The sequence below is a fragment of the Winogradskyella psychrotolerans genome, from assembly GCF_018860565.1.
GTDB lineage: Bacteria > Bacteroidota > Bacteroidia > Flavobacteriales > Flavobacteriaceae > Winogradskyella > Winogradskyella damuponensis.
Genome location: NZ_JAHKPS010000009.1, coordinates 1 through 57,671 on the forward strand (window position 1 = coordinate 1; position 57,671 = coordinate 57,671).

Annotated in this window: 55 protein-coding genes and 1 pseudogene (1 of these 56 running past the window's edge); 27 read left to right on the forward strand and 29 right to left on the reverse strand. The window is 31.1% G+C overall.

Annotated elements, in window-relative coordinates; genetic code table 11:
* Positions 1-18 precede the first annotated feature (18 nt).
* Together KO504_RS02495 and KO504_RS02500 are read left to right on the forward strand one after the other, a co-directional pair.
* Complete coding sequence (locus tag KO504_RS02495; RefSeq protein ID WP_215924749.1) at positions 19-600, forward strand: hypothetical protein; 582 nt, start codon at positions 19-21, stop codon at positions 598-600.
* Positions 601-822: 222 nt separating this feature from the next.
* Positions 823-1,776 carry a Fic family protein gene (locus KO504_RS02500; protein WP_215925052.1) on the forward strand — a complete coding sequence of 318 codons (954 nt, stop codon included), beginning with the start codon at positions 823-825 and terminating at the stop codon, positions 1,774-1,776.
* Between the two features lie 44 nt (positions 1,777-1,820).
* Here the strand turns inward: KO504_RS02500 and KO504_RS02505 are convergent, their stop codons facing one another.
* The gene (locus KO504_RS02505) at positions 1,821-2,792 is read right to left on the reverse strand and encodes an IS110 family transposase (RefSeq protein ID WP_215924750.1); all 972 of its coding nucleotides are present in this window, start codon (positions 2,790-2,792) and stop codon (positions 1,821-1,823) included.
* Positions 2,793-3,166: 374 nt separating this feature from the next.
* On the opposite strand from KO504_RS02505, the gene KO504_RS02510 reads away from it, so the two are divergent.
* Positions 3,167-3,916, forward strand: coding sequence for a hypothetical protein (locus KO504_RS02510; protein WP_215924751.1), 750 nt, complete (start codon positions 3,167-3,169; stop codon positions 3,914-3,916).
* Between the two features lie 86 nt (positions 3,917-4,002).
* Complete coding sequence (locus KO504_RS02515) at positions 4,003-4,734, forward strand: HEPN domain-containing protein (RefSeq protein ID WP_215924752.1); 732 nt, start codon at positions 4,003-4,005, stop codon at positions 4,732-4,734.
* Between the two features lie 44 nt (positions 4,735-4,778).
* On the opposite strand, the gene KO504_RS02520 is transcribed toward KO504_RS02515, so the two are convergent.
* The gene (locus KO504_RS02520) at positions 4,779-5,744 is read right to left on the reverse strand and encodes an IS110 family transposase (protein ID WP_215924753.1); all 966 of its coding nucleotides are present in this window, start codon (positions 5,742-5,744) and stop codon (positions 4,779-4,781) included.
* 367 nt (positions 5,745-6,111) lie between these two features.
* On the opposite strand from KO504_RS02520, the gene KO504_RS02525 reads away from it, so the two are divergent.
* Positions 6,112-7,455, forward strand: a complete 1,344-nt coding sequence (locus tag KO504_RS02525) for an FG-GAP repeat domain-containing protein (protein ID WP_215924754.1) — start codon at positions 6,112-6,114, stop codon at positions 7,453-7,455.
* A 60-nt stretch (positions 7,456-7,515) separates the two neighbouring features.
* Here the strand turns inward: KO504_RS02525 and KO504_RS02530 are convergent.
* Positions 7,516-7,950 (reverse strand): annotated as a pseudogene (locus tag KO504_RS02530) (transposase); the annotation flags it as partial.
* Between the two features lie 316 nt (positions 7,951-8,266).
* Here KO504_RS02530 and KO504_RS02535 point away from each other — a divergent pair.
* A complete protein-coding gene (locus tag KO504_RS02535) occupies positions 8,267-8,953 on the forward strand; it encodes a hypothetical protein (RefSeq protein ID WP_215924755.1) in 687 nt (228 codons plus the stop codon).
* 4 nt (positions 8,954-8,957) lie between these two features.
* Entirely contained in the window at positions 8,958-9,203 is a 246-nt protein-coding gene (locus KO504_RS02540) for a hypothetical protein (RefSeq protein ID WP_215924756.1), read from the forward strand.
* Positions 9,204-9,307: 104 nt separating this feature from the next.
* Here KO504_RS02540 and KO504_RS02545 read toward each other — a convergent pair whose 3' ends face one another.
* From KO504_RS02545 to KO504_RS02560, 4 genes are all read right to left on the reverse strand, one after another.
* Positions 9,308-9,796, reverse strand: coding sequence for a hypothetical protein (locus KO504_RS02545; protein WP_215924757.1), 489 nt, complete (start codon positions 9,794-9,796; stop codon positions 9,308-9,310).
* Between the two features lie 117 nt (positions 9,797-9,913).
* Positions 9,914-10,390 carry an Hsp20/alpha crystallin family protein gene (locus tag KO504_RS02550; protein WP_215924758.1) on the reverse strand — a complete coding sequence of 159 codons (477 nt, stop codon included), beginning with the start codon at positions 10,388-10,390 and terminating at the stop codon, positions 9,914-9,916.
* A 435-nt stretch (positions 10,391-10,825) separates the two neighbouring features.
* Positions 10,826-11,533, reverse strand: coding sequence for a hypothetical protein (locus KO504_RS02555; protein ID WP_215924759.1), 708 nt, complete (start codon positions 11,531-11,533; stop codon positions 10,826-10,828).
* Positions 11,534-11,660: 127 nt separating this feature from the next.
* Positions 11,661-13,175, reverse strand: a complete 1,515-nt coding sequence (locus KO504_RS02560) for a DEAD/DEAH box helicase (RefSeq protein WP_215924760.1) — start codon at positions 13,173-13,175, stop codon at positions 11,661-11,663.
* 137 nt (positions 13,176-13,312) lie between these two features.
* Here KO504_RS02560 and KO504_RS02565 point away from each other — a divergent pair, with 137 nt between their 5' ends.
* Positions 13,313-13,879 carry an ExbD/TolR family protein gene (locus KO504_RS02565; RefSeq protein ID WP_215924761.1) on the forward strand — a complete coding sequence of 189 codons (567 nt, stop codon included), beginning with the start codon at positions 13,313-13,315 and terminating at the stop codon, positions 13,877-13,879.
* On the opposite strand, the gene KO504_RS02570 is transcribed toward KO504_RS02565, so the two are convergent.
* The 3 genes from KO504_RS02570 to KO504_RS02580 all read right to left on the reverse strand — a co-directional run bounded on the left by KO504_RS02570 (position 13,863) and on the right by KO504_RS02580 (position 17,403).
* The gene (locus KO504_RS02570; protein ID WP_215924762.1) at positions 13,863-14,288 is read right to left on the reverse strand and encodes a 3D domain-containing protein; all 426 of its coding nucleotides are present in this window, start codon (positions 14,286-14,288) and stop codon (positions 13,863-13,865) included. The genes KO504_RS02565 and KO504_RS02570 overlap by 17 nt on opposite strands.
* A gap of 430 nt (positions 14,289-14,718) precedes the next feature.
* A complete protein-coding gene (locus KO504_RS02575; RefSeq protein WP_215924763.1) occupies positions 14,719-15,339 on the reverse strand; it encodes a hypothetical protein in 621 nt (206 codons plus the stop codon).
* Positions 15,340-15,402: 63 nt separating this feature from the next.
* Complete coding sequence (locus KO504_RS02580; RefSeq protein ID WP_215924764.1) at positions 15,403-17,403, reverse strand: alpha-ketoacid dehydrogenase subunit alpha/beta; 2,001 nt, start codon at positions 17,401-17,403, stop codon at positions 15,403-15,405.
* A gap of 146 nt (positions 17,404-17,549) precedes the next feature.
* On the opposite strand from KO504_RS02580, the gene KO504_RS02585 reads away from it, so the two are divergent.
* The 5 genes from KO504_RS02585 to KO504_RS02605 all read left to right on the forward strand — a co-directional run bounded on the left by KO504_RS02585 (position 17,550) and on the right by KO504_RS02605 (position 21,566).
* Positions 17,550-18,500: an isopenicillin N synthase family dioxygenase gene (locus KO504_RS02585; protein WP_215924765.1), complete on the forward strand. Its 951-nt coding sequence runs from the start codon at positions 17,550-17,552 to the stop codon at positions 18,498-18,500.
* A 70-nt stretch (positions 18,501-18,570) separates the two neighbouring features.
* Positions 18,571-18,900 carry a translation initiation factor gene (locus tag KO504_RS02590; protein ID WP_215924766.1) on the forward strand — a complete coding sequence of 110 codons (330 nt, stop codon included), beginning with the start codon at positions 18,571-18,573 and terminating at the stop codon, positions 18,898-18,900.
* Positions 18,901-18,905: 5 nt separating this feature from the next.
* Entirely contained in the window at positions 18,906-19,835 is a 930-nt protein-coding gene (locus KO504_RS02595; RefSeq protein ID WP_215924767.1) for a DUF1835 domain-containing protein, read from the forward strand.
* Positions 19,836-19,838: 3 nt separating this feature from the next.
* Complete coding sequence (locus KO504_RS02600; protein WP_215924768.1) at positions 19,839-20,711, forward strand: nucleoside phosphorylase; 873 nt, start codon at positions 19,839-19,841, stop codon at positions 20,709-20,711.
* Positions 20,712-21,566, forward strand: a complete 855-nt coding sequence (locus KO504_RS02605; protein WP_215924769.1) for a substrate-binding domain-containing protein — start codon at positions 20,712-20,714, stop codon at positions 21,564-21,566.
* Positions 21,567-21,922: 356 nt separating this feature from the next.
* On the opposite strand, the gene KO504_RS02610 is transcribed toward KO504_RS02605, so the two are convergent.
* Complete coding sequence (locus KO504_RS02610; RefSeq protein WP_215924770.1) at positions 21,923-22,597, reverse strand: uracil-DNA glycosylase; 675 nt, start codon at positions 22,595-22,597, stop codon at positions 21,923-21,925.
* A gap of 56 nt (positions 22,598-22,653) precedes the next feature.
* On the opposite strand from KO504_RS02610, the gene KO504_RS02615 reads away from it, so the two are divergent.
* The 4 genes from KO504_RS02615 to KO504_RS02630 all read left to right on the forward strand — a co-directional run bounded on the left by KO504_RS02615 (position 22,654) and on the right by KO504_RS02630 (position 29,109).
* Positions 22,654-24,147, forward strand: coding sequence for a YfcC family protein (locus KO504_RS02615; RefSeq protein WP_215924771.1), 1,494 nt, complete (start codon positions 22,654-22,656; stop codon positions 24,145-24,147).
* A 49-nt stretch (positions 24,148-24,196) separates the two neighbouring features.
* The gene (locus tag KO504_RS02620) at positions 24,197-26,365 is read left to right on the forward strand and encodes an endonuclease MutS2 (RefSeq protein WP_215924772.1); all 2,169 of its coding nucleotides are present in this window, start codon (positions 24,197-24,199) and stop codon (positions 26,363-26,365) included.
* Positions 26,362-26,781, forward strand: coding sequence for a thiol-disulfide oxidoreductase DCC family protein (locus KO504_RS02625; protein ID WP_215924773.1), 420 nt, complete (start codon positions 26,362-26,364; stop codon positions 26,779-26,781). The genes KO504_RS02620 and KO504_RS02625 overlap by 4 nt, the downstream gene beginning before the upstream one ends.
* Positions 26,782-27,180: 399 nt before the next feature.
* Positions 27,181-29,109 carry a DUF4139 domain-containing protein gene (locus tag KO504_RS02630; RefSeq protein WP_215924774.1) on the forward strand — a complete coding sequence of 643 codons (1,929 nt, stop codon included), beginning with the start codon at positions 27,181-27,183 and terminating at the stop codon, positions 29,107-29,109.
* A 210-nt stretch (positions 29,110-29,319) separates the two neighbouring features.
* Here the strand turns inward: KO504_RS02630 and yajC are convergent, their stop codons facing one another.
* The 4 genes from yajC to KO504_RS02650 form a co-directional block, all read right to left on the reverse strand.
* A complete protein-coding gene (gene yajC / locus KO504_RS02635; RefSeq protein ID WP_215924775.1) occupies positions 29,320-29,610 on the reverse strand; it encodes a preprotein translocase subunit YajC in 291 nt (96 codons plus the stop codon).
* Between the two features lie 21 nt (positions 29,611-29,631).
* Complete coding sequence (locus tag KO504_RS02640; RefSeq protein ID WP_215924776.1) at positions 29,632-30,207, reverse strand: DUF1573 domain-containing protein; 576 nt, start codon at positions 30,205-30,207, stop codon at positions 29,632-29,634.
* Positions 30,208-30,437: 230 nt separating this feature from the next.
* On the reverse strand, positions 30,438-31,382 hold the full coding sequence (locus tag KO504_RS02645; RefSeq protein WP_252723603.1) for a transcription antitermination protein NusB: 945 nt from the start codon (positions 31,380-31,382) through the stop codon (positions 30,438-30,440).
* A 106-nt stretch (positions 31,383-31,488) separates the two neighbouring features.
* Positions 31,489-32,592, reverse strand: coding sequence for a Glu/Leu/Phe/Val family dehydrogenase (locus tag KO504_RS02650; RefSeq protein ID WP_215924777.1), 1,104 nt, complete (start codon positions 32,590-32,592; stop codon positions 31,489-31,491).
* A gap of 131 nt (positions 32,593-32,723) precedes the next feature.
* Between KO504_RS02650 and KO504_RS02655 the strand changes: the two genes are divergently transcribed.
* The 3 genes from KO504_RS02655 (at position 32,724) to KO504_RS02665 (ending at position 37,520) form a co-directional block, all read left to right on the forward strand.
* Positions 32,724-34,478, forward strand: coding sequence for an ABC transporter ATP-binding protein (locus tag KO504_RS02655; RefSeq protein WP_215924778.1), 1,755 nt, complete (start codon positions 32,724-32,726; stop codon positions 34,476-34,478).
* 66 nt (positions 34,479-34,544) lie between these two features.
* Positions 34,545-34,934 (forward strand): PUR family DNA/RNA-binding protein, encoded by a 390-nt coding sequence (locus KO504_RS02660; RefSeq protein ID WP_215924779.1) that lies wholly within the window; start codon positions 34,545-34,547, stop codon positions 34,932-34,934.
* An 84-nt stretch (positions 34,935-35,018) separates the two neighbouring features.
* A complete protein-coding gene (locus KO504_RS02665) occupies positions 35,019-37,520 on the forward strand; it encodes a M14 family zinc carboxypeptidase (RefSeq protein WP_215924780.1) in 2,502 nt (833 codons plus the stop codon).
* Positions 37,521-37,620: 100 nt separating this feature from the next.
* Here the strand turns inward: KO504_RS02665 and KO504_RS02670 are convergent, their stop codons facing one another.
* On the reverse strand, positions 37,621-37,956 hold the full coding sequence (locus KO504_RS02670) for a tRNA-binding protein (protein WP_215924781.1): 336 nt from the start codon (positions 37,954-37,956) through the stop codon (positions 37,621-37,623).
* 35 nt (positions 37,957-37,991) lie between these two features.
* Here KO504_RS02670 and KO504_RS02675 point away from each other — a divergent pair, with 35 nt between their 5' ends.
* Together KO504_RS02675 and KO504_RS02680 are read left to right on the forward strand one after the other, a co-directional pair.
* A complete protein-coding gene (locus KO504_RS02675) occupies positions 37,992-38,546 on the forward strand; it encodes a thioredoxin family protein (protein WP_215924782.1) in 555 nt (184 codons plus the stop codon).
* A gap of 57 nt (positions 38,547-38,603) precedes the next feature.
* Positions 38,604-39,131, forward strand: a complete 528-nt coding sequence (locus KO504_RS02680; RefSeq protein ID WP_215924783.1) for a GNAT family N-acetyltransferase — start codon at positions 38,604-38,606, stop codon at positions 39,129-39,131.
* Position 39,132: 1 nt separating this feature from the next.
* Here the strand turns inward: KO504_RS02680 and holA are convergent, their stop codons facing one another.
* Positions 39,133-40,137 (reverse strand): DNA polymerase III subunit delta, encoded by a 1,005-nt coding sequence (gene holA / locus KO504_RS02685; RefSeq protein WP_215924784.1) that lies wholly within the window; start codon positions 40,135-40,137, stop codon positions 39,133-39,135.
* Positions 40,138-40,278: 141 nt separating this feature from the next.
* On the opposite strand from holA, the gene KO504_RS02690 reads away from it, so the two are divergent.
* From KO504_RS02690 to KO504_RS02700, 3 genes are all read left to right on the forward strand, one after another.
* Complete coding sequence (locus tag KO504_RS02690; RefSeq protein WP_215924785.1) at positions 40,279-40,728, forward strand: type I restriction enzyme HsdR N-terminal domain-containing protein; 450 nt, start codon at positions 40,279-40,281, stop codon at positions 40,726-40,728.
* Complete coding sequence (locus tag KO504_RS02695; protein ID WP_215924786.1) at positions 40,729-41,721, forward strand: glycosyltransferase family 2 protein; 993 nt, start codon at positions 40,729-40,731, stop codon at positions 41,719-41,721. It abuts the gene before it with no gap.
* A 103-nt stretch (positions 41,722-41,824) separates the two neighbouring features.
* Positions 41,825-42,682, forward strand: a complete 858-nt coding sequence (locus KO504_RS02700; RefSeq protein WP_215924787.1) for an OmpA/MotB family protein — start codon at positions 41,825-41,827, stop codon at positions 42,680-42,682.
* Between the two features lie 73 nt (positions 42,683-42,755).
* On the opposite strand, the gene KO504_RS02705 is transcribed toward KO504_RS02700, so the two are convergent.
* The 4 genes from KO504_RS02705 to KO504_RS02720 form a co-directional block, all read right to left on the reverse strand.
* Positions 42,756-44,894: a VWA domain-containing protein gene (locus tag KO504_RS02705; RefSeq protein WP_215924788.1), complete on the reverse strand. Its 2,139-nt coding sequence runs from the start codon at positions 44,892-44,894 to the stop codon at positions 42,756-42,758.
* Between the two features lie 192 nt (positions 44,895-45,086).
* Entirely contained in the window at positions 45,087-46,172 is a 1,086-nt protein-coding gene (locus KO504_RS02710; RefSeq protein ID WP_215924789.1) for an AMP-binding protein, read from the reverse strand.
* Positions 46,173-46,175: 3 nt separating this feature from the next.
* Complete coding sequence (locus KO504_RS02715; RefSeq protein ID WP_215924790.1) at positions 46,176-47,111, reverse strand: CPBP family intramembrane glutamic endopeptidase; 936 nt, start codon at positions 47,109-47,111, stop codon at positions 46,176-46,178.
* A gap of 1 nt (position 47,112) precedes the next feature.
* The gene (locus KO504_RS02720) at positions 47,113-48,147 is read right to left on the reverse strand and encodes an o-succinylbenzoate synthase (RefSeq protein WP_215924791.1); all 1,035 of its coding nucleotides are present in this window, start codon (positions 48,145-48,147) and stop codon (positions 47,113-47,115) included.
* Positions 48,148-48,206: 59 nt separating this feature from the next.
* Between KO504_RS02720 and KO504_RS02725 the strand changes: the two genes are divergently transcribed.
* Positions 48,207-49,103 (forward strand): sterol desaturase family protein, encoded by an 897-nt coding sequence (locus tag KO504_RS02725; RefSeq protein ID WP_215924792.1) that lies wholly within the window; start codon positions 48,207-48,209, stop codon positions 49,101-49,103.
* 13 nt (positions 49,104-49,116) lie between these two features.
* Here the strand turns inward: KO504_RS02725 and KO504_RS02730 are convergent, their stop codons facing one another.
* The 5 genes from KO504_RS02730 to KO504_RS02750 all read right to left on the reverse strand — a co-directional run bounded on the left by KO504_RS02730 (position 49,117) and on the right by KO504_RS02750 (position 54,510).
* Positions 49,117-51,072, reverse strand: coding sequence for a YgiQ family radical SAM protein (locus KO504_RS02730; RefSeq protein WP_215924793.1), 1,956 nt, complete (start codon positions 51,070-51,072; stop codon positions 49,117-49,119).
* A gap of 79 nt (positions 51,073-51,151) precedes the next feature.
* On the reverse strand, positions 51,152-51,970 hold the full coding sequence (locus KO504_RS02735) for an alpha/beta hydrolase (protein ID WP_215924794.1): 819 nt from the start codon (positions 51,968-51,970) through the stop codon (positions 51,152-51,154).
* Between the two features lie 44 nt (positions 51,971-52,014).
* Positions 52,015-52,692 carry a metal-dependent hydrolase gene (locus KO504_RS02740; RefSeq protein WP_215924795.1) on the reverse strand — a complete coding sequence of 226 codons (678 nt, stop codon included), beginning with the start codon at positions 52,690-52,692 and terminating at the stop codon, positions 52,015-52,017.
* Positions 52,693-52,749: 57 nt separating this feature from the next.
* Positions 52,750-53,655, reverse strand: a complete 906-nt coding sequence (gene menA / locus KO504_RS02745; protein ID WP_215924796.1) for a 1,4-dihydroxy-2-naphthoate octaprenyltransferase — start codon at positions 53,653-53,655, stop codon at positions 52,750-52,752.
* A 15-nt stretch (positions 53,656-53,670) separates the two neighbouring features.
* Complete coding sequence (locus KO504_RS02750; RefSeq protein WP_215924797.1) at positions 53,671-54,510, reverse strand: 1,4-dihydroxy-2-naphthoyl-CoA synthase; 840 nt, start codon at positions 54,508-54,510, stop codon at positions 53,671-53,673.
* Between the two features lie 117 nt (positions 54,511-54,627).
* Between KO504_RS02750 and KO504_RS02755 the strand changes: the two genes are divergently transcribed.
* Complete coding sequence (locus KO504_RS02755; RefSeq protein ID WP_215924798.1) at positions 54,628-55,053, forward strand: hypothetical protein; 426 nt, start codon at positions 54,628-54,630, stop codon at positions 55,051-55,053.
* Here KO504_RS02755 and KO504_RS02760 read toward each other — a convergent pair.
* The 3 genes from KO504_RS02760 to menD all read right to left on the reverse strand — a co-directional run.
* Positions 55,041-55,871 carry a CvfB family protein gene (locus KO504_RS02760; protein ID WP_215924799.1) on the reverse strand — a complete coding sequence of 277 codons (831 nt, stop codon included), beginning with the start codon at positions 55,869-55,871 and terminating at the stop codon, positions 55,041-55,043. The two genes, KO504_RS02755 and KO504_RS02760, sit on opposite strands and share 13 nt — an antisense overlap.
* A gap of 86 nt (positions 55,872-55,957) precedes the next feature.
* Complete coding sequence (locus tag KO504_RS02765) at positions 55,958-56,296, reverse strand: DUF2853 family protein (RefSeq protein ID WP_215924800.1); 339 nt, start codon at positions 56,294-56,296, stop codon at positions 55,958-55,960.
* A 108-nt stretch (positions 56,297-56,404) separates the two neighbouring features.
* Positions 56,405-57,671, reverse strand: partial view of a 2-succinyl-5-enolpyruvyl-6-hydroxy-3-cyclohexene-1-carboxylic-acid synthase gene (menD, locus tag KO504_RS02770; RefSeq protein ID WP_215924801.1) — the 3' portion only. The gene runs 494 nt beyond the window's last position; the window shows 1,267 of its 1,761 coding nt (coding positions 495-1,761); its start codon lies off the right edge, out of view — the gene reads right to left on this strand; its stop codon occupies positions 56,405-56,407.

Consider the following 57,671-nt stretch of genomic DNA (forward strand, 5'->3'; position numbering starts at 1 on the left):
ATTTCAGTATAATACAAAATGAGAACTTCAATCATATTTATACTATTTTTAAACAGCTTTTTAATAACAAATAAAGAAAAGTCGAATATGGGAATGTATTACTATTTAATTCCAGAAACGGAAACTGAATGCACGACTGATTTTCCAAGTGGATTATCCTATTTTTTCGAACAAGTTGGAGGATATGGAGAATATGCAACCGTTAGCCAATTGGAAACTGAATTAAATATTGACCTTAGCCTTTTTCAGAATACTTTTACGAATGATGAATCTATGTTCAAAGAAATGGAGGAATATGGACAAATAGAAAATGCCGAAAAAGAGTTTATCAATCACAAAAAAAAGACAAGAATAGAAACTGAATCAATTCTAAAGTTGTTAATTGACTTTAAAAAAGTACTTAAATTAAATAATGACTTTGCGAAAAAAATAAAGTTTAATAGCGACGAAAGTTTGACAGAAAATGTTAGAGTTTTATGTCCACCTAAAATTGAATATTATAATAACGGAGATTTTCTGAATGATATTAACGGCTTGATTTCAACAATTGAATGTTATAAAAAAGATGGAGTAAAAAATTTAAGATTAGGTTACGAATAATAACTACTGGCAACACCGTGTATAATTAATTGCTTTGTTCTTCTCTACTTGCGAATATTCCTGCGGAATATTCACGGGTTCGTGAAAGTTTGCTAATTTAGTTGCTAAACCACGCAACTAACCATACACAAACACGTTGTGCCCAATTAAAAAATCACGTTTCATAACATAATTCAGATTAAATGATTGTACCTTTGATAGTATCAAATGATAGTATCACAAATGAAACCACCTTACGAAATAACATCTTCTATTTTAAAATTAATAACTTCTATTTCAGAGAAAATAGGAGAAGTAAATGCTAATTTATTAAACAAACCTTCACCTAAATTGAGAAAACAGAATAGAATTAAAACTATTCATTCTTCATTAAAAATAGAAGGAAACACACTTACAGAAGAACAAATAACAGCACTTCTTGAAAACAAAAGAGTTATTGGTCCTAAAAAAGATGTTCTTGAAGTTCTAAATGCTATCAAAATCTATGAAAATTTAGAAAATTTCAATCCTTCTAATGAAAAATCCTTTTTAGAAGCACATCAAAACCTAATGGAAGGTTTAATTGAAAATTCTGGAAAATATAGGACTCAAAGTGTCGGAATTGTAAAAGGCTCTAAAGTTGAGCATTTAGCACCACCATTTGGAAATGTACCATACTTAATGAAAGACCTTTTTGAATATTTGGAAAAGTCTGATGAAATTGAATTAATTAAAAGTTGTGTTTTCCATTACGAAATGGAATTTATACATCCATTCTTGGATGGAAATGGCAGAATGGGAAGATTATGGCAAACTTTAATTTTAATGGAAAAATATCCAATATTTGAGTTTTTACCTTTTGAAACTTTAATCGGTAATGACCAAGAAAAATATTACAAAGCTTTGGCTGAAAGTGATAAATCTGGAAAATCAACTAAGTTTATTGAATATATGCTAAACGTTATTGACATTTCTATAAGTCAACTATTAGATTTTAATAATCGAACTTTAAATGAAAAAGATAGATTAGAATACTATGTTTCACTAAATAAAACTGAATTTACAAGAAAAGATTATATGGATATTTTTAAAGATATTTCTTCAGCAACTGCAAGTAGAGATTTAAAGAAAGGAGCAGAATTGAATTTATTTGAAAAAATAGGAGAAAAAAATAAAACAATCTATCGTTTAAAATAACTGGGCACAACAAAGTACTGTGGCAAAAAACAAGTAAAAACTCATTATTTTTTTACTAAAGTACTTTTATAATTTCCATCATATATTAACCCTGATTTAGCTATTGCATAGGCTTGTTTTAGTAGTTTATTACATACTGCAATTAATGCTAATTTTTTGCTCTTTCCTTTGGCGACGATTCGCTCATAAAGATCCCGACAAGCTCTGTTGTATTTGCAAGCATTAAAACTGCACATAAATAATAAATTTCTCAGCTTTTGATTCCCCATTTTACTGATTCGTGGTCTCCCTTTTACACTACTTCCACTTTGTCTAATTACAGGTGTTAGACCAGCGTAACTACACAATTCACTGGCGTTAGTAAAACGATTAAAACCGCCAGTTAAAACAATTAACATAATAGCTGTTTTTGGACCGATACCTGGAATAGTTTTTAAACGTGTTAATAAATCTTGGTGCTCTGTTTTTACCAAAGCCAATAGCTTATCTTCTAAATCTGCCATCTCTTTTTGAAGCTGCTTTAAACTGCGTTTTAAAGATCTTACAACCTCTTTACTTGGATTACCCAAAACAGCTTCACCATGTAGTTTATTTTTTAGCATAGTGCTTTGTTTTGCATACACTGAAAGAGTTCTGACGATTTGAAGACATTCTATGTCATTCTTAGAATTGCCTTTCCAAAGCTTTAATTCTACTTGCTCAGCATAAGCACAAATCAGTTTTGAATCACTCTTATCCGTCTTAACTTTTGATAATTCCATCTGGATAAAGCGTTTCACTGACAACGGATTTTCTACCGATACTTTTGTACCTAATTCTAACAAATGATACGCTAATTGATAATGGTAATAACCTGTCGCTTCCATAACGCAATGACTATTACAACCTAAGAGTTTTGAGAACTTTTTAAAACCAAACTCATTGTTTTTAAACTGGTAGTAATTACCTTCAGAATCTGTGACATCGAAAACTAAACAACTAATGTCAATTCCAAAATATTTAATATCTTTATTCATAACAAAATGTTTTTTTTGAAAGGACAATCTACGCGAGTTTCAACGACTTAAAATCGAGGTCTAAAAGCCTCATAGAACTGTACGAAATCTGTGTAGAAAAGAGAGGGGATTTTCAATGTTGACGAAGTCTAAAGCTTCTGCGTATATATTAACCTTACTCCTCTCTTTTGTTCTTTCTAATTTATCCTTAAATTTAATGAATTGTAAACTTAAGATGTATATAATTTATAACTGCTTCTTGCCTACTCACGAAAAACCTCGCGGTTTTTCTATTTCGATTATTATTTGTTAACTTACTTGCTGAAACAACGCTACAAATCATATACTAAACCGTTGTGCTTCATTTTCCACCAACAGATTGCATTGAAATTCAAATGAATAATAAAGATTTAAAATTAGTCATATTTAAAGTAGGAGAAAAATTTCTACAATACATTCTTAACTATAATCAGCCACTAATTCAACGAAAAAAAGATGATGTATATAAATTTAATAATGAGCAAATTGAAACAATCAAGAAAATAGTCTCATTAATTCACCAATGTGAAATTGCATCAGCTCAAAATCCATATTCAACAATTAAGCAATATCTATTTAATTTTGGTAAAATGTTTAATAATATGAGACAGAATTGTGGTGGTAAGTTGATTAACAAATCAAATGATATTGAATTACTTGACTACTTGACTACAAAAGCGATAGAATACTATCCAAGCTTATTGATTATCGAAGAAAAAAAGTGGTTTAATCACAATATAACAGACCTCAATAGTCATTTTAAATTAAGTATAGATGAAAGTGAATACATTCACAACCTTTTATTAAAAGATAAAGATTTCAATAATATCCTATCCATAAAGGAAAAACCTATGTTTTCAAATTTAAATTACAAATTGGAAAATAACATTTCAACTGCTTGTTTTAATCCTTCCTTTGTAAGTAGTTTTATTCTTAGATCTTTTCAAAATTGTTGTTATAGAATTAAATACGATATACAAAGTTTTCTTAATGAAATTGAGAGTCAATTTTATTGTTTAAAAACAATTGCAAAAGGAAAATCAGTTGAAATATCAATGAAATCAACAATCCTGGTATTAAAAATACAATATCAATTGGTTCAGTAGGTTCAAGTCCAAAAAAAGTCATAGGATGTACATTAGAATTCAAAACGATAGTCAACACCTCTAACGAAATTGAAAAAACACTTCCATTGGATAGCACAATCGTATCAAGCAATAAAACTTCAAATGACAAATTCAATAATAGTAATTTATTTGAAACTATTTTAAATAGACTTATTTCAGCCACAATTATTAATTTGAAATCAATTTATGCTCCATTTAGGATTACATTTATTGATAGTAATGCTCCATTAAAATTACCTTTTCCGAATATTATTGAAAATAAATATTCAAATCTTTCAATTTTGAAAAGAAATGAACTTGATAAAATTAAAGAATGGTTTGAACTACTTAATATTACTAATGAAAATTACATAAAACTAACTCTAAGCAGGATAAAAATTGCTATTTATGGTAGAGAACGTCCAATTGATTCAATCTTAGATACTTTTATTGCTTGGGAAACTATGTTTAGTTCTAAAACGTCTACAACAAATTCTGTGGTTAAGTCGATTAAGTCTATTTTAGATCGTTGTAATTATGATATAAGCAATTCAAGATTAAGTAAACTTTATGACCTCAGGAGTAATATTGTCCATGGGAATCATAAAAAACATAAATTATTAAATGTTGATAATCCAATAAAAGAAATTGAAAACATTAAAAAGGAAGTTATTGAAATAGCATTAATTGTTCTTAAAGAATTAATTAGAGATAAAAATCTTTTAAATAAAACACCACCTGAAAGGGTTGAATTATTACTCCAACCAGAAACTATAACATGCGGAAAGTGTGACAATAAAAAATTTAGATTTACATAAAAAACGAAAGCACAACAAAGAACTGAGTTAAAAAACAAGTAACTTTAAGCTAATTTTGAAACATAGTTTTCATCATAAGGCAATCCGCTTTTTGCAATGGCAAAGGCCTGTTTTAGCAACTTATTCGCTACGGCTATTAATGCTAATTTAGCACGCTTTCCTTTAGCTACAATTCTATCAAATAAGGCTTTGCAGGCTCTGTTATATTTATACGCTGAAAAGGCTGCTAAAAACACAAGGTTTCTTAATTTCTTATTGCCTACTTTGCTTATTCTACTACGCCCTCGTACACTGCTTCCTGATTCTCGAATCGTTGGTGTAATTCCAACATAACTACATAGCTGTGATGCTGTTTCAAACTTTTTAAATCCATCCGTGACTACGATTAAAAACAAAGCTGTTTTTAAGCCTATTCCTGGTATAGTTTGCAATAAAGTTAGTTGTTCTTGCTGGTCTTGTTTTACTAATTCTAATAAACGTTTCTCTAGTATTAAAATCTCTTTCTTTAAATGGTTTAAGTCTCGTTTTAAGGAACGATAAACCGTTTTTGATGGAATCCCCAGTGTTTCTTCGCCATGAAGCTTATTTTTTGTAGCTGTACTCTTTTTTACGTAACTATCCAATAACCTAAAGAGCTGTAAGCATTCTGCCTGTACATCTGTTAGAGCATTGTACAATGGAACTTCATTAAAGATACCATACTCACAAATAGATTTAGCATCACTCTTATCTGTCTTTACTTTGGCTAGTTTCATTTGAATAAAACGCTTTACTGATAATGGGTTTACAACAGATACTAATACCCCTTTTTTATATAAAAACTGAGCTAATCTGTAATGATAATATCCCGTAGCTTCCATAACTACCAAAGCTTCTTTTGATAAACTTTTTAGTAGTTTTTTAAAACCCTTTTCATCATTCTTTAATTGAAAATGTCCTGTGTCTTGATTGTAAATATCAAACACTGATTTACTAATGTCAATACCGTAAATTTTTCTATCTTTAGTCATAACAACTTGAAATTTGGAAAGAACAACGCTACTCATATTTCAACAACTTAAAAACGAGATCTAGGTCTCACAGAACTGAACGAAGTTTAAGTAGTAAAAGAGAGAGGATTATCAATGTTGCCGAAGTCTAATGCTTCACCGTGTATAGTAACCTTAATGCTCTCTTTTGTTCTTGCTGATTATTAATTAAATTTAATGAATTACAAACTTAAGATGTGTATAATTCATTGCTAGTTATAGCTTACTTACGAAAGTCCTCGCGGACTTTCTATCTGTGATTTATTTGCTAACTTTAGTGCTTGAATACGCAACGAAATCATACACGAGACCGTTGTAGCACATTTAACAGACATATAAAACCAACAGAATGAATTCAAATAAAATATCAATCTATTTAGCAATAACTATCTTATTACTATTTTCCTCAAACTTATATTCCCAATTCGCAAATCCAATTCTGATTGAGTCAGATACCGGATCAATTACAAATATTATAACAGCAGACATTAATAATGACAATTTAAAAGACATTATAATTACAAGAAAATTTTCTAGCAATAATCTTATTTCTTATTATTTAAATCAAGGAAATCTCAATTTTAGCCCAGAAATTTCAATCGCAACAGGTAGTAGTCAAGTTACTAATATTGCTGTTGGAGATTTTGATAATAATAATTGGCTTGATATTGTAAGTATTGGAGATGCTACAAATTCTGTAACGCTACATATGAATAGTGCGTTGTCATTTTCGTCACAAGTACTTGATTCATTTACTTTTTTTGAAAGTGATATTGGTGTGGCTGATATAGATAATGACAGCAATCTAGATATCGTAGCTATAGGTGGTACCACTTTTAAAGTATACTATAACGATGGGATGGCTAATTTCACATCTCAAACCATAACAGGACCAATAGAAGATTTTTTTGACTTAACGATTAGTGATATTGACGCTGATGGCTTTGAAGACGTTATTACTGGAGGATCTAATATTTCGGTTTATAAAAACAATAATGGAACTTTGAGTTACGACTCTGTTAGAAGTAATCAAATTCCTAGCACATTTAATCTTTTCGTTCGGTTAGTAGATATTGATAATGATGGTGATGTAGATTTATTTAGCGAAAATGATAATTCAACTGGTATTAGATGGATGCAAAATGACGGCAATGGGACTTTTTCCAATCTACAAATTATAGACCCATCTGCAATGAATATAAGATCAGGCACATTAAAGGATTTTGACAATGACAATGATTTAGACTTTATTATAATTAAAGATTTCAATCTCTATTTATATACAAATGATGGTTTTGGCAATTTTAGTGCACCAATCCTTATTCAGGATACACAAACCATTATAAGTGTTATTGAATCAGAAGACCTGAATAATGATGGGTTAGAAGATATTATATGGTCAGCAGATTTATCAATTCAAGAAAATAATTTATTATTATCTAATGAGGAATATATAGTCGGTAATAATTTAATAAAAATTTATCCAAATCCTTCCTCTGAAAACTTATATTTAGATAGTCCAGAAAATGGAGTATTAACTATATTAAACTCAAAAGGGCAAATAGTTTATAAAAATCTACCTCTAAAAAAGGGAAAAAACTATATAAAAAAAGAATTAGTACCACAGTTGTACTTTTTCAAAATAAATTTAAAAACAAATACAACAATAACAAAAAAGGTATTAATAAAGTAAGTATTATTAATCATACAAAAACGTGCTGCAACAAAGAACTGAGTTAAAAAACAAGTAACTTTAAGCTAATTTTGAAACATAGTTTTCATCATAAGGCAATCCGCTTTTTGCAATGGCAAAGGCCTGTTTTAGCAACTTATTCGCTACGGCTATTAATGCTAATTTAGCACGCTTTCCTTTAGCTACAATTCTATCAAATAAGGCTTTGCAGGCTCTGTTATATTTATACGCTGAAAAGGCTGCTAAAAACACACGATTTCTTAATTTCTTATTGCCTACTTTGCTTATTCTACTACGCCCTCGTACACTGCTTCCTGATTCTCGAATCGTTGGTGTAATTCCAACATAACTACATAGCTGTGATGCAGTTTCAAACTTTTTAAATCCATCCGTGGCTACGATTAAAAACAAAGCTGTTTTTAAGCCTATTCCTGGTATAGTTTGCAATAAAGTTAATTGCTCTTGTTGGTCTTGTTTTACTAATTCTAATAAACGTTTTCTGAAATTAATTTTAAAATTTTAACAAAACATAAAACAATAGCAATTGATCCCAAAATGTTTTTCCCTGCTCCTAGTAAGTTTGAAACATTTGAAAATAAAGTTAAAATTTAAAGTAAAAAAACAAACACGCAACAATCCTAATTATTTATAGCTGCTACTAACCTAGCCTCTAAAACCAAGAAGTTTTTCTATTCTGATACTTAGGATTAATAAAAACAATTCGTCCTAGAAAAAAGACAATTCGGAAATTAATAATGAAGAAAGTAACAAAGGAAAATTAAATTTGAGTCAACAAAAAAAAATCAGCTTAATGCAAAAGACTTTTAAAATTTTAAAAAAGGGAATCTTATATACCTTCTCAATCCTTATACTTCTTTCAATTACAGGTTACATTTATCTCTATATACTTCCAAAAGGGCCTGAAATTACAACTAGCGATAAAATTAATATTGGAATAGGCTCTTTTGTTATATACGCTTATAAAGGTAGTGAGAGAAAATCGATTAAAGTATGGACTTATAAACCTGAAAGTTGGAATGATAAAGACAAAATAGTTTTTGTGATGCATGGCGGAGGACGAAATGCAGACGACTATTTAAACGCTTGGGTAGAATTAGCCAACAAAAATAACCTATTAATAATAGTTCCTGAATTTGAGAATAAGTTTTCAAAATACACAACAAACGACTACCAAGAAGGAAATTTATTCACCTTTTTTGGAACTAAAAATCCAAAAAGCGAATGGGCATTTACGGTTGTTGAAAACATTTTTGACCACATCAAATCGGTTAACAATATCACAAACAAACAATATGACATTTTTGGACATTCAGCTGGAGGACAATTTGTACATAGAATGGTAATGTTAATGCCCGAATCAAGCATTGGAACAGCTATCGCTGCTAATTCTGGGTTTTATAGCTTATCAAACGAGAAACTTAAATTTCCTTATGGTATTCAGAAAACAGACATTAATTTACAAAAAATCTTATCATAAAAGATTGATTATCTTATTGGGCGAATTAGATAATGACCCTAGCTTAGGGACTTTTAGAACAACACGTTTGGCTATGGAACAAGGAGCCCATAGATTAGAACGTGGAACAACTTTTTTTAATGCGAATAAAGAATTGAAACACAAAAATAATTGGATATTTAACTGGGAAATAGACACCATAAAAAGTGTAGGTCACGATTATAAAAAAATGTCTAAAAATGCGGTTGAATGGATAAAAAACAAACCCTAACAATATACCTATGTAATTGCTAGGTTCCATTCTATTTCTAGTATCCTTTCGAGATTTGACAAGATGATTATTAGGTTTATCAAAATAAAAAAGACGAAAACTATTTAATTTTCGTCTTCAGGTTTAATAAATTCTGATTGATATTTTTCTAAAAACTCCATCTGCCTTTTAAGCATTTGTTCTCTTATTTTATCGATATCCATAAAATCTTTTCCAAAACTGCTTCCAAAAAAATCATTATTAAAAAACCGATTACTAAAAAGTGAATCTTGAGAAAAAATATCTTCAAATCCTTGATCTTCAAATTGTGAGAAGTTTGTAAAAAATCTTGATTTAAAAGACTCAATCAAACTATCTCTATCCATAGGCGACAAATCGTTATACATATTGCTAGAAGACCAAGAATAAATACTATCATACCTTATTAAGTTTCCGTTTTCGTCAAACTCTTTATCTACTTTCCATGATCCTTTAGGTACTTCTGCTATAGCTTTATTGGCTTCTTTTGTTTCTCCATTTTTTGCTTTGTTTTCTTGTCCGCTACAACTAACACATAAAAAAACTGTCATTAATAATAAAATGTACTTTTTCATTATTTTAAATTTTAAAATGAGACACCTTTAAATCATCTAAAAACAATTAGATTAATAGTTTAAGATGAGGCCTACAAACCAGCCTCATCTTAAACATGTAACTAAAAACTAATATAGTTATGAAATTTTAATTGTTCTAACAGGCTTTTGCTTTGCCTCTTCTTTTTTAGGTAAATGAATACTTAAAATACCTTCAGTATAACTTGCTTTTATTTTATCTTCATCTACAGTTTCTGGCAAACTAAAGGTTCTTTTAAACGATGAGTATCCAAATTCGCGACGCGTGTAGTTTACTTCTTTCTGTTCACTTTCTTCTTTAATCTCTGTAGAAATTGACAATACTTGATTATCAATATCGATTTGAAAATCTGACTTTTTTAAACCTGGAACTGCCATATCTACTATATAGGCATCAGCAATTTCTTTTATATTTACTTTTGGTAAAGTAATTCCTGTATTAAAATTTGAAGTAAATACTGATGGTAAGTCTCGGTTAAAAATATCATCTAACCAATTTGATAAAGTTGGAAAGTTTTGATTTGAATTTCTGTTCGCTAAATTTCCGTTTTTAGGAACACTAACTAAATTGCTCATAATTACAAAATTTTAAATTAAACATTATTTCAAATTTGAAATCTTAATTGATTTCGGTGTAAATAAAACAAAAAAAATACCAAAATGTATATACCCTATTTTTTTATAGTTATTTACTTATAATTATTGATTTTTGTGTCAATTTTTCAGAATTATTGTTGGCTCTTTACTAAAAAAATGTCAAGTTGACATTTGAACACGGCACACTACACATCTAAATCTAAGCTGTTTACATGCTTTTTTTGTTAAACACATCTTTATTACTTCACTATCAACATATAAAATAGATTGTCTTTTATAATTGGTGTTTTATTAAAATAATTCTATCGTTTGAAGTAGGTGTTTTAAGCATTATTTGGCTTCTTTTATAAAGTTAGTTAGAGAGTTTTATAACTTCAGGAAAGTTGTAGTAAAGAAGACTCGCAAAATAGCGTTTTAATTATTAGAAGCTGTTTTGTCCTTTTCCTCTTCAGCATTCTTTTCTTTAATAACGACCTTTTCATTATTAAAAACAATAGTTGCCTTTACGCCTGTTAACAGGTTCCATTCTTTAGAGGAAATCGTATTACCTTTATCATCATAAACCACAAACTCGGCTGTATTTGGTCCAGATTCACCTTGGTTTAAAGCTACGATATCAATAGTGTTTCTACCTTCTATCAAATCAACTTCTACACGTCTATAATTAGCCGTAAGTACCAGATTGTGTTTTACTACGATGCCATTAATTAAAATTTGAACACGATCTCCATCAGGATATTCATGATCTCTACAAACAATGTTTACAAATTTTGTATCTACATTATGCTCACCCAAAAACTGGTCAGACATAGTTCTAATAATGCCCCCTTTTACAGCTTCCTTTCTCCAACGTTTTTCGAAAATTTCACTTGGGCTTTTTAAACCGTCATTTTCAATCATAGAGAAAGGCTTTTTAGTTTCTCTAATTACAAATTTTTCTTCTTTTTTATTAGGACTCTCGTTCGATTTTTGTTCTTCCTTTTTAAGAATTGGTGCAACCTTAACTTTAATTAATGTAGAATCTTTTTTCTTTTTTGAAATTTCTGCAGGAATAGGAATAGACTTAGTCTCCTTGTCTTTAACTTGAGTAAAAACCATTGTACTGCAAAGTATGCAGAACATAAACGCTATGAATTTAATGGGTTTCACTATCTAAAATTCGTTTTAATTTTTCTTATTATTTAATCACAATAATCATACCTATTCTTCAAAATAAACGCATAAAAATAGAAAACTTTACAAAAAAACGTTAAAACTTGCCATTAAAGCTTATTCTTAACTTTCTATTGTATTCTTCAAAGAGCCAGTCTTTATAATTTTGAGTACTGTTCATTATACAATAACAATATTGTTTTATCCTAAAAGCGATTTCATCTTGAAGATCTTTAGTTAGCTCTCTTGCATCAAAAACATCTTCACTATTATCTATACAAATTTGTGAATGCTGCGCTATAGAGCGCTCAATAACCGTAAAGGATTTTTTACCAGAGTTAATAACGTCTTTATACTCTGCTTTTACATCAAAATTTAAGGAATAGGATTTTTTAAATTTTACCTTTAATGAATCTGGCATCTTATAAACAAAATCACGCTCTAACAATTCATCATCAACAATATTTTCTAGATAAAAGTCTGGATGTTTAAAAATATGTTGCCAATCTACTGGTTGATCCCAAGCTCCAAACCTCGCGACATTATTACCTAAATCTATAACCTGAAACGATTTTCTGTCTTTATAAATTCGGCTACCACGACCAATCATTTGAAAGTATAAGGTTAAGGAACGTGTGGCTCTATTTAAAATAATAGATTCTACAGAAGGTTCATCAAAACCCGTGGTTAATATACTTACCGAAGATAAAACAGCATCTGGTGTATTTTTAAACCATTTTAAGATGTCTTTACGTTCTTGCTTACTTGCCGTATTATCTAAATGCCTAACATTATAACCTGCTTTTTTAAACGTGTAATAGACTTCTTTAGAGGTATAAATACCGTTGTTAAAAATTAGTGTTTTTTTACCTTTTGCCATTTCTTCATACGCCAACAACAATTTAGATTGCATTAAACTGTTGGTATATAATGCTTCAGAAGATTTTACAGTATAATCACCATTAATTCCTATTTTTAAAGATGTTAACCCAACATCGTAATTAGAAACTTCGGCTTTGGCAAGGAAACCATTTTTTATTAACGTAGAGATATCATCTCCAACAATAAGTTTTTTATAATTATCCTTCATTGGCAACTTAATGTTGCTACTTAAAGGTGTTGCTGTTACTCCAAGAATAAAACAGTTTTCAAAAAATTTAAATAACTTTCTAAAAGAGTTATAATGTGCTTCATCAATAATTACTAAACCTATATTTTTAAGCTCAAAATCATTGTCAGACAAACGGTTATTTAAGGTTTCTACCATTGCAACAAAACACTGAAAATCATCTTGATCTGGCAGTGTTTTAACTTTGCTGTTAATTACTTTATTTTTAACATTAAAACCAGACAACACATTAGAAGTTTGCTTACATAGCTCAATTCTGTGGGTAAGAATAACTACTTTTTTATTGTGCTGCTCTACATATCGTCTTACTATTTCTGAAAAAATAACTGTTTTTCCACCTCCAGTTGGTAATTGATATAAGAGGTTAAAATCATCCGATTCCTCTTCCATCACATCAAAAATGCGATTAAGGTCTTTGATTTGGTAATCATAGAGGCTTTTCTCAGTTGCATTTTGTTGAATAGTTTCGGTTTCTGACGACATAAAGTAATTTTAGTACTTGGTTAATTTCGCAAAAATAGCACATTGTTAGGGTTCTATAATGAATTGTTAACAAGATTTAACAAGATTGGTATTGTTATTGTATTTCACATTTCATTAACATTTAAATATAACTTATTATGAAATCATTTAGAAGACAATCTGCATCGGTCAATGCAGGATCTATGGCAGACATTGCCTTTTTGTTACTCATTTTCTTTTTAGTAACTACCACTATTTCAGCAGACAAAGGTATTTTAAGGCAATTGCCAAGGGTTTGCGATACTCCAGACTGTACTGCAGATATTCCTGAACGTAACTTATTACAAGTGTCCATGAATGAAAAGCAACAAATTATGGTTGAAGACAACATTGTAGAACTTACTAAAATTAAAGCACTTGTTGAAACTTTTATTGATAATAATGGCAGTGATACTTGCGATTATTGTGAAGGTGAACAAAATTTAGAATCTTCAGATCATCCAAAAAAAGCTGTTATTTCTTTAAGTCATGATGCTCTTACTAAGTATAATTTGTTTATTTCTGTACAAGATGAAATTACAAAAGCATATTACGATTTACGAGAACGCTACGCAAAAAAAACATTTAATAAAACACCTGATCAATTATCAAAGCACGAATTAAAAATAGTTAAGAAAGCTTATCCTTTTATCGTTTCTGAAATTATGGTTAAACGTTCTCTTTAGATAATGAATCATTGGTTTCTATACAGTATTCAATCTTAAGCTTTTTCTTGCCCCATTTTTTTGCCTTTTTTACATCATTACCCATATAAATATCGATACGTTTTCTCCAACGACGATTCATCTTGTCTTTGACTGTAAATAAGCTATCAAAACCTTGAATTTTCACTTTAGTGTTGTGTACTAATCCAGAATCTAATAAGTCACGAGATACAGCTATATATCGTAATCCTGGTTTTAAACTATCACCAAAAGCCGTAATTGTAGGATTGGAATTGGTTTGGTAACTTAAAGAATTATAAGCTGTAGCCGTTACTTTTAGCTGTTTTAAAGTACAATCACTTTCTACGCTATGTTTACAATTATAAACATTAATAACTAATAGTATTATTAAATAGTAGTGTGTTTTCATAGTAATAAAGCTACTCGATTATTGTTAAAATTTGTTAAATCGTACTATGCAATACAAAGTACTGTAACAAAAATAATATTTCATCGTCTTATTAGTATAACCAATTAAAAATACATAAATCATGAGAACTTTAAACAACAATCAATTATCAAGTACGTCTACAGAAACTAAAAGTAACACTTGGAATCTTAAAAGACGTTATAGATAATAACATTATTCATCAATCAATCAATCAATCAATCAATCAATCAATCAATCAAAAACCAATAATTATGAGAGTTTTATCAAAAATTGTCAATATTTCTAATAGTTTAGATGATGACTTAAAAACCATTAAAGCATAATAAAGCGCAAATCAATCAAAAGCAAATCAATCAAGAAAAGTCAGTTTCAGAAAAAAAAGAAATTGACTTTTTTATTTTAGAATATTTTAATCATTACTCTGCTTAAGATAATACTTTTGTATTACAGAGGAAGGTTTAAATTTTGTTGAGTCTGGCTTTTTTGAAACATGAAACTGATACGTATAATTTTTATCAACTACTTTTTTAGTCCCATAGTTGATACTTTTGGTAATTACAAATGTACTATCATTAAGCACCTTACCTCTATTTTCTACAAAGAAATGAGCTCCAAATGACTGAATTCTTATACGATCACCTTCTATAGAATACACACTGTAAATTTCTTTTAATTTAACAACCTCTGCAAAACATTTAAAAAATGTAATAATGGTTTCGAAGTCTTCTCTAGGTTTAAGAATGCATTTTTTTCCCTTTCCTTTTATTCTTAAAGTAGATGAAGTGTTACCAATATAATCAAACGGTTTAACGGTTCCATTTTTAAAGAATATCAATGGAGCAATATAATTGACAGTATCATTTACTGAATTTACATTAGACTTTTGACGATAATAAAAGCCTCCTAGCTTAAAATTTCTATTATGCACACCAATGCTTTCTTTAGGAATTAATTGATCCGTAGAAATGGCATCTTGAGCTTTAAGCTGTAAAGAAATTAATGCTGCTAATACTAAAAATATGTGCTTCATTTTAAGTTTCTTTTAGGCCTAAATTACAAGTATTTCATATACATCATGCACTAAACTACGTATCTAATAGCTAAGAAGAGCCCTTAAAGCACCTTCAAACTTCCCTTTGGCCAAATACTGATCTTCTAACTGCCCAATAAAAGGAATCGGAGTTTCCATACTCGCCACACGTTTTACAGGTGCATCTAAATACTGAAAACAAGTTTCCATAAGCATAGCAGAAAGATCACTAGCAATACCACCAAAAAGCGAATCTTCTTGGAGAATAATAGCGCGTCCTGTCTTTTTAACAGAATTTATAATTGCTTCCTTATCCAAAGGTTGTAAAGTTCTTAAATCTATGAGATCTGCTGAAATATCTGGATTATTCTCTAGCGTTTCTAAAGCCCAATGTACACCTGCACCATAGGTAATTATTGTAACTGCCTCGCCTTCTTTTAAAAACGCTGCTTTACCAAATGGAATGGTAAAATAATCCGTTGGTACTTCTTGTTTAATGCTTCTGTATAACGCTTTGTGCTCAAAAAACAATACAGGGTTAGGATCATTAATTGCTGTAGCTAATAAACCTTTAGCATCATAAGGAAACGCTGGATAAACCACCTTTAATCCTGGTGTTTTAGTAAACCAAGCTTCGTTGGTTTGCGAATGGAATGGACCTGCAGCAACTCCTGCTCCGCAAGGCATTCTTACCACTACATCAGCTTCTTGTTGCCATCTGTAATGTGATTTAGCTAAATAATTAACAACGGGGTTAAATCCAGAGGTTACAAAATCTGCAAATTGCATTTCTACTACAGATTTTATACCTGATATAGATAACCCCATAGCAGTTTCAACAATAGCAGATTCACAAATAGGTGTATTTCTAACTCTATCTTTTCCAAACTCTTCTACAAAACCTTCTGTGATTTTAAAAACACCACCATATTCTGCAATATCTTGTCCCATAATTACAAGATCTTGATGCTTTTGCATGGATTGTTTTAAGCCTTCAGAAATGGCATCAATTAAACGTAATTCTTTTGTTTCATTATTAGGCCTAACCTCTTTATAATCAAATGATTTATAAACATCATTTAACTCAGCTGTTTCACTTGGGATTATTTTAGGCTCTGCATAGGCTGATGTTAAAGCAGAATCAATTTCAGATTTAATTTTAGCGATATAGGATTCATCTATAGATTGACTCAGAATCTTTTTACTAAACAAAAAGCTTCTAAAATTTTCTATAGGATCTTTGGCTTCCCATTCGTCCATCAATTCTTGAGGCACATATTTTGTTCCACTTGCCTCTTCGTGTCCTCTTCTTCTAAAAGTTTTAAACTCTATTAAGATTGGACGCGGTCTTTTTCTTATACTTTCGGCTAATTTCTGTACCTTAGTATAGGTTTCTATAATATTATTTCCATCTAAAATAAAGGACTCAATACCATACCCCTTACCTCTATCGGCTAAGTGTTTACAATTATATTGCTCACTCGTAGGAGTAGAAAGTCCGTAACCATTATTTTCAATACAGAAAATTACAGGTAATTGCCAAACAGAAGCAACATTTAGAGCTTCATGAAAATCTCCTTCACTTGTTCCTCCTTCACCTGAAAAAACGGCTGTTACATTGCCATTATTCTTTAATAAATTCGCTAAGGCTATACCATCTGCAACACCTAATTGTGGTCCCAAATGAGAAATCATTCCTACAATATTGTATTCTTGCGTCCCAAAGTGAAACGAACGATCTCTACCTTTAGTGAAACCACTTGCTTTACCTTGCCATTGGCAAAATAAACGATGTAGCGGAATCTCACGTGTTGTAAAAACTCCAAGATTTCTGTGCATAGGAAGGATATACTCGTTAGGCTTTAAGGCCATAGTAACACCTACTGAAATAGCTTCTTGTCCTATTCCCGAAAACCATTTTGAAATTTTACCTTGGCGCAACAGAATAAGCATTTTCTCTTCTATTAGTCGTGGCTTTAGCATATTGTAATAAAGCTTTAGTAGGGCTTTATCACTTAAATTTCTTTTGTCGTAGGCTATATTACTTTTTGTGATCGTTGGCATAAAATGTCATTTATCTAATGTTTCAAATGTAAATAAATTTGCTACAATAAACCATATAAGACTCGAAATTGTCAATAAATTCGATCTAATTTTTAACACTATTATTGTTAACTTTGTATATTCACAAAAATTTAAAAAATAATCTAATGGACAGAATACCTAGCGTAGATTTAAAGGATTTCATTTCTAATGATCCTAAACGTAAACAAAAGTTTATAGACGAAATAGGAAAAGCTTATGAAGACATCGGTTTTGTAGCTTTAAAAGGACATTTTTTAGACGATACTTTAGTCGATAATTTATATGAAGAAGTCAAAAACTTTTTCAATCTACCTTTAGAGGTTAAAAAAAGTTATGAAATCCCAGGTATTGGTGGTCAACGTGGTTATGTTTCTTTTGGTAAAGAAAGTGCTAAAGGAAAAAAAGAAGGAGATTTAAAAGAATTCTGGCATTTTGGGCAATATGTTGAAGACGATGAAGAACGCCGAAAAGAATATCCTGAAAATGTGATTGTAAAAGAATTAGCTGATTTTAATAAAGTAGGAAAACAAACCTATCAAATGTTAGAGAAAACAGCTAAATATGTATTAAGAGCTTTAGCCTTATACCTTGATTTAGAAGAAACATATTTTGATAAATATATTCATAACGGGAATTCAATTTTACGACCAATTCATTATCCTCCAATTACAGAAGAACCTAAAAATGCAGTAAGAGCAGCAGCTCATGGAGATATTAACCTTATTACGTTGTTAATGGGTGCACAAGGTCGTGGTTTACAAGTCCAACGTCATGATGGTGAATGGATTGACGCTATTGCAGAACCAGACGAACTTATGATAAATGTTGGTGATATGCTATCTAGACATTCTAATAATAAATTGAAATCTACGATTCACCGTGTTATAAACCCTCCAAGAGAACTTTGGGGAACATCACGCTACTCTATGCCATTTTTTATGCATCCTGTAAGCGAAATGAAATTAAATGTCCTAGAAAGCTGTATAGACGAAGATAATCCTAAACAGTTTGAAGACATTACAGCTGGCGAATTCTTAAACGAACGTTTAATTGAGCTTGGACTTATTAAAAAGTAGTTGTAGTATACAGCCTTCAGTTTACAAGCAACTATTGAAAACTGAAGACTAAGCACTGAAGACTGAACAAATGGATTTACAAGATCAATTAAAAAACCTCTTCCCAGACCATACACCAGAACCAACTGAAAACTCAGAAGATTCTAAGACTAATATATGGCTACAAGACGATCCCATACTTTGCAAATACGAAAAGCGAAAAGGGAAACCTATAACCATTCTAGAAGGCTATACTGGAGCTACCGAAGACTTTAAAGCATTGGCCAAAGAATTAAAAACCAAACTTAGTGTTGGTGGTAGTTTTAAGGATGATAAAATTATAATTCAAGGAGATTACCGAGATAAAATAATGGCTATGCTAAAAGCTAAAGGATTTAATGTAAAACGTGTTGGAGGTTAAATTTTATGGCTAAAAATTGTCTACATATTACTAATGGTAATAGTCTTACCGACTATTTAAGAGAATTGGACTTTACAGAAGATATTCTTACATGGCAAGAAATGTTATGCGAAGGACCTACAATCCCAAAAATAGATTCTGAAGATTTTTTTAATCTTCGTTCTGAGTTTTTAAAAGAATATTATGACATTGAGGTAGATTCTAAAGAACTTCAAAAAGAACTCTCTAAATTAGATAATACTGAAGCATATACTGAAATAAACCTATGGTTTGAGTATGATTTATTTTGCCATATCAACCTATTAGGTGTTATTAATTTACTCCACCAAAAAAATATAAAAAAACCACTATATCTTATTTGTAGTGGACGAGTTAAAGGTGAAAAAAGTTTAAAAGCTCTAGCCGAATTAAATCCGGAGCAACTAAAAACGCATTACGAAAACAAAGTACTACTAACACAGGATGACATTGACTTAGCCATTGCATTATGGAGAACGTACTGTGGTAAAGATCACAATATCTTAAAACCTTATATTGTTACAAACTCTAGTTTTAAGTATATGAGCAATTGCTTAAAAGCACATCTAAAACGTTTTCCACACCAGCAAAGTGGCTTAAATGTTTTAGAAGATAATATTCTTAGACTCGTAAGAGATAACGATATAAAATCTGAACATCATTTACTAGGTTATAGTCTAAACTACCAAGGTTATTATGGTTATGGAGACACCCAATTAAAACGTCTTATTAATAAATTGTCTATCTTTTTTGAAAAATCCGAAAATCAACTCACGTTAAATAGAAAAGGACACGAAGCCTTATTAAGGCATTACAATTATGCCCAAGAAGTAAACAATGACATGACTTATGGTGGTGTAAAACGACTAGACTTTCAATTTAGCGTTACTCAAAATAAATTAATCAAAAAACTTTAACTAATGTCTATAAAAGATTCAGAACTTATATTAAATCCAGATGGTAGTGTTTACCATTTAAATTTAAAACCAGAACATATTTCAGACACCATCATTTTTGTTGGTGATCAAGATCGTGTAGAAAAAATAACAAAGCATTTTGACAGCATAGAATTTAGCACTCAAAAACGTGAATTTAAAACACAAACCGGTTACTATCAAGACAAACGTTTAACCGTTATTTCAACAGGAATTGGGCCTGATAATATTGATATTGTTTTAAACGAACTCGATGCTTTAGTTAATATTGACTTAGAAACCCGAAAACCAAAAACAGAATTATCAAGTCTAAATATTATTAGAATCGGAACTTCTGGGTCATTACAAAAAGACATTCCTGTTGATGCATTTTTAATTAGTACTCATGCCTTAGATATTAATGGTATGTTGCATTTTTATCAAATTGAAGGTATAAGCAACCCTGAAATTGAAGATGAATTCATTAAACATACTAATTGGGATAAAAATAAAGCACGACCAATCATTATTAACAATAGTAAATATTTAGAGAAGTACTTTGAAAGCGATACCATCTTTAAAGGTATGACAGGAACTGCAGGTGGGTTTTATGGCCCTCAAGGCAGAGTTTTACGTTTACCACTACAAGACGCAGGTCTTAACGCAAAATTAGATAACTTTAGCTATAAGGATTATAGAATTACTAACTTTGAAATGGAAACGTCTGTTATTTATGGACTTTCAAAGTTATTAGGACATGAAGCATTATCTTTAAATGCTATTATAGCAAACAGAGCAACTGGTGATTTTAGTAAAGATCCAAAAAAGACAGTTGATAAATTAATTAAATATGCTTTAGAGCGTATCGTGAATATTTAAATGAAAAAAGTAAATATTGGTGGAGTACCAGAACACTTTAATTTAGCATGGTATTTAACGCTAAAAAATGGCGAATATAAAGACCAAGATATTAATCTAAGATGGCACGATTATCACGGAGGAACTGGTGCAATGACAAAAGCTCTTCGCTCAGGTGAAATTGATATGGCTGTTATCTTAACAGAAGGAATTGTTAAAGATATCATTGAAGATAATCCTTCTAAAATAGTTCAAACCTTTGTTCAAACTCCTTTAAATTGGGGTATTCATGTCGCAGCAGATTCAGATTTTAAAACCATAGACGATATCAAAGGAACAAGAGCAGCAATCAGTAGATATGGCTCTGGGTCTCATCTTATGGCCTATATAAATGCAAAAAACAACAATTGGGATTTAGAAAAAGATCTCAAATTTGAAGTTATTAAAAACCTTGATGGTGCCATAAGAGGACTTACAGAAAATAAAGCTGATTATTTTATGTGGGAGAAGTTCACCACCAAACCTTATGTAGATAATGGTATTTTTAGACGTATCGGCAACTGTCCTTCGCCTTGGCCATGCTTTGTTATTGCTGCTAGCGACAAATTCATAGAGAATAATGAAGAGCAATTAAAAACCATTTTAGAAATTATTAACCAAACCACTGCAGATTTTAAATCTATTCCAAGCATAGACAAAACCATTGCTAATCGTTACGAACAAGAACTAGAAGATGTACAAGAATGGTTATCTTTAACTGAGTGGTCGCAAAGTGTAATGAACGAAAAAACTATTAAAAATGTACAAAATCAGCTTTATGATTTAAAAATTATTTCAAAAAAAGTGGATTACTCAAAATTAATTCATAAATTATAGTCTCATTTATTATATGAGTTAAAAAATTGATTGTTAGCAATCATAAAAAACAAGCATTTTTTATTTTTATATTAAACACTATATTCTAAATAGTTTTATTAAGAATGCAACTGTTTGTGTTGATAACTTTCAGTATTTCAAAAATTTAATTACATTTGATTAACAATTACATTACTATTAACAAGAGAATAATATGATTCTTACGATTACGCTTATTTTATCTTTCTTGGTTGCAATAAACTTTTTATTGTTAATTTTTAGTTGCAACAAAACAACTAGAAAAGTTGATAATAACATGCCACATACTATTAAAACTGAAACCCCATCTACCGAAAAATCATCTTCAGATAAATCTCCTACTCTAGTTTCCAATCAATTGAAATCTCGCCAACTTGCTCCAACTGGGAGTTAGTCTTACTAAAATGCTTATTACCAAACCAATACCCTCTATTAGCACTTAATGGAGATGGATGTCCACTTTCTAAAATAATATGTTTAGAGCTATCTATTAGTTTCTTTTTCTTTTTAGCAAATCCTCCCCAAAGTAGAAATACAACATTTGTTTTCTCTGCACTAATCGTTTGTATCACTGCATCTGTAAATTGCTCCCAACCTTTCTTTTGATGGCTTCCCGCCTCATGCGCTCTAACCGTTAATGTGGCATTCAATAGTAAAACTCCTTGATCTGCCCATGGCATCAAATTCCCACTAATTGGGTAAGGTATTCCAATATCTTGTTCTAACTCTTTAAATATGTTCACTAATGAAGGTGGATGTTTGATACCATCATTTACAGAAAAACTTAAGCCATTAGCTTGCCCAATATCATGATATGGATCCTGACCAATAATTACAACCTTAACCTCATTAAAAGCACAGTGATTAAATGCATTAAAAATATCAGATGCTTTTGGAAAACAGATCTGGGTATTATATTCGTGCTTTATAAAAGCTACTAAATCTTTAAAGTAAGGTTTTTCAAATTCTGGATTAAGATAAGTTTTCCAGCTTTGGTCTATATTTACATTCATATTTTATATCAGATTATATCTTATTACGACTTAAATTAACGATTAAATAACTCAGAATGAAAAATTTAAAATTCCCTTCTGCACAAACCATATTATTTATAATTGCAGGATTAGTAACACTTTTAACGTGGTTTGTTCCTGCAGGTAAATATGATACTTTAAGTTATAACGCGGCAACAGACAAATTTACACGTTTAAGTCTAGATGAAGAAATAAGCTTAGCAGCAACTCAAGTATCATTAGATGATTTGAATATTAAAATTCCTGTTGAGAAGTTTACTAACGGCGACATTTATAAACCCATTAATATCCCTGGAACTTACAATAAACTAGATGCGAAACCTCAAAGTTTTTTCGACTTTGTAAAATCCCCAGTTAAAGGTATTATTGAGGCTGCTGATATCATTTTTCTTGTATTAATTATTGGAGGCCTAATAGGTGTTTTAAATGCTTCTGGTGCTTTTGATGCTGCCATTACCAAATTAGCTGTAGTATTAAAAGGTAGAGAATCTTTGCTTATTGTATTGGTAACCACTTTAGTGGCTTTGGGTGGAACTACCTTTGGTTTTGCCGAAGAAACCATTGCCTTCTTCCCTATTTTAATTCCTGTGTTTTTAGCAGCTAAATACGATGCTCTTGTTGGTGTTGCTTGTATATTTTTGGGTTCTGCAATTGGTAGTATGTGTTCTACCATTAATCCTTTTTCTACCATTATTGCTAGTGATGCCGCAGGTATAAACTGGACAACCGGATTATACGGACGTATTTTTATGTTGTTTGTATGCTTGTCTATTACCATTATATATATCATGCGATATGCAAAACGCGTTAAAAACGACCCAAGCAAATCACTTATTTACGACCAAAGAGAACAAATTGCGCAATTGTTTACGTTAAAAGATACCACGCATATTAATTTTAATTGGAGATTAAAATTGGCCTTATTTGTGTTTACCTGTAGTTTTATTCTGATGATTATTGGTGTTTCAATGTTAGATTGGTGGTTTATAGAAATGACAACTGTGTTCTTAATTAGTGCTATTATTATCGGCATTATTATTCAAATCAGTGAAACCGACTTTATAGACACCTTTGTAAAAGGAGCTGGTGATCTTTTGGGTGTAGCGCTTATTATCGGAATAGCAAGAGGTGTTACTGTGTTAATGACAGATGGTTTAATAAGCGATACATTATTGTATTACGCTAGTGATGTTACTACTGGAATGAATAAAGGGGTATTTACAAGTGTAATGACCATGATTTATTCTGGATTATCATTCTTTATTCCTAGTTCTTCAGGAATGGCTGTTTTAACCATGCCAATTATGGCGCCTTTGGCAGATACTGTAGGAATTGGTCGTGAAATTGTGGTTAATACGTATCTGTACGGCTTAGGCCTTTTCTACCTAATAAATCCTACAGGTTTAATTTTAGCATCCTTAGCAGTTGCCAAAATCAACTTTAGCAAATGGTTAAAATTTATAATGCCATTGTTTATCGTATTACTTATTGTCACCTTAATAGTATTAGCGGTGTCTTCATACTTATAGTATTACATAATATCCTAACTTTGCAATTCTAAAAAACGTACAATACTACATGATAAACATTCATGAAAAAACCTTAAACGACCTTGAGTTTTTTACGGTTTTAGATCAAATTAGCGCACATACACTTACAGCTTTGGGTAAAGAAGCGGTTTTGGCGATACTTCCTTTTAAAAATCCAGAGGCGCTAATGACCGAACTTATTTACGTTAATGAATATTTATCGTCCTTTGAAAATGATAATAGAATACCTAATCATGGTTTTGACACCATTGCCAAAGAATTAAAACTACTTAAGATAGAAAACACCTATCTCGAAGTGGCTGGTTTACAGAAAATAGTAAGCATGTCGTTGACCGTTAATTCTATTCTGAAGTTTCTAGAAAAATTTAAAGACTATTACCCTAAACTTCAACAATTTGGTCAACATATTGAAGTCAACACCATCATTATTGAACAAGTAGATGCTGTAGTAGATCGTTTTGGTGATATCAAAGATGATGCTTCACCTCTACTTTCTAGTTTACGCAAATCTATTAACTTACTTAAAGGTAAAATTAATAGCAGTTTTTCTTCAGCATTAAACACCTATCATAATCTTGATTATTTAGATGATATTAGAGAATCTGTTGTAGATAATAAACGTGTGCTTGCCGTAAAAGCGATGTACCGTAGAAAGGTAAGAGGCGCAATAATGGGAGGTAGTAAAACCGGAAGCATTGTTTACATAGAGCCTGAAACGACTTTACAACATACTAGAGAGCTCAACAATTTAGAATACGAAGAAAAAGAAGAGGTTATTAAAATTCTTAAAGAGCTAACGGATTTTATTCGTGAATTTTTACCACTTCTTAGAGATTATCAAGAATTTTTAATCAACCTAGATGTCATTTCTGCGAAAGCAAAATATGCGCAGAGCATGAATGCCATTCTTCCTGAGCTTTCTAAAGAACGCAGTATGCATTTACGAGATGCCTACCATCCTCTACTCTATTTAAATAATAAAGAAAAAGGAGAAAAGACGTTTCCGCAAACTATTGGATTAGAAAAAGACAGTAGAATTATTGTGATTTCAGGTCCCAATGCAGGTGGAAAAAGTATCACTTTAAAAACGGTAGGATTGCTACAAGTTATGCTGCAAAGTGGCATGCTAATTCCTGTACACGAGCGTAGCCATGTCTGTTTATTTGATCGCGTTCTGAGTGATATTGGAGACAATCAATCTATAGAAAACCATCTGAGTACTTATAGTTACCGCTTAAAACAGATGAATTATTTTTTGAAGAAGTGTAATAACAAAACGCTCTTTTTAATTGATGAATTTGGAACAGGTAGTGATCCAGAATTAGGTGGAGCTCTTGCTGAAACGTTTCTCGAAGTTTTCTATGAACGAGAAGCCTTTGGAATAATTACAACACATTATTCTAATTTAAAGCTTTTGGCCAATGAATTGCCATACATGGAAAATGCCAATATGCTTTTTAATGAGCGCACCTTAGAACCAATGTATAAATTGGTTGTTGGGCAAGCCGGAAGCTCCTTTACTTTTGAAGTAGCTCAAAAAAATGGAATTCCCTATAGTTTAATCAACAAATCTAAAAAGAAGATTGAACGTGGTAAAGTACGATTTGATGCTACTATTGCAAAGCTTCAAAAAGAACGTAGTAAATTAGAACGTACGGAACGCTCTCTTAAAGAAAACGAAAAGAAAAAAATCTCTGAAGCCGATAAGTTAGAGGAAGTCAATGCAAAAGTTCAAAAGAAATTAGAAAGCTTTCAAGAATTATACGATTCTAACCAACGCTTAATTTACTTAGGTCAGAAAGTCAACGATATCTCTGAAAAGTATTTTGAAGACAAGAAGAAACGTGAATTAATGGCTGAGCTATTTAAGCTAGTTCAGATTGAAAATTCGAAACGAAAAAAAGTATCAGCAAAACAAAAGCGTGCCAAAAAGCACAAAGAAAAACAGATAAGACAAGAAGCTGAAAAGAAAGTTGAAGTCATCCGTAAAAAGAAAAAAGAAGCTAAAAAGAAAACTAAACCCGTAGAAAAGCCAAAACCTATTTTAAGAATTGGAGACAGAGTACGACTACAAGATGGTAGAGCCGTTGGTAGTATTGATAGCATTGAAAAAAATAAAGCCAATGTAAATTATGGTATGTTTACTACTAATGTGAGTTTAGACCAATTGGAACTCGTTGAAGCCGTAAAAAAATGATAGATATTCCTCATAACAAACAATTAATTCTCTTTGACGGAGTGTGCAATCTTTGCAACTCTAGTGTTTTGTATGTTATTAAACGGGATAAAAAAGACAAATTTTTATTTGCTCCATTACAAAGTGACGTTGGAGAAGAAATTATTAAAAAATTCAATATAGACACAGTCAACACCGATTCTATCTTACTCTATAATCCAAAAAGCAATACTATTAAGTCTAAATCTTCAGCAGCTATTCATATTGCAAAGCATTTAGGTATACCTTCAAATTTATTGGTTGTTTTTTTTATTGTACCTACATTTATTAGAAATATGGTATACAGCTATATTGCTAAAAATCGTTACAAATGGTATGGCAAAAAAGAAGCCTGTATGATTCCTACACCAGAACTAAAATCTAAATTTTTAGATTAACCAAACTACAAATTTAATTCATAAAAAAAGCCTTTTCATAACCAATGAAAAGGCTTTTATAAATTAACAACTTACTTAAAACTAATTTAATTTAAACAAAAATTGTTGTTTCAATTCATTTATAATGAGGGAAAATAAAGAGTTGATTAATAGCACATTATTTTGTTACTGTAAATATATACGCATCTCTAAATGTTACATAAAAAACTCGATATAAGGCACTATAAAATTGATTTAGGTCTTAAAAATGTCAATTCTATCTATAAATTACATTTTAACAATAATAGTCTTACTAACTGATATCTTACCTTTATTTCTCATACTATACACTTAACTCATTTATGATTACATTGGGATTTATATTGCCATAATTTTAGACAAAACTAATACTCTAACATTATGACAACCCATCTAAAACTCTTAAAAACATTTCTTATTTTTCTTTTTGTATTAAGCACACAATTAGCATACGCATTTCAGCAACCTAGTAAAATTACAACTGTAACTGTATATCTCGATGGAGCAGAAATTAATCGTGAGGCTTCACTTAAAATTAACTCAGGAAAATCTGAAATTACATTTAATGGTTTATCACCGTTTGTTGAAGAGAGTAGTATTCAGATTTCAGGATTAAAAGATGCCTCTATCCTATCCATTAATTATGGTATCAACTATTTATCTAAACAAAAGCAAAATGATTCTATTTTAGCTTTACAAAATGAATTAAAACATCTTGATTCTAAAATTCAATACCAATATGATTTAATTGCTGGTTATAACGAAGAATTAAGTCTTATACAAAGCAACAAACATTTAGGAAATGAAACTACAGTTGTCAGTTTAGAAAAACTTAAGACATTTGCCGCCTATTACAGAACAAGAATTACAGCATTAAGGGTAGCAATAAACAAATCAAATTTAGAAATTGAAAATCAACAAACTATAAAAACCAATATAAAACACCAGTTAGCTGAATTTAATGTTGAAGAAAAAACACAAACAGGAGAAATTAAACTCACATTAAACAGTGAAGTTGCATTATCTTTAGATTTAAAAATTAAATACAATATTAAACATGCAGGATGGGTTCCCATTTACGATCTAAAAGCCGAAAAAATTAATAATCCTATAAGCTTAGAATATAAAGCGCACGTGTATCAAAATTCGGGTTGTGACTGGACAGATGTTGCCCTCGTACTTTCAACAAGTGATCCAAATACCAATAATGAAAAACCAATTGTAACTCCTAAATATCTAAACTTTATTAATGCTTATAGCAACTATCAATCGCAACGTACCATAAGAAATTATAATTTCAAGTATAATTCATCCGTAAATACCATAACAGGAATTGTAACGAGTTCTAGTGATGGTACACCTATACCTGGCGTTAGTGTTATTGAAAAAGGAACATCTAATGGAGTTCAAACAGATTTTGATGGCAAATACACTTTAAAAACAACAACAGGGAATGCGCTTGTTTATTCTTATGTAGGTATGGAAACCGAAGAGCTACCAATACATTCTAGTATCATGAATGTGACTTTAGATGACATATCTACTTTAGATGAAGTTGTTGTTATAGGTTACGGAACTAAAGCAACATCTTCAAGCTCAGTAAAAGCAAAAAGCATACAAAATATGATTGATGAAGATTTTGATGATGACCCATATATTGAAACAGAAAATTATACAACAAATGGAAATATAATTGAAAAAGGTATTACAAGTATTAGTTTCAAAATTGACAAAAAACACAGTATTCCTTCAGATGGTGATATTTCTGTTATAGAAATAGATAAATTTAATGTTCCTGCAACTTATAATTACTTTGCGGCACCAGTTTTAAATGAAAATGTGTTTTTAACTGCTAAAATTGGAAATTGGGAACAGTATAATTTATTACCTGCAGAAGCCAATGTTTATTTTGAAGGTAGTTATTCTGGTAAAACAAATATTAACCCAAGTGCAACTACAGATAGTTTAACAATCTCACTTGGAGTAGATCCAAACATTGTTGTAAAACGCACACAACTTAACAATTTTAAAAGAACAACCTTTATAGGTAGCAATAAAGTAATTCAAAAAGCTTTTGAAATTGAAATTAAAAACAATAAACAAACAGATATCTTGTTAACCGTTTTGGACCGTATGCCTAAGAGTCAGAATAAAGCGATTAAAATAGATAATATTGAAACAGGTAACTCTAGTTATAATGATACTAAAGGAATAATGACATGGGTTATAAATTTGAAGTCTGGAGGAACAAAAAATGTTAAACATTCCTATACTATAAAATTTCCTAAAGATAAACGCGTTAACTTGTAATTAAATTACAGCTTTAAAGCGAAACAGAATCAATAAAACCCTAACTTCAGTTAGTTAGGAATGAGTTTTATTCTTTTTAGAAGATTAGTCTACCCTTCTTAGAAGTATCATAAATTGTGGTAGAAAATCTGTTTTCGTTTTGAAGTTTTTATAAAAAAAAAGACTGTTCAAATACATGAACAGTCTTTTTAAATTTATAATGCAATTCGTTTATTTTACAGTAACTGGTGCATTTAATTTGGTACTCATTTCCATAGAAATTGCAGAACGGTCAAATTTAATTTTCCCTGCTAATGTTTCAATAACACAACTGTTATCTTTATCATTTAGCTCTACAACTTTACCATGCATACCACTTTTAGTAATTATACGGTCGCCGCGTTTTAATTCGCTAGCAAACTTTTTTTCTTGTTTAGAACGTTTCATTTGTGGTGCAATCATAAAGAAATACATCACAGCAAAAATAGCAATAAACGGTAAAAATGATCCAATTCCTTCCATTCAGTGTTATATCAATAAAAATTAATCGTGGTTATGACCTTCGTGACCTGGCTGTGTAGAATACTTTCTTGGAGCTGCAGCATTATCTGTAGCTAAAGGATTTACAGTACTTGGCTGTGTTGCTCTAGTTGTTTTAGCTGCTGGTGCATTAGGATCTTTTTCTACAAAAGCAGAAATCTTAACAATCTCACTACCTTTTTCTGTATTAGTAGTCATTGTAACCGACTTAGTTACTTTATTTCCATTTCCTTTACCATTAAACTTTACAACAAATTCACCTGTTTCACCTGGTGCAACTTCTTTTGTCCAGTTAGATGGTACTGTACAACCACATGTACTCTTAATATTACTTACAACTAACATAGAGTTACCTGTGTTTGTGTATTTAAAAGTTGTTTCTACAGGAGTTCCGTTTTCGATTGTTCCGAAATCATGCTCTTTTTTGTCAAAAGAAATTACTGGAAAATCACCGGCATTTGCATCTCTTTCTGCAGCAACTGCGATATTTTCAGATTTAATCTTACTAGCTGCGTCTTCTTTACAAGATGTAAAAGCGATCATACATAATGCACTAAGTCCTAAAATTACTTTTTTCATTACTTTTATTTTTTTTGTTAGATAATTATTTCAATTGGCTAAGTTAGTAATTATTTTAATGATTAAAAATTATTCCCCCCTAGTTAACATGCTTTTTGTCAGAAAAAACTGTCTTATCCGTGTTTTTAAAGCTTTAAAAGTTGAAATTCAACCGCTATCTCCTTAAATTTATGGAATAAAACATTAAAAAAATAGCATTAAGCGGTGTAATAATACCTCTAAAAAGAACACTACATTAACCCTCTTCCAACTTTAACATGGATATTTTCAGATTGGTATTCCTTAACTATTTTATCTAAAATTCCATTAATAAATAAGCTGCTTTTTGGTGTAGAATATTCTTTTGCAATTTCTAAATATTCGTTCATCGTAACTTTATATGGTATTGATGAAAATTTCTGAAACTCACAAAGTGCCATTTTAAGTAATACTCCATCGATGCTTGCTAAACGTCCAGAATCCCAATTGGTTGTTTTTTCACCAATTTCATCACCAAACTTAGAGCTATTCAAAAAGGTTTTTTTAAATAACTCAATAGCAAACTCTTTATCATCATCGTCTTTATACAAATCTGGTAGTAAAGCAGTTTCTGGCGATGTTAGTTTTAATTTTCGTAAGACTTTTAGAATTGCAGTATTTACTACTGGTAAATCATCTACAAAAGTGAGTTTTTTGTCTTCAAAAAAATCATAAAGCTTATCGTTTGGCGCTATAATTTCAGTAAAAACATCTAAAATAAATTGTTTATCTTTTTTGAAACTAGTTTCCTCTTCTGCTTTATAAGCGTTATACAAATCACTTTTTAAAATAGCTTTAAAAATGATATCCACATATTCAAAATCTAAATCCCAATAATTCAATTTTTTATTAGAAATAGCTTCTTGTAACATGGTATTGCTACTAATAAGATGCAAAAGTTGATTTTCTTGAAACTTTAAACTAAGATTTTTATCTGCATCAGATTTTATTAGTTTATTCTGAAGTTTAGCATTGTAATCTTTACTCTTTTTATGTAACTCTGTTAACAAAGCTAATTGAGAGAGGTATAAATCGTACATGCCTTCTAAACTATGAAGCAAAAACTTTTGTTCTTTTATTAAATCATCACTTTCTGTTCCTTTAAAAGCATACATAGATTGCATTACTTTAATTCTGATGTGTCTTCGGTTTAGCATGTGTAAGAACTCGATTTATTTTGATTATTAAAAAAAGGTGAATCTTTAAAAGATTCACCTTGCAAAAATACTATTATTTAATTCTGAAATAAAAATTAAATGCAGACTATTTCAAATTTTCTCTCTTACGAGTTTCAATACGCTCTCTGGCAATATTTAAAGCTGCATTATGCGTTGTTAAATTATTAACTTTAGCATTATCTAATATTTCAAGTGTTGTATTGTAAATATTTTCTGTTTTACGCATTATTTCTTGTCTGTCATAATTCTCTAATTCTGCATAAACATTAATAATTCCGCCTGCATTAATTAAAAAATCTGGTGCATAAACAATACCTCTTTCTTGTAAAATTGCTCCGTGTTTACTTTCTTCTGCTAACTGATTATTTGCAGCACCAGCAACAATTTTAGCTTGTAATTTATAAATGGTATCGTCGTTAATAGTTGCGCCTAAAGCACAAGGTGCATAAATATCCATAGCTTCACTATAAATATCATTTCCGCCATAGATAGTCGCTCCATATTTAGCACGTACTTCTTCTAAACGATCTTGGCTAATGTCTGAAATGGTAACATTGGCACCTTCGTTAACCAAATGTTCTACTAAAGCTTCACCTACGTTTCCTATTCCTTGGACAAATACATTTTTATCTTCTAGAATTTCTGAACCAAATTTAAACTTTGCAGCTGCTTTCATTCCCATAAAAACACCATAAGCAGTAATTGGCGATGGGTTACCTGCTCCACCTTTACTCTCAGAGATACCTGTTACATAAGGTGTTACTTCTCTAACAGTATCCATATCTTCTGTTGTCATACCTACATCTTCTGCAGTTATGTAACGGCCACTTAATGAATGAACAAACTCACCAAAACGTCGCATTAATTCTGGTGTTTTTTGAGTTTTAGCATCACCAATAATAACAGCTTTACCTCCACCTAAGTTTAAACCTGTAATAGCAGATTTAAATGTCATACCTCGAGATAAGCGCAATACATCGTTAAGGGCTTCCCACTCATTAGCATAATTCCACATTCTAGTACCACCTAAAGCTGGTCCTAAAACTGTATTATGAATACCGATTATAGCTTTTAAACCAGTATCTTTGTCATTGCAAAAAACAATTTGCTCATGATCGTCAAAAGAGTGTTGTCCAAAAACTGGATCCATTTTTTTCAATTCTTTTGAAGTTATAATTTCTGAAGTCATGTAAGTTAAATTTTAGGGTGTTTATAGATATTCTAAAAACAGCTCGCAAAAATAAATTATTAATAGAGGATTAGCAAAATATTAACTATAAAATACGATTATCGTAATACTTTTGACCTACCAAATACAGTATGAAAGCATTAAAACACCTCAATAAATATTTTTTAAAGTACAGATATCGCTTAATTATCGGTGTCTTTATTACCATAATTGCAAAAGTCTTTGCACTATTTACTCCAAGACTAGTTGGATCGTCTATTAATGTGATTTCAGACTATTTCAATGACAAAATTGCCTATGAGGCCTTTAAAAGTGAACTTATTATTAATGTACTCTACATTGTTGGAGCCGCGGTAGTTGCAGGTATCTTTACTTTTTTAATGCGTCAAACGATTATTAATGTGTCACGCTACATTGAGTTTGACCTCAAAAATGAAATTTATAAACATTATCAAATTCTATCTCTAAATTTTTACAAATCAAACAGAACTGGTGATTTAATGAACCGGATTAGTGAAGATGTTGGTAAAGTAAGAATGTATGTTGGGCCGGCATTAATGTATACTATTAACACCATTACCTTATTTGCTGTCGCTTTAATTTATATGATAGATAGGTCGCCTACGCTAACGTTATACACATTACTCCCCTTACCTATACTTTCTGTTATTATTTATAAATTAAGTAGATTAATAAATAAACGCAGTACAATTGTACAACAATCACTTTCTACACTTTCTACCTATTCTCAAGAAACATTTAGTGGTATTTCTGTAATAAAATCTTACGGAATAGAACCAAGAACTAATATTGAATTTGAAAATCTTTCTGCAGAAAACCGTCAAAAACAGATAAACCTTACTAAGGTACAAGCCCTGTTTTTTCCTTTAATGATTCTATTAATAGGGGTTAGTAACCTTATTGTAATCTACGTTGGAGGTATGCAATACATGAGCGGAAAAATAGATCATATTGGTACCATTGCAGAGTTCATCATGTATGTAAATATGTTAACTTGGCCAGTAGCAACAGTAGGTTGGGTAACCTCTTTAATACAGCAAGCCGAAGCATCGCAAGAACGTATTAATGAGTTTTTAAAGACTGAACCAGATATTAAAAATACAGCTAAAGAATTGACACCAATTAAAGGTGATATTGAATTTAAAAATGTATCCTTTGTATATCCTGACACTAATATTGAAGCTCTAAAAGACGTTAGTTTTACCTTAAAATCTGGTAAAACCTTAGCCATTTTAGGAAAAACAGGCTCAGGAAAGTCTACCATATTAGATTTAATAGGACGTTTATATGATATTAATAAGGGGGAAATTTTAATAGACAATACTATTATTTCGGAATTAAACCTATACAGTCTTAGAGAAAGTATTGGTTATGTCCCACAAGATGCATTCTTATTTTCTGATAGCATAAAGAACAATATCAAGTTTGGAAAAGAAGATGCTACAGACGAAGACGTTATAGAAGCGGCAAAAAATGCAAAAGTCCATAAAAATATTATTGATTTTAATAAAGGCTACGATACTATTTTAGGTGAACGTGGTATTACCCTTTCTGGTGGTCAAAAACAACGTGTTTCAATTGCTAGAGCAATTATTAAAAAACCAGATATTTTATTATTTGATGACTGCTTATCTGCTGTTGATACAGAAACAGAAGAAAAAATCTTAAAAAACTTAGTGAAGCTCACAAAAGATAAAACAACAATTATTGTAAGTCACAGAGTCTCTTCTGCAAAGAATGCAGATACAATTATTGTTCTCGAAGATGGTAAAATCATTGAGTCTGGAAATCATGAAAGCCTTATCAATACTGATGGTTACTATAAAGAGTTATACACTAAACAACTTTCAGAAAAAGAAATGTAATTATTTGTTGCTTAGGTTACTTTTTTTTTAGATTTTTGGATTGAAATTAAAAAATAAAATAGAGTTATGAGTGATTATGAAATGATGGACAAAGAAGAAATATATTCTAAAGTATTACGTGCTGGAAGAAGAACCTATTTCTTTGATGTTAGAGCTACTAAAGCTGGTGATTATTATTTAACGGTTACTGAGAGTAAAAAATTCACTAATGACGATGGTTCTTTCCATTATAAAAAGCATAAAATCTACCTTTATAAAGAAGACTTCACTGAGTTTAAAGAAATCTTAGCTGAAATGACAGATTATATTATTAATGAAAAAGGTCAAGAAGTTATTAGCGAACGTCATCAAAAAGACTTTAAACGTGAAGATAATTTTGTAGCTCAAGAAGCTAAAACGCTTGAAGATACTAAAACGACAGAAAGTTTTACAGACATCAGTTTTGATGATATTTAAAATTAACTTCTGTTAAATTATAACCAAAACCGTTACGCTTTGTAACGGTTTTTTTATTTTTAAACTCTAACTAACTATTACCTTATGCAGCGCATTTTTCTACTCTTTCTTTTAATTACATCATTATTTTCTCAATCGCAAACCGACTTATCGTACTACTTACCTCAAAATATTGAGTACAACCCAAGTATTCCTAAACCACAAAGCGTCATTGGTCATCATGTTGGCGAATGGCACATTACACACGATAAATTAGTAGAATACATGAAAGCATTAGCAAATGCTTCAAATCGTATAACTATTGAAGATAGAGGAAAAACATTTGAAGATAGACCTCTACTCCTGCTAACCATAACATCACCAAAAAATCATCAAAATTTAAAAGCCATTCAATCTGCTCATATCGAAGCAACAGAAACAAATTCTGCTAATTTAGAAAATAGACCCATAGTTGTTTATCAAGGCTTTTCAATTCATGGTAACGAACCTAGTGGTTCTAACGCAGCGTTATTAGCCGCTTATTATTTGGCTGCTGCAGAAGGTTCTGAAATTGACAATTTATTAGAGCATTCGGTTATATTACTTGATCCTTCTTTAAATCCAGATGGCTTACAACGATTCGCTTATTGGGCAAATTCTAATAAAAACATTAACCTAAACCCAGACCCAAACGATAGAGAGTACAGCGAAGTTTGGCCAGGCGGACGTACCAATCATTATTGGTTTGATATGAATAGAGATTGGCTACCTGTGCAATTACCAGAATCTAGAGCACGTATAGAAACCTTTCACAATTGGTTACCTAATATTTTAACCGATCATCATGAAATGGGAACCAATGCAAGTTTCTTTTTTCAACCTGGAATTCCGTCACGTACACATCCATTAACACCACAATTAAATCAAGATTTAACTAAAGGTATTGCAACTTATCACGCCAAAGCATTAGACAAAATTGGTTCATTGTATTATTCTGAAGAAAGTTTTGACGACTTCTATTACGGAAAAGGATCTACCTTTCCTGACATAAATGGTGGTATTGGAATTTTATTTGAACAAGCCAGTTCTAGAGGTCATGTACAAGAAAGCGAAAATGGTCTTTTAACATTTCCATTTACTATAAAAAATCAATTTACAGCTGTTTTATCTACACTAGCAGCTGCTAATGGTATGCGAAAAGATATTTTAGAATACCAACATAATTTCTTTAAAGACGCTAGAGATGAAGCCTCTAAAGAAGGCAAAAAAGCCATTGTATTTGGTGATGAAAAAGATGCTGCTAAAACCTATCATTTAGCCGAAATTTTAAAACGTCACCGTATTGATTTTCATGAATTAAAATCTGATTTTTCAAAAGATGGCAAAAAATATAAAAAAGGTTATAGCTATGTGGTTCCTAAAAATCAAAAGAATACAAGATTAATCAATGCCATGTTTGAAACGCGAATCGCTTTTAAAGACAGTTTGTTTTACGATATTTCGGCTTGGACTTTTCCTTTAGCATTTAATCTCGATTATACAGAAACAACAATGGCAAACGCTGGCAATAGCGTTAAAAACTTACAGCAGCTTTCTGGAGGTGTAAGTTCTAAAAGTGAATACGCTTATTTATTTGAATGGAATGAGTATTACTCACCAAAACTATTAAATGCTATCTTAAAAAAAGGCTTAAGAGCAAAGGTGGCCGTAAAACAGTTTAAATCTAATGGTAAAGCTTACGATTATGGAACTATAATGATTCCTGCAAAGAACCAAAATTTATCTGCAAATGAGATATATACATTTCTAAATGACAAAGCCCAAGAAAGTCATATTAAAGTTGATGCCGTTTCAACAGGTTTAAACGAAGGTATAGATCTAGGAAGTCGAAATTTTAAAGCTTTAGAATTGCCAAAAATCGCTCTTTTAGTTGGAGATGGTATCACCTCTTATGATGCTGGTGAAATTTGGCATTTGTTTGACACTCGTTACGATATTATTGCCACAAAGCTTGATACTAAAACTATGAAAAGAGCAGACTTAAGCCGTTACAATACCATTATAATGGTAAATTCTTCTGGATTAAGCGAAAGCAATACAAAAAAATTACAATCTTGGATTAAAGATGGCGGTACTTTAGTAGCATATAAAAATGCATTAAAATGGCTAAACTCCAAAAAGTTAATGACCATTGATTTTAAGAAAAATAAGCTCATAGCTAAAAATATTAATTACGAACAACGTAGCGATTTTAGAGGCGCACAAGTTATTGGAGGTGCCATTTTTGAAGCTAAATTAGACCGTTCACATCCTATTAATTTTGGTTATAAAAATGATAAACTTCCGATGTTTAGAAATTCAACATTATTTATAAATGAGGATAAAAACAGCTTTAACAACCCCATTCAGTACACTAAAAAACCTTTATTAAGTGGTTATATTTCTGAAGAAAATTTAGATAGTATACGTAAAACAGTACCTCTAAAAATTAATCGTGTTGGCCGTGGAAAGGTCATTGGCTTTACTGATAATACTAATTTTAGAGCCTTTTGGTATGGAACGAATAAGCTGTTAATGAATGCTATTTTCTTTAGAGAAGAGATGTAGTTGTTTGTTGGGAATCAAAACTAATAACACAAGCTACTTCATAGACAAAAAATAAAAAGGTGGCTTAGTCTGTTTTTGTAATGCAATTACATTTTAAAACTTAAGACACTTGCATTCCATTTTTAACTTTAGTTTCAGGATGCAACAAGAACACGTCGTCTGCTCTTACAGCTCCAACCACCAAACATTCGCTCATAAAATTGGCTATTTGCTTTTTAGGAAAATTAACTACAGCCACTATTTGTCTGTTTACTAATTCTTCCTTTTTATATTGCGTTGTTATTTGTGCAGAAGTTTTTTTAACTCCTAAATCGCCAAAATCTATAGTTAATTTATACGCAGGTTTTCTAGCTTTAGGAAAATCATTCACTTCAATAATTGTCCCAATACGTAAATCTACCTTTGTAAAGTCTTCATAAGTTATTATCTTTTCCATTCTCTAAAATTAATAAATAAAATAAACATAATATAATGGCACGAACAGAATCAAATATGTTGCCTTTAGGCACAACAGCACCCGATTTTAAATTAGTAGATACTGTTGATGATGTTACAAAATCTCTTCGAGAATTAAAAGGCACAACTGCAACTTTAGTCATGTTTATCTGTAACCACTGCCCTTTTGTAATTCATGTAAATGCCCAGCTATCACAATTGGCTAAAGATTACGTTTCAAAAGGTATTAATTGTATTGCTATTTCTAGTAATGATGTAGAAAATTATCCGCAAGACCATCCTGATTTAATGAAAAAGAACGCCATAGATAACGACTATATTTTTCCGTACTTGTATGACCAAACACAAGATGTTGCCAAGGCATACGATGCCGCATGCACACCAGATTTTTTCTTATTTAACAGTGATTTAAAACTCGTTTACGCAGGTCAATTAGACGATTCTAGACCAGGAAATGGTATACCTATAACAGGAAAAGATATTAGAGCTGCTATGGATGCCTTAATTAATAATAACCCCGTAAATCCAAACCAAAAACCAAGTATGGGCTGTAATATTAAGTGGAAATAATACTTTGCATTATTTACAAACTGAAAACAAATACACCATTAGACAACACCTTAGCCAATGATTTTTGACCATATTGAAACCAAACGCTTAATTCTAAGGCCTATTACAATAGCTGATACGCAAGATTTTTTTGAATTGGATTCTAATCCTAAAGTTCATCTCTTTCTTGGAAATAATCCTGTAAAAACTATTGAGCAGTCTGAAGCTATGATTGCTAACATTTTACAACAATATAAAACTAATGGTTTAGGTCGTTTAGCTATAATTGAAAAATCAACCAATGCATTTGTAGGTTGGGCGGGATTAAAACTTGAAGAAAAGCTTAGAAAGGAATTTAGCTATTACGACTTGGGTTACCGACTAAAAGAACAATTTTGGGGCAAAGGCTATGCCACTGAAGCGGCATTTGCATCTTTAGAGTATGGTTTTAATACTTTAAAATTAGAAGAAATTGGAGCGGCTGCAGACGTTAATCATATAGCCTCTAATACTATACTTAAAAAAGTAGGAATGCAACCTTCTGGCACTTTTGAGTATGAAGGAGATTTATGCAACTGGTATATCATAAAACACCAAAAACAATAAATTAACCTATAATCTTAACCAATAATTCTTTAAGAAGGTCTTTTTCTGGCATTGCTTTAGAACCAACACCTTTACTTTTTACATCAAATTCGCGCAGTACACCAATAACATAACTTACCTTTTTCATAGGGTAATTCTTGGCAGCATCTAGATATTCATTTACAAAATAAGGGTTGACTTTTAGAGCTGATGCGACACTACGTGGATTTCTGTCAGACATACCATGAAGGTGCAATAATTGAGAAAAGAATCCAAATAATAGCGAAACCGTAACCACCATTGGATTGTCTTTAGGGTTGTCTGCAAAATACTTAGCTATTTTATGTGCTTTTACAACATTACGCTGTCCAACCGCTTTTCGTAATTCAAAATTATTGTAATCTTTACTTATTCCAATATTCTCTTCAATATGTTCTGGTGTAATCTGTGTACCTGCTGGTAAAACGATTTTAAGCTTATTAAGTTCGTTATCTATTTTACTGAGGTTAGTTCCTAAAAACTCTACCAACATTTGAGCTGCCTTTGGCGAAATGTTATAATTTTGTCCAGCTAAAACGCGTCTAATCCAATCGGCAACTTGGTTTTCGTACATTTTTTTACTCTCAAAAACAACTCCAACCTTATTAATAGCTTTATACAAAGCCTTACGTTTATCTAATTTTTTGTACTTATAATTTAACACTAAAACTGTTGTAGGCTGAGGATTAGCTGCATATTCTGCTAACTTCTCAATAGATCTACTTAAATCTTGTGCCTCTTTAACAATAACCACTTGACGCTCTGCCATCATTGGATACCGTTTGGCATTGCTCACAATATCGTCTATAGAAACATCTCTTCCATATAGCACCATTTGGTTAAATCCCTTTTCTGCCTCATCTAAAACGTTCTCTTCAATATAATCTGAAATCTTATCAATATAATACGCTTCCTCACCCATTAAAAAATAAATAGGTTTAAGGTCTCCCTTTTTAATTGTAGCTACTAATTGTTTTACGTCGTCCAATTCTTTAAAAATTCCAAGTTTAAAATTCCAAATTTCAATAATTACAAGCCCGTTTATATTAAATAAATAGGATTTTAGTAATGAAAATTGTGATTTGCGATATTCTACTTTAACTTTGAAAAAAATTAGCGTCTCTAAGTGTTGCAAGAACTCAACTTTCCAAAGTTTGAATACCGTTTCAAAAGTACAGAAAATAAAGTTTCTATTTTTGATGTCATTCGGAAAAAATTCATCATTCTTCAACCCGAAGAATGGGTTAGACAACACTGTGTTCATTATCTAATCAATACTAAAAAGTTTCCAAAATCTTTAATTAATGTTGAAAAAGAGCTGACTATAAACGGCTTAAAGAAACGTTATGATGTTGTGGTATTTAATCCAGATGGTAGTATTCACTTAATTGTAGAATGTAAATCGCACAACATAAAAATAGACCAAACTACTTTTGACCAAATTGCGCGTTATAATTTGATATTAAACGCCACGTATTTAATGGTAACTAACGGTTTAAATCATTATTATTGCGAAATGGATATGAAAAATGAACGGTATTCCTTTTTAAAAACTATTCCTGATTATAAATCCAATTAAATGCTTCAAACCAAAGACATTGCTATTGTTATTTTAAACTGGAATGGGAAATCATTACTCGAAAAATTTCTCCCTTCAGTTATAAACTATTCTGATGATGCTGTAATCTATGTTGCTGACAATGCATCAACAGACAATTCTGTTGCTTTTGTTTCTGAACATTTTCCGACAGTACAACTAATTCAAAACACAACTAATGGTGGTTATGCCAAAGGTTATAATGAGGCACTTAAACAAGTAGAAGAACCGTTACTCTGCTTAGTTAATAGTGATATTGAAGTGACCAAAAATTGGCTTCAACCCATTTTAGAAGAATTTAATACAAATACTGAAACGGCAATCATTCAACCAAAAATATTAGACTATAAAAACAAATCGCAATTTGAATATGCTGGAGCGGCTGGTGGATTTATTGACAAATATGGTTATCCTTATTGTCGTGGTCGTATTTTTGATACCATTGAAAAAGACACAGGACAATACAACGATAATAGCGAAATATTTTGGGCTTCTGGTGCTTGTTTTTTTATTAGAAGCCTCGTTTACAAAGCATTGGAAGGTTTTGATGAGTCGTATTTTGCTCACATGGAGGAAATTGATTTATGTTGGCGCGCATTTAATAAAAATTATACCACAAAATTTGTTGGTACGGCTACGGTTTATCATGTTGGTGGTGCTACATTAAATAATACTAATCCTAAGAAAACATATCTCAATTTTAGAAATAGTTTATTTACACTATTTAAAAATACAGATTCTAATGTCCTTTTTAGAGTTGGCATTAGAATGGTACTTGATGGTGTAGCATCTGCTAGATTTCTATTTCAACTCAAACCCGCATTTTTAGTTGCTATTCTTAAAGCACACCTCTCATTTTACTACAACTTACCACGTCTTTTAAAGCAAAGGAAACAATTACCTAAACGTTTTGGATATTATAAAATCAATTCTATTGTTTGGTCTTATTTTATAAAAAAGAAGACTAAATTTTAATTGTTTATAAAACTGTTAAAATTTTTGTTAATCCTTGTCATAGCCGTTATTCTTTTGCATAATTTTGAATGTTGTAATTAACGATTAAAACTAAAAATCAATTATGAGAAAAATAATGTTATTAAGTGTTTGCTCAATGATGCTATTAGCATCTTGTGTCGCAAAGAAAGAACATCTTGCACTTCAAGAAAAATATGAGAAATCTCAAGACTTATTAAATACGGCAACAGTAAAATTAAATAGCTGTCTTTCTGATGTTGCTGCAGCTAATGCAAGAGTAGAAACAATGAAAGATCAGTTAAATGATTTACGTAAAGCAAATCAAGATTTAATTGATACCAAAGGAAATTTAACAACCTTAACACAAAAAGGTGCAGAAAACCTTGAAAAATCTTTAGAGAGCTTAAAAGAACGCGATTTAAAAATTACAAGATTACAAGATGCACTAACGAAAAAGGATAGTGTAACATTAGCCGTTGTAACAAGCCTAAAGAAAGCAGTTGGAATCAACGATCCTGATATTGAAATAAATGTTGAAAAAGGTGTTGTATTCATTTCTATTGCTGACAAATTATTATTTAAAAGTGGCAGCTATAACGTGACTACTAGAGCAAATGAAATTTTAGGAAAAGTAGCTAAAGTTATTAATAGTAAACCAGACTTTGAAGCTATGGTAGAGTCGCATACAGACAACGTATCTTACAGTAAGCCTCCATTATTAGATAACTGGGATTTAAGTGTTAAACGTGCTACTTCTGTAGTAAGAGTTTTAGAAAGCTTAGGCGTAAACCCACAACAATTAATAGCTTCTGGTCGTAGTTCTTATGTGCCTTTAGTGGATAACGATACTGCTGAAAATAGAGCAAAAAACAGACGTACACGTATTGTTGTATTACCAAAAATTGACCAATTCTATGAAATGGTTGAAACAGAAATGAAAAACTTATCTACTGAAAATTAATTCTAGTAGCTTTTAAAATAAGAAAACCCAATGCCTTTGCATTGGGTTTTTTATTATTTGTTTTCCAAACATATTAATTAAAATTATCATAAGACTTTACCAGTCTTATAAACTCTGCTCTATAACCATCTGTATCCTCTCCTCTTCCACGTTCTGCTAAAGCAATAACCTGAGATACTGAGGCTTTATTAAAATACTTAGAACCTCTTAACTGCATTCCAAATAATGCTACAGCGGAAACAAAATTCATATCGTTTGATGCTTCTGTTATAGTATTATTTTGAACATGAACCATTTCTATACTCTTATCTTCATTTGGTTTTTTATATCTGAATTTTACCGTAAATAGTTCATCTTCATAATTAGACGCTATTTTAGATTGGGTATACTTTAAATCTGCAACTTTTTTTAGATAATCACTTTTTATTCCCACTGGAATAATTTCATATAATGCAGTTACGGTATGTCCACTTCCTAATTCTCCAGCATCTTTGGTATCATCTGCGAAGTCTTCATCTGCAAGCAGTCTGTTTTCATATCCAATTAATCTATACGCCTGCACTTTTTTAGGATTAAATTCCACTTGAATTTTCACATCTTTTGCTATTGTATAAAGTGTTCCTCCAAATTCTTTTCCAAAAACTTTTTGAGCTTCTTGCATATTATCTATATAGGCATGATTTCCGTTGCCTTTATCGGCTAAGGTTTCTAATTTTGAATCCTTATAGTTTCCATAACCAAAACCTAAAACCGATAAAAATACACCAGATTTACGTTTTTCTTCAATTAAGGTTTGCATCGCTTTATCACTTGAAGCTCCAACATTAAAATCACCATCTGTTGCAATAATAACACGATTGTTACCGTCTTTTTTAAAATTCTTTTCTGCTAATTTATAAGCCAATTCAATTCCCGCACCACCAGCTGTAGAACCGCCAGAATTCAAATTCTGTAAAGCGTTTAAAATGGTTTCTTTTTGATCTCCAGATGTTGGTTCTAAAACCACTCCAGCAGCTCCTGCATAAACAACAATAGATACCTTATCTTTTTCGCGTAATTGGTTTACAAGTAGCTTAAAAGCTCTTTTTAATAATGGTAATTTATTCTGAGAGCCCATAGATCCAGAAACATCTAGTAAAAAAGTTAAGTTAGAAGCCGGAAGTTTATCGTTCTCATAAGTTTTTCCTTGCAAGCCTATTCTAACCAACTGCGTGTCTTTATGCCAAGGTGTTTTTACAATTTCGGTATTTATAGAAAAAGGATGTTCATCTGTAGGTTGCGAATAATTATAGTTAAAATAATTAACCATTTCTTCAAGTTTTACAGCATTTGGTGGCACTGTTTGTCCATTGTTAATCATTCGTCTTACGTTAGAATATCCTGCTTTGTCTACATCTATTGAAAACGTTGATAAAGGTGTTAAATTTGCGCGTTTAAATGGGTTTTCTATAATTTTAGCATAGTCTTCATTATTTGGAATTCTTTTCTTTCCTGCTTTAGTCGTAACAAGTATAACACCACCTTTGCCTCTATTACCATAAATAGCAGTTGCTTTAGCATCTTTTAATACAGATATATTAGCTATATCCTTTCGTTTTAAATTACGGAAATTATCTTGATCTACAGGAACACCATCTATTATAAATAATGGCGCTGTATCTTCAGCTATTGAATTTCTACCACGAATAATAATAGTAGCACTTTGACCAGGCTTACCAGAACCCGTGCTCACATTAACACCTGCGGCTTGACCTGTTAATTGGTTAGACGTTTTATTCTTATTTTTTCTTCTTGCACGCTTTTTTAATCGTTTATTACTGATTTCATAAGATTCAGCACTAACTGTTGAAAGCGAACTACTAACAGAGGCCCTTCTGGCAGTACCAGCATAGCCCGTAATTACAACTTCATCTAATGTATTTTTATCTGCTATTAATGCTACATTGTAGACCGATTTTGATCCAATTATTACATTTTCTGTTTGCATTCCAACATAAGAAACAATAATAATGTCGCCAACTTGAGCACTTAATGAGAATTTTCCATCAAAATCAGTTAAAACTCCTTTCTTACTTCCTTTAATATTAACATTAGCACCTGGTAATGCCGTGCCATCTGAAGCTGTAGTAACAATTCCTGAAATTGTTTTTTCTTGTGCTTGTATTTGCCAAGATAACAATACAAGACATAACATAAGTATTAGATTTTTCATAATAGTTGATTTATAAGTTTGTGTAAACCTATAAACAAACACTATGATACTAAACGTACAATGAGTGAAGTACTGCTTTGAATGAGTTAACGTATGGCTTTAATGGTAGAATTAAATACAGGTTCTTTATAATTCTGTATTTTAAAACAATTAATTAGTCGTTTCTCAAATTTTATTATTGAAGCACTATTCTTAACTACCAACTACAGCTATTAAAGTCTTTTTACGTTGAATTTTCCCATTATTAGTTTCAGGAAATTTTTCTATTGTATAAATTTTCTTAGGGACTTCAAATTTATCCAGTGTTTTTAATTCTTCAATTCTATTTTGAATAACAGCAATAGAATCTGAAGGGTTTTCAACAATAAGAATCAATTTTTCTCCTAGTGTAACATCTTCTTCACCAGCAACAATAAAACGTTTACTAATTACGGGTTGTAGTTTATCTTCTATTTGTTCTGGAAACAACTTAACACCACCAGAATTAACAACATTATCATAACGGCCTAAAAGCTGAAAACTAGTTTCAGATTTTAAGTCTACAATATCATTAGTAACTAAAGTTTCTTTTACCAATTTTGGGGCGTGGATAACTAAACAGTTTCTATCGTCTTGTTCAAACTTAATATTTTGTAAAGCCCTAAAATAAGGCTCTTTTTTACCTGATTTAGATTCTAAGGGCCTAACAGCAACATGAGTTACAGTTTCAGTCATTCCGTAGGTTTCAAAAAACTTAGGTTTACAATTTTTAATGTTTTCTAATAATGGTTTTGTAACCTTAGATCCACCAACAATAATATTTTTAATATTGTGAATTTGATCAATAGAATATTTTAACTGCAACGGAATCATCGCACAAAAATCGTAAGGCACTTCATAATCAAAAACAGGATGAGCTGCAGGCTCTACAAAATCAATTTCCAAACCTAAAACTAGAGCTCTTACAAACATCATTTTACCTGCAATAAAATGGCTAGGCAAACAATGTAAAGCTTTATCTCCTGGCTCTAACCCAAAAAAGTTACCTGTAGCAATGGCAGAATTGACCATGGCTTGTTTCTTTAATTTAATTTCTTTAGGATAACCTGTAGAACCTGATGTTGTTACAATTAAAAAATCATCTTTATTTAACCAATCTATTAAAAAATCTCCAGTTACTTTTTCGTAGGCTTTACCTTCCTTAATAAGACTGTATGCAACTTCTTTTAATTCTTCATGACTAAAATGTAAGCCGTTAAACTTAAAACGGTTATGTACTTTGTCGTATGTTGGTGTCATAGGTTATTCTATTATTTTATAATTTTCTTTTGGAGGTTCTGTTACTTTTCCGAATAATTTATCTTTCCAATTGGTCCAACCATATTTTTTAGATAAAATGAGGAGCATTAGTGGATAAACTAATAAAACGGGTAATATAATTTCTGAGATTGAACCTAATCCTGGTTCTGACATATCTTTAAATAAGGCATCTGTTTGCAAAGCAGTCCAATCTGCAGTTACTAACAAAGATGCTATAAGATTGTTTCCTAAATGAAATCCTAAAGCTAACTCTAAGCCTTCATCCATTAAAGTCATTATTCCTAATAATAATCCTGTACCAACGTAAAAAATCATCATTTGCCAAAACCCTACGGCTCCAACTTCTGGATTTGCACTATGTGCTAAGCCAAATAATACAGACGTAAAAATTAATGGAAACCATTTATTCTTTACTAAAACACCTATATGCTGCATTAAATAACCTCTAAATAAATATTCTTCTAAACCAATTTGAAATGGAAACAAGAGTATACTTATTAGAAATAGGATTGCGAATTTAACGGGATTAAACTGAAATACAATTTCAGAGGAATCTATTGAATAGCCTATAAAAAATGTAACAATGGTGTATATTGTTATCATCAAAAACGAAAATAAAATACGCTTAAAATCTACTTTAGGTCGTGTTGTTGTTAACGATAAGAGACTTCTTTGGTGTACATATTTTACCAACACAAATAATAGTCCTAATAAAAAAGCAAAAGGCAAAAGATTCATTATTAATGACAAGTTAGCAGGAATTTGCTTCATCATTTCATAGGCCATTTCTAAATCTGCTGGATCAGCGATTAAAAAATAAATAAAATTCCCAATAAAAATACCAGCAATTAAGAATGTGGTTAAGAAAAACATCCAAAGTTCGCGTTGTCCTTTGTAGGCTTGTTGTATATAATTCATGTTATAAATTAAATTTCCAATGTTGTTTTAAATTGTAATGCAAAGTACCATTTTTTACAATTAAAGGCGAAGGAAAATTGTTTGTAAATAAACTTCCTGTTCCTAAACCTTGTGGCATTTTACTTTTTAAAGTGTAAGTCCATTGCGATATGGCATTTAGGCCAATATTGCTTTCTAAGGCACTTGTTATCCACCATTTTATATTTAAATCTTCTGCAGCGTTAATCCAGTCTTTACTCCCTCCAAATCCACCAACCAAACTTGGCTTTAAAATAATATATTGAGGTTTTATTGTTTGTAATAGTGTTTGCTTGTTCGTTTTAGAAAATACTCCAATTAATTCTTCATCTAAAGCAATTGGCAAAGGTGTTACATCACAAAGCTTAGACATGGCCTCAAATTGTTGTGCTTTTATAGGTTGTTCTATAGAATGTAATTGGTATTCTGAAAGCTGTTTTAGCTTCTCTAAAGCATCCTCTGTTGAAAATGCTCCATTAGCATCAACTCGTAATTCGATATCTGAAACGGAAAATTCCTTTCTAATCGATTTTAAAATGTCTAATTCCGTTTGAAAATCTATTGCTCCAATTTTTAATTTAATACAACTGAAACCTGCTTCAATTTTATCTTTAATTTGGGTTCGCATAAAATCTTCGTTGCCCATCCAAACTAAACCATTTATGGGTATGCCATCTTTTCCTCTTGAAAACTCAGAAGGAAATAATTCAAACGAATTTGCGCTATCTAAAGATTTGTAGGCCGTTTCTAATCCAAATTGAATGCTTGGATATGCTGTAAGTTCACTTAAAAGTTTGTCTAAACCTAAGTGAATATTATTACAAACCCATTTCAATTTTTCTTCATAGTCTGGTCTATCTTCAACAGACAAACCTCTTAAAATACCACACTCACCTACTCCCGTTTTACCTTGATGCTCTAATTTTATAAACCACGTTTCTTTTGTAGTCATTACTCCACGCGATGTTCCACTTGGTCGCTTAAAATTTAAGATATATTGTTTGTATTCTGCTTTCATAAGAGTATTCAAAAATAGTCAATTAATTTCGTAAATTAGAGCGCAAATAACAACTCATAATGCCTGATTTTCCCAATATAATCTTGTACGCTATTCCTTTTTTTGTCTTGGCAATGTTACTAGAGTTATATCTAACTACGAAACAGCGCATTAAGAGCTATGAAGCTAAAGATGCTTTCTCTTCTATTGCTATGGGATTAGGTAATGTTATTTTAGGTTTTGCAAGTAAAGCTATAGTATTATTCGTGTTTTTTTTGATATATGACAATTTTAGATTGTTTACTATTCCTATAGCTTGGTGGTCTTTTATACTATTATTTTTTGCAGATGACTTCGCTTATTATTGGTTTCATCGCGTATCTCATGAATGTCGTTTATTTTGGGCGTCTCATGTGGTACATCACTCTTCTGAGCATTATAATTTGAGTACTGCTTTAAGGCAAACGTGGTCTGGAGGATTTTACACCTTTATCTTTTGGTTATGGTTACCATTATTAGGCTTTCATCCTGCAATGTTGTTACTTCAAATGTCTGTTAGCTTGTTGTACCAATTTTGGATTCATACCGAAACTATAGACAAAATGCCTAAATGGTTTGAAGCTATTTTTAATACACCATCGCATCACAGAGTACATCATGGAAGTAACCCTATGTATTTAGATCGCAATCATGCTGGAATTTTGATTATTTGGGATAAATTATTTGGAACGTTTCAAGCCGAATTAAAAGATGAAAAAGTTAGATACGGTTTAGTGACAAATATAAACACTTACAACCCCATAAAAATTGCATTTATTGAATGGCTATATATGCTGAAAGATGCTTTTACAGGTCAAAAATCTATAAAGCATAGATTCCTTTACCTAATTAAACCACCAGGTTGGAAACATGATGGTACAGGAAAAGTTTCGGATGATCTACGGAATGAATGGTTAGAAAATAATTCTAAAAAATAATCTATCTTAAAGTCTAACGTCTCTTCTTTCGAGGTTTATGTTTCTTTTTTCGACGCGTATATGTTGCAGGAACCGCATCATCAAATGTATTTTTTACTTCTTTAAGATTTACACTTTTCCAGCCTTTGTTTTTTTTATCTTCTGGTAATAATCGTTCTACTAAATCTGTTCGACCAACTTTATTCAACGTTTTTTTAATCCAGTCTTTGTTTTCCTTTTTATACCAAAAGAAGAAACGATGTTGTTCATCTTTTTCTTTTTTAGATTTTGGTGTTTTAGTTGGCTTTAAAGTGTATGGATGATAACCACTATAATAAATGACAGTTGCAACGGTCATTGGTGTTGGTGTAAATCCTTGTACTTGCTCTAATTGAAAGCCCATATCTTTTGTTTCGGCAGCTAAATTTGCCATATCTTCTACTTCACAAGCAGGATGATTTGAAATAAAATAAGGAATTAATTGAAGCTTTAAATCTTTCTTTACGTTGATTTTATCGAAACGTTCTTTAAACTTATGAAAATACTTAAACGAAGGTTTACGCATCAATTTTAAAACAGGATCTGAAGTATGCTCTGGTGCTACTTTTAGTCGACCAGAAATATGCTTCGTCATGACTTCTTCAGTATAAGCATCTAATTCTTTTGGGTCGGCATTTTTATTAAACTCTGGCACTAACATATCGTGACGAATACCACTTCCAATAAAAGATTTCTTTACTTTAGGATGTTTATCTACAGCCTGATATAATTGCGTTAACGGTTTGTGAGATGTATCTAAGTTACTGCAAATTACAGGCGAAATACAAGAAGGAGCGACACATTTATCACAAATGGATTGCACTTTCCCTTTCATCTTATACATATTAGCAGAAGGCCCTCCAATATCTGATAAATAACCTTTAAAATCTGGCATATTTGCCACTTTATCAACTTCTCTTAAAACGGACTCTTCACTTCGGCTAGCAATAAATTTGCCTTGATGAGCAGAAATGGTACAAAAACTACAACCTCCAAAACAACCACGATGAATGTTAATTGAAAACTTAATCATTTCAAACGCAGGTATTGGTCCTCGTTTATTATATTTTGGATGTGGTAAACGTGTGTATGGTAAATCAAAAGAAGCATCAATCTCTTCTTCTAACATCGTTGGAAAAGGTGGATTTATTACCAGTTTACGGTTATTTACCTCTTGTAAGATTCTATTTGCCTTAAGCTTATTTGATTCTTGTTCAATCACTTTAAAATTAGACGCAAATTTCTTTTTATCCTTTAAACAAATCTCATGTGAGTGAATTTCGACATCATCCCAATTTTTATTTTTGGGAAGTGCTTCATCTTCATCTAATAAAAAAGCCGTTTGTTTTATAGTTTTTAAACTTGAAAATGGTACACCTTTTTGTAGCAATTCAACAACTTCTCGCAAAGGTTGTTCTCCCATTCCGTATACCAACATATCTGCTTTAGAGGTTTCTAAAATAGTTGGCATAAGTTTGTCACTCCAATAATCGTAATGTGTAACACGACGTAAGGACGCTTCAATACCACCTATAAGAACAGGGACATCTGGAAATTTTTCTTTTAAAATCTTTGAATATACAGATGTAGCGTAATCTGGTCTAAATCCCTTATCACCATTTGGTGTATAAGCATCTTTATCTCTACGTTTTTTACTTGCGGTATAATTACTCACCATAGGATCCATACAACCACCTGTGACTCCAAAAAATAATTTTGGTGTTCCAAGCTTCGTAAAATCTTGCAGATTATCGTTTACACTAGGCTGTGGCACTATAGCAACCTTTAATCCATAACTTTCTAAAATACGACCAATAACTGCTGGCCCAAAAGACGGATGGTCTACATAGGCATCGCCACTAAATAGTATAACATCTAGTTCTGTCCAACCTCTAATTTTAACTTCTTTATTTGTGGTTGGTAACCAATCTGTGAGTTTATTAACTTTCATAACGTGGCAAAGATACGGCTAAATTAGTTTTACAGATAGGATACTAAATTTATCAATGGTTTAAATGGTAAAATAATTGTTATTTAACATTTAAAATCCAAGTCAAAGCTTTTTCTTTTGTTGCTCTAAAAATGGTATTGTGTTTTTCATTTGGTTCATCAGAATATTTCCACACTAAGTTCTTTGAGGCTTTATTCTCTAATGTTTTTGCAAGATTGTTGGTGTGTGGAGAAATGGTCTCGTTAGCAGAACCTGCAAACCAAAATCTTATTTTTTTGTTAGGTGTATTTTCTAAAAAAACTTTTGCTTTACGTACTAAATGACGGTTATTCCACCATAAAGAGGGATCCATAGCGATATAAAAATCAAACGTATTTGGATTTAAAAGAAGGGTTTCTACAACAAAAAGTCCTGCTAATGATTCTCCAATGATGCCCTTTTCTTCAGTTGTTCTATATTTTTTATTTATTTCAGGTACTAATTCTTCTAAAATAAATGCCCTATAATTTTTAGCTCCATCTGTTAATGGACAATATTGTTCATCTTCTTTTATTACAGAAGCGCCAGATAAATCTCTTCCTCTATCCGTATTTTCAATGCCAACAAGAATAATTGGAGGAATACTTTTATTCTCAACAAGTTTAGCAATTGTGTTTGCTATGTGCGGAAAATCTTCTTGAACAATACCTCCATCTGGCATATACAAAACAGGAAAAGAATCATTAGTCGCTTTGTAATTTGGTGGTGTCCATATATTGATGACTCTGGTTTCGTTTACAAATTTTGATTCTATTTTGAAATCATCGTGTACTGGAACTGAGTCATTGTATTGTGGTACATCATTCTTGCAACTTAACATAAGGATAGATAAAAACAAAAGGCAAGCTAAGTTTTTCATATTTGAATTTTTACTTTAAAATTTATGACTAAAAAAAAATGATTTTATAACTCAACGCTTTCACCTATATCTAAAAGCATCAAATCCTTATCCTTATCAAAAAATTTGCGTTTCGCAACTTCGTGATCAATTTCTATATATCCAAAAGTATCAAAGTGATAACCTAAGATCTTATCACATTCTATAAAATCACTAGCAAGAATAGCGTCATCTATGCCCATTGTAAAGTTATCTCCTATAGGCAATATGGCTAAATCTAATTTAGTTTGCATAGGAATGAGCTTCATATCCATAGTTAAAGCTGTATCTCCGGCAATATAAATGGTTTTGCGTTCTCCTTCAATAATAAATCCACCAGGTTGCCCACCATAACTACCATCTGGAAAAGACGACGTGTGAATAGCATTAACGTATTTAAGATTTCCAAATTCAAAATCCCAAGAACCACCATGATTCATCGGATGTCCTTCTAAATTTTTATTCTGATAATGTGTTACAATTTCATAATTAGAAACAATGATTGCTCCTGTACGTTTAGCAATCGCTTCAACATCTAAAATATGATCTTGATGTGCGTGGGTCACTAAAATATAATCGGCTTTTAAGGCATCAATATCTATCGCAGATGCTTTTTCATTTCCGGAAATAAAAGGGTCGACTAAAATATTAATATCTTTAATTTGTATCCCTAATGCAGCATGACCGTAGAATGTAATTTTCATGTTTTTATTATTAATGTTATACAGTTTTGTAATTTAAAGCTGAAATATTCTTTAAAATTAATACAAAATATAGCCAACTCCTAATAGCAGTGAAAACAGAAATGTAGACAATGCCAAAACCTTTAATTGACTATCAAAATCATCAGGTTCTATGGCTGATTTTATTTTTTTAACATGAATTATTAACGGAATAAAAGCAAGTAAATACATAAAATTATAAGGTGCTACATAATATAATATTGAAAATATTACGGTAATTAACATGGCTCCTATGATAAGGATAAAGTGGTATTTTTTAGCTCGTGATAATCCTAATTTAACAGCTAATGTAATTTTACCTGCATTGGTATCAGATTCTATGTCTCGCATGTTATTTAAATTTAATACACCAACGCTTAACAAGCCCAATGCAATAGCTGGTAACGCAACTACATGATCTAAAACTTGCATATAAAGGACATAACTTCCAATGGTACTTATTAATCCAAAAAATATAAATACAAAAACATCGCCAAGTGCACGGTAACCGTAAGGGGAATTTCCCATGGTATAATTTAAAGCGGCATAAACAGACAGTCCACCTAGAATTACAAATAAAATTATATAAAGAAAATTATTAGGCCCAAAAGCAACCCACAAAAGGGATAAAGTCAATATAATTACGACAATAACATTAAATCGTATGGCTTCAAACATTTCGTTTGGAGTAATGGCACCACTTTGTATGGCACGTTGTGGCCCAACACGCTCATCATTATCTGTTCCCTTTATTCCATCACCATAATCATTAGCTAAATTAGATAATATCTGTAAGCTTATAGTGGTTAGAATTGCAAAAAATAAAATCCAAGGATTAAAATGGCCATTGTAATAAGCAAAACAACTACCAAGAATAATTCCAGAGACAGAAAGTGGTAATGTTCTTAAGCGCATGGCTGAAAGCCACGGTTTAATTTTCTTCATTTAAGCTTGGTTAAATTATGGAATCCATTTTTTAGGAAAATTAGGCTTCCTTTTCTCTAAAAAGGCGTCTCTTCCTTCTTTAGCTTCATCTGTCATATATGCTAATCGGGTCGCTTCTCCTGCAAATACTTGCTGACCAACCATTCCGTCATCTGTAAGATTCATTGCAAATTTTAGCATTTTTATAGATGTTGGTGACTTTGCTAATATTTCTTGAGCCCATTCGTAAGCTGTCGTTTCTAATTCTTCATGAGGAATAACCGCATTTACCATTCCCATATCAAAAGCTTCTTGAGCCGAATGGTTTCTTCCTAAGAAAAAGATTTCTCTTGCTTTTTTCTGACCGACCATTTTTGCCAAATATGCAGAACCATATCCTCCATCAAAACTAGTAACATCTGCGTCAGTTTGTTTAAAGATAGCATGTTCTTTACTGGCTAAAGTTAAATCGCAAACGACATGTAAACTATGACCTCCACCAACAGCCCAACCTGGTACAACAGCAATAACTGCTTTTGGCATAAAACGAATTAAGCGTTGCACTTCTAAGATGTTTAAACGATGGTAACCATCTTCTCCAACATATCCTTGGTGACCTCTGGCTTTTTGATCTCCACCCGAACAAAAACTCCAAATACCATCTTTGCTAGAAGGTCCTTCTGCACTCAATAGCACGACACCAATATTCACATCTTCACCTGCATCATAAAATGCATCATACAGTTCTGAAGTGGTTTTCGGACGAAATGCATTACGTATATCTGGCCTATTAAATGCAATTCTGGCAACGCCATTACATTTATGATAGGTTATATCTTCATAAGACTTGGCAACTTTCCAATCTATATGGCTCATATTTATCAATATTTTAAGCGCAAAAGTAAGAAATTAATAATAATACGCTAAACTCTATTTTTTACTTTATTTTATTATGCAAGCATAGTATATTTGCAGATATATTATTAATTTACAATGCATTATAATCCCAACATATATAATAAACCATTTGAGACCTATAAAATAAAATTAGGAACTGTATATTTTTACGAACATTTTCTGCTAGCAGAGTTTAACGAAGGTGTAGATGTAACTTTTAGAAACTTTGATGAACTTGCCTTTCTAGTGAAAACACATTATGAGGATAAACCTATTGGTTTTATTAGTAATAGAATAAATTCATATTCAATTAATGTTAATGATGCTAAAAATTTCAACGACACCTTCAGCAACCTAAAAGCTTTTGCTACAATAAGTTATAGTAATTTAACTGAACGTATTATTGAGATTGAAAATCACTTTTTTAAATTCAACAGAAAAGTGTTTAACGATTTTAATACCGCTATAAATTGGGTTGAAGACACCTTGTCTCTAGAAGATCCCGATTCTTACAATAAGTGAATACCGTCTTCTTTTATTTCTATTTGACGCTCTTTGTATAACGAACCTATTGCTTTTTTAAAGCTTTTCTTACTCATTTGAAGCTGATCCTTAATGTCTTCAGGGTTAGATTTATCATGAAGTGGTATAAAGCCACCATTATCATGTAATTCATTTAAAATATACTCTGCATTTGGTTCTATATTCCTATAACCTATTTGATTTAATGAAATATCTAACTTGTTATCTGGTCGTACTTTTTTTACTAAACCTTTAAGTCGGTCACCAACACTAATATCTTTATAAATATCATCCTTAAAGACTAAGCCTAAGTGTTTTTTATTGACAATGACATTCATGCCTAACTCTGATGGATGTGAAACAATTAAATCTACTTCATCAAACTGTGCAACTGTTAATTCTTTATTATCTAAAAACCGATTAGTTTTACTCGATGCCACTAAACGTTCAGACTCGTCATCTAAATAACAATGTACCAAATACCAACCACCTGCTTTCATTTTAAAGGCTTGCTCTCTAAAAGGACAAAACAATTCCTTTACCAGTCCCCAATCTAAAAAGGCACCATAATCTGTAACTTGATTACAACGCAGCAAGGCAAAGTCATCCTTTTTAATATAAGGATGATCTGTGGTTGCAACTGGTCGTTCTTCATTGTCTAAATAAACAAAAACTTCAATTTTATCACCAATTTCAAATACTTTTGGTACATACCTATTAGGTAACAGGACTTCACCTTCTGCTCCATCACCCAAAAATAAGCCTGGTTCAGTATCTCTTAAAATTTCTAATGTATTGTATTCGCCTAAATTTATCATGTTGCAAAGATATTCATATTAATATAAAGAAAAAGCGCTATAATTATTTAATTATAACGCTTCTTTATACTTTAAAAAGTTAGCTATTAGTAAACAGACTCTTTTTTGAAATGCTTACATAATAAATAATAAACTACAGCTCTATATTTAGATCTATTAGATCTTCCATATGTTTCCATTACAGCATCAATTCCTTTATCTAAATCAGCTCCATCTTTTAATCCTAATTTCTTGATTAAATAGTTATTTTTCACTGTCGCTAATTCTTTTTCATCTGAACCAGAAACGGTAGAAGAATCTGCATTATAAATAGATGGACCTAAACCAACAGTTACTTTTGTTAATAAATCCATATCAGCATCAACACCACATTTATCTTTTAAATCTGCCGCGTATTTTACAATTAAATCATCTCTTTTACTCATGTTACACTATGTTTTTAAGTTAAATAAATAAGTTTTCCTAAAGGTAAGTATTTTTTAGAAACACTTAAAATGAAAAAGTCACATCTTAACTTTAATTTAATCCTTAATTTACTCGATAAACTTAAAATAATCTAATAGAATTTGATCATTAACACGAGAGTTTGTAAAGACTTCTAATAATTTAGGTTGCTTAGAAATAGCATAAAATGATTTTAAATTTTCTTCTAAAGACACTTCGTCTGAAGCCATATGATATTCAAAACCATACATTTCGCATAAGTGTTTTGCGTTTAAACCATGTTTAGTTTCAAAATAAGTGTCAAAATTCTCTGTGTTTTTATGACCTGGAAGAATTCTAAAAATGCCACCACCTTGGTTATTCACCACTATAATTCTAAATGTTTTGGGTATATAATTATTCCAAAGTGCATTACTATCGTAAAAGAAACTTAAATCTCCCGTTACAAATGTTGTTCGCTTTTCGGTAGCAACTGCGGCACCTATAGCTGTACTTGTACTACCATCTATACCACTTGTTCCTCTATTACAAAATACATCGACACTTTTTTGTATTTGAAATAATTGGGCATAACGAATTGCAGAGCTATTTCCTACGTGTAATTGACTTTGTTTTGGTACACTTTTTACAATTGAGTTAAAAACCGTAAAGTCAGAAAATGGTAGTGTACTTAAATACGTTTCTTGTAGCTTTCTTCGCTTTTGACGCAACCCAAGCCAAGTCGATTTATAAGTACTTTTTGTATGATGTGTTACTTGTGGTAAAAACGCAGCTAAAAATGCATTTGGGCTTAATTTAATATGTTTTTCTAAACAGAAAAAAGTATCATTTGCTCTAGACAAGCCAACATGCCAATGATGTTCTGGCTTATAGGTTCTTAAAAATATTTTTATCTTTTTTGAAACAATTAAGCCACCTATAGTAACCAAGATATCTGGCTGAAGATTTTTAAAACCATCATCATCTAAAGGTGCTATCATTTTATCTATTCCTGGGAAAAAATCAGGATGATGTAAATTAGATGTCGTTTCTGTAAATACAATGATACTATCATCGTCTGCAATTTCTTGTATCCATTTTTCTTCAATAGAATTGGGCTGCAAGACACCTACTAAAATCATTTTTCGCTTAGCGTTATGCCAAACATCTACTAAACTCTTAATTTCAAATTCGTCTACTTTATCTATTCTTGTTTGAATTTTGAAAGGCTTTGGATTTATAGATAACTCATCTACAATATCATATAGAGGTTCGTCAAATGGAATATTAATATGAACAGGACCTGAATCTAACTTAGACATTGTTAATGCATCATGAATTTCAGATTCATTATACGTCTGAATATCTTTCTGTAGC

Coding starts and splice junctions, on each gene's coding strand:
- menA (WP_215924796.1), bottom strand. CDS start 53,655: ATGAAGAAAATTAAACCGTGGCTTTCAGCCATGCGCTTAAGAACATTA.
- KO504_RS02500 (WP_215925052.1), top strand. CDS start 823: ATGAAACCACCTTACGAAATAACATCTTCTATTTTAAAATTAATAACT.
- KO504_RS02645 (WP_252723603.1), bottom strand. CDS start 31,382: ATGCTAAACCGAAGACACATCAGAATTAAAGTAATGCAATCTATGTAT.
- KO504_RS02505 (WP_215924750.1), bottom strand. CDS start 2,792: ATGAATAAAGATATTAAATATTTTGGAATTGACATTAGTTGTTTAGTT.
- KO504_RS02545 (WP_215924757.1), bottom strand. CDS start 9,796: ATGAAAAAGTACATTTTATTATTAATGACAGTTTTTTTATGTGTTAGT.
- KO504_RS02705 (WP_215924788.1), bottom strand. CDS start 44,894: ATGAAAAATCTAATACTTATGTTATGTCTTGTATTGTTATCTTGGCAA.
- KO504_RS02660 (WP_215924779.1), top strand. CDS start 34,545: ATGAGTGATTATGAAATGATGGACAAAGAAGAAATATATTCTAAAGTA.
- KO504_RS02730 (WP_215924793.1), bottom strand. CDS start 51,072: ATGAAAGTTAATAAACTCACAGATTGGTTACCAACCACAAATAAAGAA.
- KO504_RS02615 (WP_215924771.1), top strand. CDS start 22,654: ATGAAAAATTTAAAATTCCCTTCTGCACAAACCATATTATTTATAATT.
- KO504_RS02575 (WP_215924763.1), bottom strand. CDS start 15,339: ATGAAGCACATATTTTTAGTATTAGCAGCATTAATTTCTTTACAGCTT.
- KO504_RS02550 (WP_215924758.1), bottom strand. CDS start 10,390: ATGAGCAATTTAGTTAGTGTTCCTAAAAACGGAAATTTAGCGAACAGA.
- KO504_RS02630 (WP_215924774.1), top strand. CDS start 27,181: ATGACAACCCATCTAAAACTCTTAAAAACATTTCTTATTTTTCTTTTT.
- KO504_RS02600 (WP_215924768.1), top strand. CDS start 19,839: ATGTCTATAAAAGATTCAGAACTTATATTAAATCCAGATGGTAGTGTT.
- KO504_RS02675 (WP_215924782.1), top strand. CDS start 37,992: ATGGCACGAACAGAATCAAATATGTTGCCTTTAGGCACAACAGCACCC.
- KO504_RS02765 (WP_215924800.1), bottom strand. CDS start 56,296: ATGAGTAAAAGAGATGATTTAATTGTAAAATACGCGGCAGATTTAAAA.
- KO504_RS02560 (WP_215924760.1), bottom strand. CDS start 13,175: ATGTCGTCAGAAACCGAAACTATTCAACAAAATGCAACTGAGAAAAGC.
- KO504_RS02725 (WP_215924792.1), top strand. CDS start 48,207: ATGCCTGATTTTCCCAATATAATCTTGTACGCTATTCCTTTTTTTGTC.
- KO504_RS02590 (WP_215924766.1), top strand. CDS start 18,571: ATGGATTTACAAGATCAATTAAAAAACCTCTTCCCAGACCATACACCA.
- KO504_RS02525 (WP_215924754.1), top strand. CDS start 6,112: ATGAATTCAAATAAAATATCAATCTATTTAGCAATAACTATCTTATTA.
- KO504_RS02595 (WP_215924767.1), top strand. CDS start 18,906: ATGGCTAAAAATTGTCTACATATTACTAATGGTAATAGTCTTACCGAC.
- KO504_RS02625 (WP_215924773.1), top strand. CDS start 26,362: ATGATAGATATTCCTCATAACAAACAATTAATTCTCTTTGACGGAGTG.
- KO504_RS02670 (WP_215924781.1), bottom strand. CDS start 37,956: ATGGAAAAGATAATAACTTATGAAGACTTTACAAAGGTAGATTTACGT.
- KO504_RS02610 (WP_215924770.1), bottom strand. CDS start 22,597: ATGAATGTAAATATAGACCAAAGCTGGAAAACTTATCTTAATCCAGAA.
- KO504_RS02495 (WP_215924749.1), top strand. CDS start 19: ATGAGAACTTCAATCATATTTATACTATTTTTAAACAGCTTTTTAATA.
- KO504_RS02510 (WP_215924751.1), top strand. CDS start 3,167: ATGAATAATAAAGATTTAAAATTAGTCATATTTAAAGTAGGAGAAAAA.
- KO504_RS02710 (WP_215924789.1), bottom strand. CDS start 46,172: ATGACACCAACATACGACAAAGTACATAACCGTTTTAAGTTTAACGGC.
- KO504_RS02720 (WP_215924791.1), bottom strand. CDS start 48,147: ATGAAAGCAGAATACAAACAATATATCTTAAATTTTAAGCGACCAAGT.
- KO504_RS02700 (WP_215924787.1), top strand. CDS start 41,825: ATGAGAAAAATAATGTTATTAAGTGTTTGCTCAATGATGCTATTAGCA.
- KO504_RS02740 (WP_215924795.1), bottom strand. CDS start 52,692: ATGAAAATTACATTCTACGGTCATGCTGCATTAGGGATACAAATTAAA.
- KO504_RS02650 (WP_215924777.1), bottom strand. CDS start 32,592: ATGACTTCAGAAATTATAACTTCAAAAGAATTGAAAAAAATGGATCCA.
- KO504_RS02605 (WP_215924769.1), top strand. CDS start 20,712: ATGAAAAAAGTAAATATTGGTGGAGTACCAGAACACTTTAATTTAGCA.
- yajC (WP_215924775.1), bottom strand. CDS start 29,610: ATGGAAGGAATTGGATCATTTTTACCGTTTATTGCTATTTTTGCTGTG.
- KO504_RS02565 (WP_215924761.1), top strand. CDS start 13,313: ATGAAATCATTTAGAAGACAATCTGCATCGGTCAATGCAGGATCTATG.
- KO504_RS02620 (WP_215924772.1), top strand. CDS start 24,197: ATGATAAACATTCATGAAAAAACCTTAAACGACCTTGAGTTTTTTACG.
- KO504_RS02640 (WP_215924776.1), bottom strand. CDS start 30,207: ATGAAAAAAGTAATTTTAGGACTTAGTGCATTATGTATGATCGCTTTT.
- KO504_RS02695 (WP_215924786.1), top strand. CDS start 40,729: ATGCTTCAAACCAAAGACATTGCTATTGTTATTTTAAACTGGAATGGG.
- KO504_RS02520 (WP_215924753.1), bottom strand. CDS start 5,744: ATGACTAAAGATAGAAAAATTTACGGTATTGACATTAGTAAATCAGTG.
- KO504_RS02555 (WP_215924759.1), bottom strand. CDS start 11,533: ATGTTCTGCATACTTTGCAGTACAATGGTTTTTACTCAAGTTAAAGAC.
- KO504_RS02755 (WP_215924798.1), top strand. CDS start 54,628: ATGCATTATAATCCCAACATATATAATAAACCATTTGAGACCTATAAA.
- KO504_RS02715 (WP_215924790.1), bottom strand. CDS start 47,111: ATGAATTATATACAACAAGCCTACAAAGGACAACGCGAACTTTGGATG.
- KO504_RS02760 (WP_215924799.1), bottom strand. CDS start 55,871: ATGATAAATTTAGGCGAATACAATACATTAGAAATTTTAAGAGATACT.
- KO504_RS02750 (WP_215924797.1), bottom strand. CDS start 54,510: ATGAGCCATATAGATTGGAAAGTTGCCAAGTCTTATGAAGATATAACC.
- KO504_RS02585 (WP_215924765.1), top strand. CDS start 17,550: ATGGACAGAATACCTAGCGTAGATTTAAAGGATTTCATTTCTAATGAT.
- KO504_RS02680 (WP_215924783.1), top strand. CDS start 38,604: ATGATTTTTGACCATATTGAAACCAAACGCTTAATTCTAAGGCCTATT.
- KO504_RS02570 (WP_215924762.1), bottom strand. CDS start 14,288: ATGAAAACACACTACTATTTAATAATACTATTAGTTATTAATGTTTAT.
- KO504_RS02535 (WP_215924755.1), top strand. CDS start 8,267: ATGCAAAAGACTTTTAAAATTTTAAAAAAGGGAATCTTATATACCTTC.
- KO504_RS02665 (WP_215924780.1), top strand. CDS start 35,019: ATGCAGCGCATTTTTCTACTCTTTCTTTTAATTACATCATTATTTTCT.
- KO504_RS02655 (WP_215924778.1), top strand. CDS start 32,724: ATGAAAGCATTAAAACACCTCAATAAATATTTTTTAAAGTACAGATAT.
- KO504_RS02580 (WP_215924764.1), bottom strand. CDS start 17,403: ATGCCAACGATCACAAAAAGTAATATAGCCTACGACAAAAGAAATTTA.
- KO504_RS02735 (WP_215924794.1), bottom strand. CDS start 51,970: ATGAAAAACTTAGCTTGCCTTTTGTTTTTATCTATCCTTATGTTAAGT.